Consider the following 56,104-nt stretch of genomic DNA (forward strand, 5'->3'; position numbering starts at 1 on the left):
CCGGGTGCGCGTGCACGGCCATCGGCCGGCGGGCGGCAGCATTCACAGCTTTCTCTCCTAGTCTGGTTCCAGCCTACCGTCGCCCGACGGCGGGCCCCTGAGCGGGAGGCGGAGCTGGACGGCATGGCGGTGCACGCATGACGGCGACCCCGACCCTCGACACCCGCTACGGCCGTACCCCGCAGCGCAAGCGGCGCGACCGCTGGCTGCTCGTGGGCGGTCTCGTGGCACTCGTCGCCGTCGTCACCGCCTGGGTGTTCTGGGCCGGCTGGGACAACGACCAGGCGAACCTCGAGGCCACCGACACCGCGTACACCATTCCCGACGACCACCATGTCGACATCTCGTTCACCATCAACGCCCCCGTCGGGACGCCGGTGACCTGCGCGATCCAGGCGCTCAACGAGGACTTCGCGATCGTCGGCTGGCGCATCGTCCAGTACTCCGGATCGGACCAGCGCGTGACCGCGCACACCGAGTCCATCCGCACGATCATGAAGCCCAACACGGGTTTGATCAACAGCTGCTGGCTGACCTAGTATTGTGCGGATACGCCCCGGCTTTGCCGGGGCGTCGACTTTAGCACCGGTTCCCAACCGGCCCCATCTGCCGAGCGGCTCCCCGCCGCACCGGCGCGAAGGAGTTCATCATGTCTCAGGAGTCTCAGGTCACGTTTCTGACCCAGGACGCGTACGACCGTCTCTCGGCCGAACTCGAGGAGCTCAGCGTCAACGGCCGTAACGAGATCGCGAAGCGCATCGAGGCGGCCCGCGAAGAGGGCGACCTCAAGGAGAACGGCGGCTACCACGCGGCGAAGGACGAGCAGGGCAAGATCGAGGCCCGCATCGTGCAGCTCACCAACCTGCTGCGCAGCGCCACCGTCGGCGCCGCCCCGGAGAGCCACGGCGTGGTCGAGCCGGGCACCGTCATCACCGCGACGATCGCGGGCGACGAGAGCGTCTTCCTCATCGGCAACCGCGAGATCGCCGCGGGCACCGACCTCCCCGTCTACAGCGAGCAGAGCCCGCTCGGCGCGGCCATCCTCGGCCTGAAGGTCGGCGACAAGACGGAGTACACCGCTCCCAACGGCCGTCAGATCGCCGTCGAGGTGACGAAGGTCGAGACCTACACCGGTCAGTGAGCCCGACCCGCCCTACGTAGAGAACGCCCCGGACCGACGTCCGGGGCGTTCTGCGTTCTGTGGCGCGGTCAGCCTCCGTTGTAGGCGGGGTGCATCGCGATCAGGAGGACGGCCGTCCAGTGGCAGAGGAACGCGAGCACGGTCAGCGTGTGGAAGATCTCGTGGAAGCCGAAACGCCCCGGGAACGGGTTGGGCCGCTTCATCCCGTAGATGACGGCGCCGATCGTGTACAGGATGCCGCCCACGATCACGAGGACCATCATGGCGACGTTCGCGTTCAGCAGGTCGACGATGTACATGATCGCCGCCCAGCCGAGCGCGATGTAGATGGGCACGTAGAGCCAGCGCGGGGCGTGGATCCAGAACACCCGGAACCCGATCCCGATCAGTGCACCGGCCCAGACCAGCGAGAGCAGCAGGATGCCCTTGCTCGGCGGCAGCGCCAGCACCGCGAGCGGCGTGTAGGTGCCCGCGATCAGCAGGAAGATGTTCGCGTGGTCGATGCGCTTCAGGATGACCTTGGTGCGCGGACGCCAGTTGAAGCGGTGGTAGAGCGCCGAGTTGCCGAACAGGAGCATCGACGTGAGCATGAACACTGCGGACGCCCACTTGGCGGGGGCGCCCTGCGCCAGGCAGATCAGGACGATCCCGGCCGCGATCGCGACCGGGAAGGTGCCCGCGTGGATCCATCCGCGCCAGGTCGGCTTGATGTCGCCGGGATTCGCGGGCGACGCGTCCAGTAGCGGGATGTTGGGCAGTTCCGGTCCGCCGTCGCGCGCCTCCTGGTCGTCGGCCTTCACGGCGGCGTCGGAGGCGTCGAGCGTGCTCGCGGGCTCGGCGAGGAGCTCGGCGACGTCCTCGCCATCGCGGACACCATCCGGACGGGAGGGGTTCGGGCTGTTGCGGGGCGACATGGAGCAAGCGTAGAGGAGGCGGGTGCCGGGATGCTGAAAGCACGGTCCGCGCGGCAGCCGCATCCCGGTGACCGCGCTAACGTAGCAGCGTGAGCAGACGAGCAGCACCCGGGGCCAGCGGCCTGCTCTACGGTCTCTACCAGAAGCGCCTCCGCCGCGACCTGAACCGCGACGCGCTGCCGAAGCACGTCGCGATGATCATCGACGGCAACCGGCGGTGGGCGCGGCAGGCCGGGCTGACGACGGTCGCGCACGGGCACCGAGCCGGCGCGGCGAAGATGCGCGAGTTCCTGGAGTGGTGCGACGAGCTCGGGATCGAGGTCGTCACCCTCTACCTGCTGTCGTCCGACAACCTGACCAACCGCGAGAGCGGCGAACTCGGCGACCTGATCGAGATCATCGCGCAGCTGGCCGAGGACGTCTCGCACTACCGCGACTGGCGGGTCAAGCACGTCGGGACGACGACCGGCCTGCCGGCCCGCCTGGTGGAGGCGCTCGCCGACGCCGAGAAGCGCACGGCCGACAACCCGGGGATGCACATCAATCTGGCGGTGGGCTACGGCGGACGCAAGGAGATCACCGACGCGATGCGCAGCATCGTCGCGGCGCACCACGCCGAGGGCGGGAGCCTGGAGACCCTGGCGGACCTGCTGACGCCGGACCTCATCGGCGAGCACCTGTACACCGGAGGTCAGCCCGACCCGGACCTCGTCATCCGCACGTCGGGGGAGCAGCGGCTCAGCGACTTCATGCTCTGGCAGAGCGCGCACAGCGAGTTCTACTTCGTCGAGGCGCTCGGGCCGGACCTGCGCGAAGTCGACTTCCTGCGCGCGGTGCGCGACTACTCGCGCCGCAACCGCCGCTTCGGCGGCTGATCCGGCGCGGGCTTCTGCGCGGCTTCGGCGCGGCTTCGGCGGCTGATGCGGCGCCGGGCGATGCGCCCATCCGGCAGAATCGAAGGGTGACGACGATCGAGGAGTTCGCCCGCGGGTTCGGCGAGGAGCCCGGCTACCTGGACTACGGGCGGGTCGGACCGCTCTCGGAGGCCGCGCGCGCCGAGGCCCTCGGCCAGTACGAGATCCTCTCGCGCGCCCGCTTCGGCACGATCGAGCGGATGCGCGCGGAGGACGACCGCGTGCGCGATGCCGTCGCGGCCGTGACCCGGTTCCCCTCCGAGCAGATCGTGTTCCAGCCCAACGCGTCGAGCGGGCTCCTGCACGCCGCGTTCGGGCTGACCGGCGGCGACGTGCTCGTCTCACCGGCCGAGTTCCCGTCCGTGACCTACGCGGCCGAGCGCGCCGCGCAGGCGCTGCGCGTCGTGACGCCGGTGTGGCTCGAGACCGACCACGACCGCGTGACGCCCGCGCGCATCCGGGAGCAGCTCACCGACTCCACCTCGGCGGTCATGGTCAGCCTCGTGGACTCGCGAACCGGTTACCTGGCCGACATCGACGGCATCCGTCAGGTCATCGGCGACCGTCTGCTGATCGTCGACGCGATCCAGGGCTTCGGCGTCGTCGACGCGCCGTGGGAGGTCGCCGACGTCGTCGTGTCGGGCGGCCAGAAGTGGATGCGCGCCGGCTGGGGCACCGGGTTCCTCGCCCTGAGCGAGCGCGCCGTCGACCACCTGACCCCGGTGTTCAGCGGCTGGACGGGCTCCGGCGTCGACCAGCCGTGGGACGAGGTGCTCGAACCGGTGCGCGGCGCCCGGGCCTTCTCGGTCTCGAACCCGGACCTCGTCGCGGAGGCGCGCTTCGCCGCCGCCCTCGAAGAGGTCGCGGAGGTCGGCGTCGCGGCGATCGCGTCCGCCGTGTCCGACGGGGTGGAGCGCATCCTCGAGCTGGCCGACGAGTTCGCCGTCCCGGTGTCGTCGTCGCGCAGCCCCAACGAGCGCGCGGGCATCGTCGTGCTGGAGCCGCAGCCCGAGCAGCTGACCGCGCTCGGCGCATCCCTCTTCAACCACGGTGTCACCGCGTCGGTGCGCGCGTCCAACGTGCGGGTCAGCGTCCACGCGGGCACCACAGAGGAGACGTTCGACATGCTGCGCGCCGCCTTCACCTCGTACGCGTCCGTCGCCTGAGGCCCGCGGGCAACCTCCCAGAATTGGGGGCGATTGTTCACCCGGCCGTAACACGACACGCGGCAGGTCCGCCGATCGATGTCGGCGGCCGGGCGTAGGTTCGACCCATCGGGCACCGCGCCCGATCGAGACGGCCACAAAAGTTCGTCTCGGAACCCAGCGGCCGTCTCGCCAGTGAGATCCGCCAGCTCCCGAGGGAGCGGCGGGGTGGGAGTGGTCGTGGCGGAATCAGCAACCCGACAGGCAGCAACCCGGTCGAACGGTTCGACGGCGGGGGAGGCGAAGACCGCAGAGCGCACGTACGTGCTCGACACGTCCGTCCTCCTCTCCGATCCGAAGGCCATCTTCCGTTTCGCGGAGCACGCTGTCGTCATCCCGGTCGTCGTCGTGAGCGAGCTGGAAGGCAAGCGCAACGATCCCGAGCTCGGGTACTTCGCGCGGCAGGCGCTGCGCAACCTCGACGACCTGCGGGTCGAGCACGAACGGCTCGACTTCCCGATCCCCGTCGGCGACGGCGGCTCCCTGCGGGTGGAGCTCAACCACTCGAACATGTCCGTCCTCCCGAGCGGCATGCAGCTCGGCGACAACGACTCCCGCATCCTCGCCGTGGCGCTCAACCTGTCGAACGACGGGCTCGACGTGACCGTCGTCTCCAAAGACCTGCCGCTGCGCGTCAAGGCGGCCTCCATCGGCCTGGCGGCCGAGGAGTACCGGCACGAGCAGGTCGTCGACTCCGGCTGGACCGGCCTCGCCGACATCTCGCTCGGCAGCGACCAGATGGCGTCCCTCTACGAAGAGGAGTGGATGCGGAGCGACCAGGCGAAGGGCCTCCCGATCAACACCGGGCTCGTCATCCACTCGGACCGCGGGTCGGCGCTCGGCCGGGTCGTCGCCGACGGCGAGGTGAAGCTGGTGCGCGGCGACCGCGACGTGTTCGGGCTGCACGGCCGCTCGGCGGAGCAGCGGCTCGCCATCGACCTGCTCCTCGACCCGGAGGTCGGCATCCTCTCGCTCGGCGGCCGCGCCGGCACGGGCAAGTCGGCGCTCGCGCTCTGCGCCGGCCTCGAGGCGGTGCTGGAGCGGCGGCAGCACAAGAAGATCATGGTGTTCCGCCCGCTGTACGCGGTCGGCGGCCAGGAGCTCGGCTACCTCCCCGGCGACGCGGGGGAGAAGATGAACCCGTGGGGTCAGGCGGTGTTCGACACGCTCGGCGCCCTGGTGTCGCAGAACGTCCTGGACGAGGTGCAGGACCGCGGCATCCTGGAGGTGCTGCCGCTCACGCACATCCGCGGCCGCTCGCTGCACGACGCCTTCGTGATCGTGGACGAGGCGCAATCGCTGGAGCGCAACGTGCTGCTCACGGTGCTCAGCCGGATCGGCCAGAACTCGCGCGTCGTGCTGACGCACGACGTCGCGCAGCGCGACAACCTGCGGGTCGGCCGCCACGACGGCGTCGCCAGCGTGATCGAGACACTGAAGGGCCACCCGCTCTTCGCCCACGTCACCCTCACCCGCTCCGAGCGCTCCGCGATCGCGGCCCTCGTCACCGAAATGCTGGAGGCCAACGAACTCGCCTGACCCGGCGCGCCGCCCCCGGGCAACCCCCGTCGAGTACACGAAAACTGCACGCGGAGAACGGTTTCCGCGTGCAGTTTTCGTGTACTCGGCGGCGGGGGCGCGGGGCTGGCGGGGCGGCTAGCGGGTGGCGGCGGCGAGGGGGCCGGAGAGCCAGCGTTCGACGTCGCGCGGGGAGCGGAGGCGGACGACCACGAGGTGAGGATGCGCGCGCTCAGCGGCCGGAACGCGCTCCGCATACGTGTTGCGGGTCGAGATCGACCAGCGCACGATGTGCTCGCGGTCGGTGAAGAACGTGGCCAGCCCCGGCTCTCGGTTGCCGTTCCACAGCTCGATCCGGCGGATGCGGCGGACGACGGTGCGGCGCACCACCCGAGGCAGCGTCACGCGGAGGAAGGGGAGGTCGAGCCAGACGAGGAGGTCGGCGCGCTGGGCCAGAAGTTCGCGCGCGCTCGAGTACTGCCACTCGGTCGTCCAGGCCTCCTCGGCCGTGAACGCCTCCACATCCGCCACGAAGTCCGGGCGGGGCTGCCAGTCCGGGCCGTGGAAGAGACCGTCGATCTCGGTGTGCGGACCGCCCGTCAGCCGGGCGATCCGCCCCGCGAGCGTGGTCTTGCCGCTGCCCGCCACTCCCGCGACCAGCACCCGCCGCGGCCGCCCCGGCAGCGCATCCGAATACGACAGCATCCCTCGACTCTAAAGCGCCTGCGCCCGACCCCCGCCCCCGTCATCGCTTCCTCACTTAATCCGCCGACACGCAGCCGCTGCCCGGACAAACTGAGGAACTGATGGTGGGGCAGCGCCCCCGAGTACACGAAAACTGCACGCGGAGAACGGGTTCCGCGTGCAGTTTTCGTGTACTCGACCGGGGGGCGACCCCGGTGGGGCGGAGCCCCGAGAGGAGGGGTCAGCCGGGGTGGGTCATGGAGAGGACGTCGAGGGCCGCGTCGAGCTGCTCGAGGGTGACCTCGCCGCGGTCGACGAAGCCGAGGTCGATGACGGCCTCGCGCACCGTGATGCCCTTGGCGACGGCGTGCTTGGCGACCTTCGCGGCTGCCTCGTAGCCGATCACGCGGTTGAGCGGCGTGACGATGGACGGGCTCGACTCGGCGAACGCGCGCGCCCGCTCGAGGTTGGCCTCCAGGCCACGGATCGTCTTGTCGGCGAGCACGCGGCTGGCCTGGGTGAGCAGGCGGATGGACTCCAGCAGTGCGGTGCCCATGACCGGGATGGCCACGTTCAGCTCGAACAGGCCCGACGCGCCGCTCCAGGCGATGGTCGCGTCGTTGCCGATGACCCGCGCGGCGACCATGAGCACGGCCTCCGGGATGACGGGGTTGACCTTGCCGGGCATGATCGACGAGCCGGGCTGGAGGTCCGGGATGTGCAGCTCGCCCAGTCCGGTGTTCGGGCCGGAGCCCATCCAGCGGAGGTCGTTCGAGATCTTGGTCAGCGAGACCGCGATCGTGCGCAGCGCGCCGGACGCCTCTACGAGCGCGTCGCGGTTCGCCTGCGCCTCGAAGTGGTTGCGCGCCTCCGTGATCGGCAGCTCGGTCTCCTGCGTCAGCAGCTCGATGACGAGCTGCGGGAAGCCGAGCGGGGTGTTGATGCCCGTGCCGACCGCGGTCCCGCCGAGCGGCACCTCGGCGACGCGGGGGAGTGCGGCGCGGATGCGCTCGATGCCGTAGCGCACCTGCGCGGCGTAGCCGCCGAACTCCTGGCCGAGGGTGACCGGCGTCGCGTCCATCAGGTGCGTGCGGCCGCTCTTGACGGCCTCCGCCCACAGCTCCGCCTTCTCCTCCAGGGCGACCGCGAGGTGGTCGAGCGCCGGGATGAGCTCATCGGTCAGCGCGCCGGTGACGGCGATGTGCACCGAGGTCGGGAAGACGTCGTTCGACGACTGCGACGCGTTGACGTGGTCGTTCGGGTGCACCGGACGGCCGAGACGCTCCGACGCGAGCGTCGCGAGCACCTCGTTCATGTTCATGTTCGACGACGTGCCCGATCCGGTCTGGTAGACGTCGATCGGGAACTCCGCGTCGTGCGCACCGGCGGCGACCTCGTCGGCGGCGGACGCGATGGCGTCGGCCACGTCCTGGTCGAGCACGCCGAGGCGCGCGTTCGCCAAAGCGGCCGACTTCTTGATGCGGGCCAGTGCGGCGATCTGGGCCGGCTCGAGCACCGAGCCCGAGATGGGGAAGTTCTCGACGGCGCGCTGCGTCTGCGCGCTGTACAGGGCGTGCTTCGGCACACGCACCTCGCCCATCGTGTCGTGTTCGATGCGGTATTCGGCGTCCGCCTGGGTGTCCACCACGGTGTGTATTTCCTTTCTGTTGGCGGGAGCTGGTCAGTCGCGCAGACCGACGACGACGTCGGGCACGACCCGGCCCTCCGCGAGCCGGTAGTTGGCGCCCACGATCGCGAGGGTGTTCTCGGCGACCGCGGAGCTGATGATCTCGGACTGCGCGAGCAGCTCGGACACGGTGTCACGGAGGTGTTCGCGGCCGACCTCGCTCGCGTCGACCGCGGCCGGGTCGACCGCGCCCTCGCCCGCCACGCGGTGCACGGCGGGGACGATCGGCTGGATGAGCTGCGCGATGTGCGGCGGAAGGGGATCGGCGTCCGCGGCCTGCGATCCGATGGCCGCGGCGACCGCGCCGCAGCTGTCGTGGCCGAGCACCAGGATGAGCGGGACGTGCAGCACCGCGACCGCGTACTCCAGCGATCCGATGACCGAGTCGGAGACGACCTGGCCGGCGTTCCGGACCACGAAGGCGTCGCCGAGGCCGAGATCGAAGATGATCTCGGCGGCCAGCCGCGAGTCGGCGCAGCCGAAGATCGCGGCGACCGGCTCCTGGCCGCCGGCGACGACCTCCCGTCGCGCGACGTCCTGGTGGGGATGCCGCGGCTCGCCGGCGACGAAGCGGGCGTTGCCGTCGAGCATCGCAGTCCAGACTTTTCCTGGGCGGGTCGTGGGCACTACTGTCCTCCTCCGAGTGAGCGGATCTGATCGGCGAGCGAGGCCGCCACCGTGCGGAACTCGCCGTCGTCGGCGGTGCCGAAGACGATGATCGAGCTGTCGCCGGACCGGTTGACGAGCGCGTACGCGACGTTGCCGTTATCTGAGCTGGATGTGCGGTTGTCGTAGACGTCCCAGGTCACGCCGTCGATCTGGCGCGTCCCCTTGATCATCGACTTGTTCACCTGGTCGGCGACCCAGCTGTCGTTGGCACTGAATCCCTGGGTGATGCCGATGTACTGCTGCTTGGGCGTGATGAGGCCGATGTACCAGGAGTCGACCTTGTCCGGAGTCTTCGTGCGCAGCTCCGCGCTGTTGGACGACCACGTGGACGGCAGCTTCGGCACGAGCAGCCGGTCGGGCTCGCTGCCCTGTGCCTGCTGGGCAATGCTCGTGTAGTCGACGGCCGGCTTCGTCGCCGTCGGGTTGCCCCGCGGCACGATGAGGACGATCACCGCGACGATCGCCAGGGTGGCGAGGAGCGAGTAGACGAGGTTGTTGATCGTCTGACGGTTGCGGTGGTTCGCCGAGTTCTGCGCCTTACGGGCGGCGGTCTCCTCGGGCGTCTCGGGCCGGCCGAGCTCCGCGACGACCGCGGGCGGCTTGTTGCGGGGGCTCATTCGCCGTCGAACGCCCCCGATGCGCCGGAGGGCGCTGCTGCGCCGGAGGGCGCTGCTGCGCCGGACGCTGCTGCCGAGCCGGCGCGTGCCGCGTCGAGCCGCGCCTTCGCCCCGATCAGCCACTCCTCGCAGTGCCGCGCGAGCGCCTCGCCGCGCTCCCAGAGGGAGATCGACTCCTCGAGGGTGGCGGTGCCCTGCTCGAGCTCGCCGACCACGCGGATCAGCTCGTCGCGCGCCTCCTCGTAGCTGAGGGCGCTGAGCGGATCCCCGGCAGGGGACGTCGTCTCGGGAGTGGGCATGGCATCCATTCTATTTGGCTGGCTGTGCGCCCGCTGGCCGCGCGGTCTCGCCTGTGGAGAACCCGTCATGCCCGGCCGGTGAGGGCAACTCCGTGCCGGCGGTGGCGCCCAGCGACCCGCCGGACACGGTGAGCCGCAGCGCCGTGCCCTCCGGCGCCTCCGCCGGGTCGGTGACGACGTGGCCGGCGGCCGTCTGCACGATCGCGTAGCCGCGGTCGAGGGTCCCCTGGGGCGAGAGGGCGCGGAGCTGGCCGCGCAGCTCGGCGACGCGGGTGGTCTCGCGCTCGACGCAGCGACCCACGAGCTCTGTGCCGCGAGCCACGAAGCGGGTCAGCTCCTCGGCGCGCGAGTCGACGATCCACGACGGGGATGCGAGCACCGGGCGGGTGCGCAGGTGCCCGATCCGGTCGATCTCGTGGGCGATGCGCTGCGTGACGCGCATCCCCAGCCGCGCCCGTGCCTGCTGCACCCGCGCGAGCTCTTCGGCGACGTCCGGCACCACACGCTTGGCCGCATCCGTCGGCGTGGATGCGCGCAGGTCGGCGACCTCGTCGAGCAGCGGGCGGTCGGCCTCATGACCGATCGCACTCACGATCGGTGTCAGGGCCGCCGCGGCGGCCCGCACCAGGCGTTCGTCGCTGAAGCCGAGCAGGTTCTGGAAGTCTCCGCCGCCGCGCGCGACGATGATGACCTCGACCTCGGGGTCGGCGTCGAGCGTGCGGATCGCGGAGACCACCTCGGTGACGGTCCGCTCGCCCTGCACGGCCGCGTGCAGCACCCGGAAGCGCACCTGCGGCCAGCGCAGCTGCGCGTTGCGGAGCACATCCTTCTCGGCGTCGGAGTCTTTGCCCGTCACCAGCCCGATGGTGTGCGGGAGGAAGGGGAGGCGCTTCTTGCGCTCGATCGCGAACAGGCCCTCGGCGGCGAGCTGCTGGCGCAGGCGCTCCAGCCGCTCGAGGAGGTCGCCCAGGCCGACGTGCTTCATGTCGTAGACCTGCATGGTCAGGGTGCCGCCCTTGACCCAGAAGTTCGGCTTGATGGCCGCGACGACGCGGTCGCCCTGCTTCAGGTCGGCCGGGATGCGCGCCTTAACCGACGACCAGATGGTGAAGCTGATCGTCGCGTCCTCGTTGAGGTCTTTGAGCTTGCCGTAGACGTTGCCGCCGGAGATGCCCCACTGCGTGATCTCGCCCTCGACCCAGGCGGTGCCGAGGCGGTCGATCCATCCCTTGATCTTGCTGTTGAGCAGCGCGACGGGCCACGGAGCGTCGACCGTCGGGGGAGCGGCCTGCATGGCGACCGTGGAGGTCGGCGCCGTCGAGGTTTGGCTCACCGGGTGCTCCCATTCCGTGTTCAGCGCGCTCACGTAGGATCGAGGGGTGAGCGACGCAACCATCAGCCTCCCGATGCCGCGCATTCCCGGCGCCAGGCGACGGCTTCAGGATAACCCGGTCGTCGGACATAAGCGGGTGCTGCTGGCAGCGCCCCGCGGTTACTGCGCCGGGGTCGACCGGGCCGTCGTCGCCGTCGAGAAGGCGCTCGACCTGTACGGCGCGCCGGTCTACGTGCGCAAGCAGATCGTCCACAACGTGCACGTCGTCTCCGAGCTGGAGCAGCAGGGCGCGATCTTCGTGGACGAGGTCGACGAGGTGCCCTCGGGCGCGCACGTCGTGTTCTCGGCACACGGCGTCTCGCCGGCGGTCGTCAACGCCGCCGCCGAGCGCGGGCTCCGCGCCATCGACGCGACGTGCCCGCTGGTGACCAAGGTGCACCGCGAGGCCGTGCGGTTCTCGCGCGACGACTTCCAGATCCTGCTCATCGGCCACGCCGGTCACGAAGAGGTCGAGGGGACCGCGGGCGAGGCGCCCGACCACGTCACCCTGGTGAACGGTCCGGACGACGTCGACTCGATCGTCGTCAGGGATCCGGACAAGGTCGTGTGGCTGTCGCAGACCACGCTCTCGGTCGACGAGACGATGGAGACGGTGCGCCGCCTGCGCGAGCGCTTCCCGAACCTGCAGGACCCGCCCAGCGACGACATCTGCTACGCCACCCAGAACCGCCAGGTCGCCATCAAGAAGGTGGCCGAGCAGGCCGACCTCGTGATCGTCGTCGGCTCGGCGAACTCCTCCAACTCGGTCCGGCTCGTCGAGGTCGCGCTCGAGTACGGCGCGAAGGCCGCCTACCGGGTGGACTACGCGAGCGAGATCAAGCAGGAGTGGCTGGACGGGGCGGCATCCATCGGCGTCACCAGCGGCGCCTCGGTGCCGGAGGTGCTCGTGCAGGAGGTGCTCGACGACCTGGCGGGTGCGGGATACCGCGACGTGCAGGAGGTCAAGACGGCGGAGGAGGACCTGATGTTCTCGCTGCCGAAGGAGCTCCGCAAGGACATCACGGGCAAGCAGGACGCGCGGGCGCTCGGCGGTCGCGGGCGCTGATCCCGGTCGCGGGCGCTCGGCGGTCGCGGGCGCTGATCCCGGTCGCGGGCGCTGATCCCGCGCGCGGGCCTCAGGGGTTCTGCGTCGGCGACGGCGTGCCGGGCGCGGTCGTGCCGCTGTAGAACCCGAGCAGCACCGGATCCGTCGCCAGCACGGCGCCCGCGAAGATGAGCAGGACGACCATCGCCACGATCCCGGCGACGAGCGGCACCCAGAACGCGAGCCTCCGCCGGACCAGCAAGAGCGCGGCGATCACGGCGGACACGACCCAGATGACGGCCATGAGGATCGATCCGACGAGCACCAGCGTGCTGACGACGGGGGCAGGCGTGTAATCGCCGAGGCCGTTCGTGCTGTGCAGCAGCTGCATCGAGGCGGGGATCGCCTGCAGCGTGGCGATCGAGTACGACATCCCGAAGAACCCGAAGACGGCGAGCAGGACGGTGAGCGTCAGGTTCCAGGTCGGGGCCGGCTGACCGGGTCCCGCGGTCTGGTCGGGCGCTCCGGGGACTCCCTGCGGGTGGCCGTCCGGACGCTGGCCGTAGGGTGGCTGCAGTCCGGGCACTCGCGCACCGGACGGCGGTGCGCCCGCGCGGTCGTACGCGTCGTCGCCGTCGCCCTCCCGCTCCAGCGGGCGCGACGTGTCCAGCCGGTCGGCGTCGGCCGGGGGATGCCACACCCAGCCGGGAGGCGCCAGCTCGCCGTACTGCGGGCGCGGCCGGTCGTCCGGCTGCGATTCCTGCTCGGCCATCGCGGGGCGCCTCCTCGCTGGGTGGTGGTGCGGCGGCGGGACGTCGTGGACGCCTCCGCCGCCGCGCTGGCTACTTGCCGGAGTGTCCGGCAGAGCCGAGCTGCTGCGTCGCCTCGACGACGCGTGCGGCCATGGCGGTCTCGGCGACCTTGCCCCAGGCCCGCGGGTCGTAGGCCTTCTTGTTGCCCACTTCGCCGTCGATCTTGAGCACGCCGTCGTAGTTCTGGAACATGTAGCCCGCGATCGACCGGGTGAACGCGTACTGCGTGTCGGTGTCGATGTTCATCTTCACGACGCCGTTGCGGACCGCCTCGGCGATCTCCTCGTCGGTCGAGCCCGAGCCGCCGTGGAAGACGAGGTCGAGCGGCTTCGGGCCGTGGCCGTACTTGGCGGCCAGGCCGTCCTGGATCTCCTTGAGCAGCTCCGGGCGCAGCTTCACGTTGCCCGGCTTGTAGACGCCGTGGACGTTGCCGAAGGTGAGGGCGGCCATGTAGCGGCCCTTCTCGCCGAGCCCGAGGGCGTCGACCGCCTTCTCCGCGTCGGCGAGGGTCGTGTAGAGGGCCTCGTTGGACCCCTCGTGACGCACGCCGTCCTCCTCGCCGCCGACGACACCGATCTCGACCTCGAGGATGGCGTTGATGGCCTTGGTGCGCTTGAGCATCTCCTGCGCGATCTGCAGGTTCTCGTCCAGCGGCACGGCCGAGCCGTCCCACATGTGCGACTGGAAGATCGGGTTGCGGCCGGCCTTCACCTCTTCTTCGGAGGCGGCGATGAGGGGGAGCACGAAGTCGTCGAGCGCGTTCTTCGGGCAGTGGTCGGTGTGCAGCGCGACCGTGATGGGGTAGTTCTTGGCGACCTCGGTGGCGAACCGCGCGAACGCCAGCGCACCGGTGGCACGCGCCTTGACGGTCTGGCCCGCGAAGTAGTCCGCACCGCCGGTGGTGACCTGGATGATGCCGTCGCTGCCCGCCTCGGTCAGACCCTGCAGCACCGCGTTGATGGTCTGCGAGGACGACACGTTGAACGCGGGGTAGGCGAACCCGCCGGCCTTCGCTTTGTCGAGCATCTCTGCGTACTGGTCCGGCGTGGCGATGGGCATTGCAGCTCCTTGGGATGGGGATGTCGAACGCCCTCATCATACCGAGGCGGTCGGACGCCCGATCCGGGATGGCGGAGGCGGCCCGAGTCTGTGGAGAAGCCGTCGCCTGTGGACGGATCTGGACATCCGTGCACGACCCCTGACGGGCCGGGACCCGCTCGATACACTGGCAGCGTCCGGCCGCGACGCCCGCGCCGGCGTTGACGACGACGTTCCGCATCCGTCCGGGAGGACCCACCATGACCAGCACCGACAGCGCACCCCACTTCACGCATCCCGACCGGAACCTGGCCATGGAGCTGGTGCGCGCGACCGAAGCGGCGGCCATCCGGGCGACCCCGTGGATCGGGCGCGGCGACAAGAACGCGGCCGACGGTGCGGCGGTGGATGCGATGCGCAAGTTCCTCGGGACGGTCAACTTCGACGGCGTCATCGTGATCGGCGAGGGCGAGAAGGACAACGCGCCCATGCTGTTCAACGGCGAGCACGTCGGCAACGGCCGCGGACCGGCCGTCGACATCGCGGTGGACCCGATCGACGGCACGTCGCTGACCGCCGCCGGGCGGCAGAACGCGCTGTCCGTGATCGCCGTGTCGGACCGCGGTTCGATGCTGGATGCGTCGTCCGTCTTCTACATGTCGAAGATCGTGACGGGGGCCGAGGGACGCGGGGTCGTCGACCTGTCGCAGTCGATCGGCGACAACATCCGTGAGCTGGCGAAGGCGAAGGGCAAGCCGGTGGGCGAGATCCGCGTGGCGGTGCTGGACCGGCCGCGGCACGAGGAGCTGATCGAGGAGATCCGTGCGGCCGGTGCGGGAACGCGGCTGCTGCTGGACGGCGATGTCGCGGGCGGCATCAACGCGGCCCGGTACGAGTCGCGCATCGACATGTGCGTGGGCATCGGCGGCAGCCCGGAGGGCATCACCACCGCGTGCGCGATCAAGGCGCTGGGCGGCTTCATGCAGGGCCGGCTCGCGCCGAAGGACGACGCAGAGCGTGCGGCCGGGATCGCCGCGGGCCTCGACATGGACAAGATCTACGACGCGGACGACCTGGTGAAGGGCGACAACACCTTCTTCGTGGCGACCGGCGTCACCGACGGCGGCCTGGTCGAGGGCGTGCGCCGCAAGGGTCCGATCATCCGGACCGAGTCGATCGTGCTGCGGTCGAAGTCGGGCACGGCACGGCGTGTGATCGCCGACCACCTCGCGGAGAAGTGGCTGGAGCCCGACCAGCTCTGATCCGCCCAGCTCGGGGACCCGGCTCCGGCGCGCCTGGCTCTGACCGGCCAGGCCGCGGGCCTTACGCCACGCCGCTGTCGCGCTCGGCCTCCAGGGCGTGAGCGCGCTCCTGCTCCTCGATCGCCAGCTTGTCGATCCCGTGCATGTCGCGCGGCTCCAGCTCGCTGACCAGTTCGAACGCGGTCAGCTCGCGCGGCGCCTCCTCGATGCCGTCGAGCACTCCGATCACCTTGGTCTCGTCCAGCGCGTTGAGCTTGCGGGCGGCCGGGAACACCTGGCGCTCGAACGACCCGACGAAGCCGTTGTAGTCCTTGACCGTGCGTTCCAGCGAGCGTCCGAGCTTCTCGATGTGGCCGGCCGTCGTGGCCAGCCGGCTGTAGAGGGTGCGGCTCAGGTCGAAGAGCTGCTTCGCCTCCTGGGTGAGCACGTCCTGCTGCCAGCTGAACGCCACCGTCTTGAGCACCGACCACAGCGTCACCGGCGAGGCGAGCGCCACCCGCTTGCCGAAGGCGAACTCCATGATCGACGGGTCCGCCTCCAGCGCCGACGAGACGAGCGACTCGCTCGGGATGAACGCGATGACCAGCTCCGGTGACGACTCCAGGCCCGTCCAGTACGCCTTGCTGCCGAGCGCCGTGATGTGGTCGCGGACCGCCTTGACGTGCTGCTTGAGCAACGCCTCGCGCTGAGCACCTTCCGGTCCCGTCGCGGTCGCGGGGATCTGGCTGGCTTCGAGATACGCGTTGAACGGCACCTTCGCGTCCAGCGCGATGCTCTTGCCGCCGGGCAGCCGCACGATCATGTCGGGACGGCCCGCACCGGACTCCGAGTGGATGCTCGACTGCACGTCGAAGTCCACGCGCTCGAGCAGGCCCGCAGCCTCCACCACGCTCCGCAGCTGGGTCTCGCCCCAGACTCCGCGGGTGCTGTTCGACCGCAGCGCGGACGCCAGGGCCTCCGCCGTGCTGCGCAGGCGCTCCTCCGACTCGGCGGCCGACCGCAGCTGCTGGGTCAGCTGACCGTGCTGCTGGTTGCGCTGCGTCTCGAGTTCCACAACCTTGCGCTGCATGTCGCTCAGGCTTTCGCGCACCGGCGCGAGCGCCTGCAGCACCTTGCTCTCGGCCCGCTCCTGCGCGGCGCGCGCCTCGGCCTCGGCGCGGTGCCGCTCCAGCGTCTCGCGGTACTGCTGCTGGGCGGTGAGCAGCTGCTCCTGGAGGGCGTCCACGCGGCCGTGCGCAGCGGCCAGGTCGGCGCGGATCTCCGACTGCACCGCGGCCTCCGTCGCGCGCAGCTCGGCCAGCTCGGCCTGATGCTGCGCGGCCAGCACGGCCGGGTCGACCAGCGGCGTCGCGGGCTCGGTTGCGGACCGCGTGCGCATGAGCTTCGCGACGGCGAAACCCGCGCCGACGGCGCCGGCGATGAGCCCGATCAGGAGGCCGAAGAGCAGGGCGAGGATGTCCATGCCCTGAGTGTGTCAGAGGCCGCCGACACTGGGGGTCGCGGGGTCCGCGAGTCGTGAGTGGATGCGCTAATCCGCCGCGAGTGGCGACATCTTGTCACGACTCGACGCCCGCCGGAGCGGGGCGCCAGCGAGCGCGCGGGGCGCGAGCGTCAGGCGGCGACGGGGACGCCGATCCGCCCGAGGCGGGCGCCGGTCAGCGCGGAGAGGTCCGCGATCGTCGCGGCCTCGTGGCGCCGCGCCGCGTGGATGACGATGGCCGCGCAGGCCTCCGCGTCGGCGAGGGCGTCGTGGTGCTGGAACCCGTCGAATCCCGCCGCCATCGCCGCGACCGGCAGGCGGTACGACTCGAGCGTGTAGGTGCGGCGGGCGACCTGGAGGCTGCACAGGTAGCTGTACTCGGGGCAGGCGACGAGTGTGGCCTGGCAGGCGGCGCGGATGACACCCATGTCGAAGCCCGCGTTGTGAGCGACGAGGTGGTCGTCCTCGGCGAACTCGACGAGGTCGGCCAGCTGGTCGACCCAGCTCGCCGCGTCCGCCACCTGGTGGGGCTGGATGCCGTGGATGCGGATGTTCCACTCCTGGAACTGGTCGTGCCCGAGCGGCGGCCGGATGAACCATCCCGCGCGGTCGACGACCTTGCCGTCCCGCACTTTCACCAGCCCGACCGAGCACGCGGAGGCGGGGGAGGAGTTGGCGGTCTCGAAGTCGATGGCGGTGAAATCCAGGGTCACGTCGTCATGCTGACACGGCCCACCGACGCCGCCCGGCATCCCGCCCGCGTGCCGCCGCATCCCGCATCGACAACCCGAAGGAGCTCAGGGTTACGCCCGCGGTTCGGTCACCCTGAGGGCCGTCGCGTACCATCGGCTTCATGAAGTCCCGTCAGCAGCGCGACCTCCACGCCTCCTCGTTCGAGCGGGCCGCCGACCTCTACGACGCCGTGCGCCCGTCGTATCCGGCCGACGCCGTGAGCTGGGTCACGCAGGGCGTGGAGGGGCCGGTCCTCGATCTCGCGGCGGGCACCGGCAAGCTGACGGCGCGCCTGGTCGACCGCGGCCTTGCGGTGTCCGCCGTCGACCCCTCCGCGGGCATGCTGCGCGTGCTCCGCGAGCGTCTTCCCGGCGTTGCAGTGGCCGAGGGGACGGCGGAGAACATCCCAGCGCCGGATGGCGCCTTCGAGCTCGTGATTGTCGCCCAGGCCTGGCATTGGGTGGATCCTGCGCGAGCCATCCCGGAGGTGGCGCGAGTGCTGCGTCCCGGGGGACGCCTGGGTCTGATCTGGAACGAGCGCGACGAAAGCATCCCTTGGGTCCGAGAACTGGGCAGCCTGATGGATGCCGGCTCCGCGGCGTTCAACGACGGGACGGACCCGGTGCTGACCGAACCGTTCGGGCCGCTGGAGAAGCACGAGACGGGCTGGGTGCAGGCGCTCAGCCACGACGGGCTGCTCGACCTGGCGCGGTCCCGCAGCTACTTCATCACGAAGGATGCGGGCGGTCAGGCCGCGGTCATCCAGTCGCTGCGTCGTCTGCTGCGCGAGCATCCCGACCTCGCCGGCCGCGACACCATCGAGCTGCCGTACGTCACCCGCTCGTACCGAGCCGCCCGGGAGGGCTGACCCCGGCCCGTAGAATGGACGACCGTGGCTCTCACTATCGGAATCGTCGGACTGCCCAACGTGGGCAAGTCCACCCTGTTCAACGCGCTGACCAAGAACGACGCGCTCGCCGCGAACTATCCGTTCGCGACCATCGAGCCGAACGTCGGCGTGGTGAACCTCCCCGACCCGCGGCTCGACCGCCTGGCGGAGCTGTTCCACAGCGAGCGGATCGTGCCGGCGCCGGTGTCGTTCGTCGACATTGCCGGCATCGTGAAGGGCGCCAGCGAGGGCGAGGGCCTGGGCAACAAGTTCCTGGCGAACATCCGCGAGGCGGACGCCATCGCGCAGGTCGTGCGCGGCTTCAGCGACGCGGATGTGGTGCACGTCGCGGGCAAGACCGACCCGGCCGGCGACATGGAGACCATCAATACCGAGCTCATCCTCGCCGACCTGCAGACCCTGGAGAAGGCGGAGCAGCGCTACGAGAAGGAGGTCAAGGGCCGCAAGCTGGAGCCGATCGTGCTCGAGACCGCGCGCGCCGCGATCGAGTACCTCAACTCGGGCAAGCCGCTCTCGACGTCCTCGATCGACCTGGAGCCGGTGCGCGAGCTGGGGCTCCTCACCGCGAAGCCCTTCATCTACGTGTTCAACGTCGACGAGGACGTGCTGACCGACGAGTCCCGTCGCGCCGAGCTCGCCGCGCTGGTCGCCCCGGCGCAGGCCGTGTTCCTGGACGCGAAGCTGGAGTCTGAGCTGATCGACCTCGACGCGGCCGACGCTGCAGAACTGCTGGCCTCAACCGGCCAGGAGGAGTCCGGCCTCGACCAGCTCGCCCGCATCGGCTTCGACACGCTCGGCCTGCAGACCTACCTGACCGCCGGCCCGAAGGAGTCGCGCGCCTGGACCATCCACAAGGGCTCGAAGGCCCCGCAGGCGGCCGGCGTCATCCACACCGACTTCGAGAAGGGCTTCATCAAGGCGGAGGTCATCTCCTTCGACGACCTGATGGAGGCCGGAAGCGTCGCCGAGGCCCGCTCCCGCGGCAAGGCGCGCATGGAGGGCAAGGACTACGTGATGCAGGACGGGGACGTGGTGGAGTTCCGGTTCAATGTGTAGGCATCGCGGGCGTTCACCAGCCGTATGACCCAGGCACCCCCTTGAACGGCCCGACCACAGCACTCGTGACCCAGCCGCCGTAGAAGCCTCCGGGCTGCGGCGTGACGACCTCGCCGTCGACCGTGCACTCGTCCATCTGCTGGGCGTAGACGGCGACGCGGTCCCGGAGCAGCTCGTACCCGGGCGACGGATACGGGTAGTTCCATCCGCTCGCGGACCGCACCTCGCCTCCGCCGCGCACGTCGAGATATCGTGCGGTTCCCTTGAACTCGCAGAACGACGAGCCGTCGGCGTCGACCAGCGCCCCGGGCGCGAAGTCCGCGATCGGGAGGTAGTAGACCGGCGGATGGCTCGTCTCGAGCACCCGGACGACGTCCCGGGTGTCGACGATGAGCTGTCCGCCCAGGCGGATCGTGACGGGCGCGGCGACGCGCTCGATGCGCGGTGGCCTCGGGTAGTCCCACACGGACTCCTGACCCGGTCCTGGGATCTCGGGGCGGGGTCGGGTCACCTGTTCACTGTACGTCCGCGGTGCTTCACTGGGGTATGGCCGCCTCACCGATGTTCCCGCTCGGATCCGTGCTGTACCCGTTCGTGGCGATCCCGCTGCGTGTCTTCGAGCCGCGGTATCTCACGTTGGTCGGCCGATTGCTCGATGAGGTCGAACCGGGGTTCGAGTTCGGCGTCGTCCTCATCGAGCGCGGGTCCGAAGCCGGGGGTGGCGACCAGCGCGCCTCGGTCGGGACGATCGCGCATCTTGTGAGCGCCACCGCGGACGCCGACGACCTGTTCATCGTCGGCGTGGGGACCCGGCGGTTCACGGTCGAGCGCTGGCTCGAGGACGACCCGTATCCCCGGGCCGAGCTCTCGATGCTGCCGGATCTGGAGTGGTCCGACGCGCTCGCACCCCTGCGGGCCGAGGCCGAAGCCGTCGTGCGCCGCGTGATCGCCCGCGTCGACGAGCCGGAGTCGGATGCAGCGATCGAGCTGTCGGAGGATCCCGTCGCAGCGGTGTGGCAACTCGCGGCGATCGCCCCGCTGGGCGAGTACGACAGGTACACCCTGCTGCGGTCGACATCGATGGGGGCTCTGCTGCGTCAGGTGATCGATCTGACCCTGGAGGCCGAGGAGCTCTGGGCCGCCGGGTGAGGCATCCGACCGCCGTTCTGCACCTCGCGTCAGGGCAGGTCGAGCTCGCGTCGGGACCCGGCGAACCGGTCGGCCAGGAACCGGCCGTTGGCCAGCAGGGCCGACGCGTCCCGCTCGACCGCCGCATCCCTCATCGTCCGCGCCGCGGACTCGAGGGCGTCGAGCTGCGCGATCAGCGCCTGAGCCGGGGTGAGGCCGCCGGCGAGCGTGTGCTCGGCCGCCCACCCGGCGGGCAGCGCGAGGTAGGCCCGCAGCGTGTCGGGGAGGTACACGGTCGCCGCCACGCGCACGATCACCTCGGGCTCGCCCGTCCCGGCCACTCGCGGGAGTGTGTCGGCGAGCAGGGCGCCGATCCGTTCCACGGCCTCCGCTGCCTCCGCGGGGACCCGCCGCCGGACGCGCGCGGCGAGGGTCAGCAGGTCGCGCGAGAGGTTGGCGTCATCGACGCGGACCTCCGATCCGGGCGGCAGGATCCCGAGCGCCTGCAGCGCGCGCTCCGAATCCGCCGCGTCTTCCGCGGCGCTCACCGCGAGGGCGGTGACGAGCTGGGCGAACGCCGTCAGCCACTGACTGACGGGGACGGTGCGGCTCGACAGCGAGACCGTCCCGTGGAGCTGCTCCACCGTTGCGGTCCAGCGGGGCCCCGGCTCCCACTCCAGCGACAGCGCCTCGGTGGGCCCGGACAGGCGCAGGCGTGTGATCGGACCGGGCCGCTGTGCCATCCAGTCGCTCAGCGACCGGGTGCGCTCGACGAGCAGGGCGCGGGATGCGACGTCGGCCGGGAGCGAACGGACCACGCTGTCGATGAGTTCGAGCAGGAGCGTCTGGGGGTCGGAGTCTGTCGCCGCCCCGCTCAGTCTGTCGAACTCCATACTCGCGCTCCTGCGACGTGCCGGTCCGGGTGAGACGTTCGTCGGACGCCCCACCCGCTCATCCAAGCACGTCCGGCCGCGTCGCAGAACAGGGCGGATGACCTTCCCGGCGTGCGCCCAGACGGCGTGCGGGGCCGCGGCAGCCCGCGGTCACCACGACCGTCGCACCGTCGCCTTCCCGCCCGCTACGAGACTCCGCGGCGGCACGTCCTCCGCGACGACCGCGCCCGCCGCGATCACGGAGTCTCGGCCGATCGTGACACCGGGCAGGATCGTGGCGCCCGCGCCGATCCACACGTTCTCCTCCACGTCGATCGGGCCTCCGGTCAGCCAGACGCGGCGGTCGTCGGTGTCGACGGGGTGTCCGACCGTGATGAAGGTCGCCTTCGGCGCGACCATGACGCGCTCGGCCAGGCGGATGCCCGCATAGTCGAGGAACGTGCAGTTCTGGTTGATGAAGACGCGGTCCGCGAGGTCGAGGTTGAGCCCGTGGTCGGTGAAGAACGGCGGGTAGATCGTGACGCGCGGCGGCAGCGGACGGCCGAGGATGCGCTCGAACAGCTCCGCCTTGCCCGCCTCGTCGTCGAACGGCAGCACGTTGAGGCGGGACGTGAGGGCGGTCACCTCGAGCACGCGCTCGGACATCGCCTGGAACTCGGGACTCTGGATGCGCATCAGCAGGTCGGACACCCCTCGATCCTCGCGCTCCTCCCGGGCCGTGCGCAGCGGACACGCCCGTGCACCGCATCCACTCGTCGCGCTAGGTTGGTGCGGGCGGCGAGCCGCCGCCGAGATCCGGGAGGGCAACATGCCGTACGTCGTCGACTTCGAGAACGTGTCCACCGTCGGGCTGGAGTCGTCCCCGGTCGCCGAGGCGCTCGCGGGGCTGCGGGCGAACGAGGCGCGCTACTTCCGCAACAAGTACGACCACGCCTTCACCGTCGGCACGGCCGAGGAGGAGGCGGACGCCGTCGCGCGCGTCGCCCGGGTGCTCGAGGAGGAGCGCGGCATCGTGATCGCGTCGCCGGCGCTCGAGGCGACACGGTTCCAAGTCGAGGGGATCGACTGGACCTACGTCTTCTACGAGTCCGGCCTGTCGGTGAACCTGCTCTGGACGCTGGAGGATGCGGGCAAGCGCGCCGTCGGATTCAAGCTCTCCGATGGAATGGACGTGCCCGACGAGCTCTCCGCGTTCAAGTTCGCGCGCCAGCGGTCGAAGCTGGCCGGCACCATCCGCGGGTCCTACTTCGTCGTCAAGGGCGACTACTGACCTCGCGCACGAACCCCTCCACCGACGCGGTGACCAGGTCGCGCACGTCCGCCGGCCCGAACGCGGAGGCCTTCGCCACCTTCATGCCGTGATCGGCGCCGGGCACCTCGACCACCCGGACGCCCGTCTGCGTGCCGAGTTCGGCTACGAGCTGCTCGGCGCCGCCGAAGGGGTCCCGGCCGCCCTGCAGCACGAGGACGGGCACGTCCGGTTCGCGGAGCTCGTCCAGCCGTGACGCGTCCTGTCGACCAGGCGGGTGCAGCGGGAACGCGAGGCAGACCACGCCCGCGGCACCGGTGGATGCGGCGGTGCGGCAGGCGACGCGCGCACCCGCGCTGCGTCCCCCGACGACGAGCGGGAGCCCGTCCGCCAGCTCCCGGACGGTCGGCGCTGTCTCGAGCCACGCCACGTCGAGAGTGGCCGGCCGCGCGGCGACGCGCTTACCCGCGACCCGCCACGGCTGCTCGTAGCGGATCACGGTGATGCCGCGATCGGGCAGCCGCGACGCCAGCAAGGCGAGGTCGGGCGCGTCGATGCCGCCGCCCGCGCCGTGCCCCAGCCAGAGCACGGCGGTGGGCTCCGGGGCGGCGGACACCGTCAGGCGCCCTGGGCCGACCGAGGTGGGGACATCGAGCTGCATGTCGACGACGTTACCGAGAACCGGGCGGCCCATGGGCGGATCAGGCCGACGGCGCAGGGCTCGGAGTGCCCGTCGAGGTGGCGTGGAGATGGACGATCTTCTTCGCAGTCACCGTCGTGCCCGACCGCGTGCCGAGCACCCCGATGCGGTCGCCGACGGTGAAGGAGTCGCGAGTGGCAGGGTTCTTCTTCGTGCCGAAGGTGGTCGCCGAGTCGAGCTTGACCGTCGCCGTCTTGCCGGATGCGCTGCGAACAGTCCAGTTGTCCCCGGAGATCGCGGTGATCGTTCCCCGCACGGCGTGCGCCTTCGCGTGCTTGGCCGCGGCAGCCTTGCGAGCGGAAGCCTTCGCGCCGGCGGCGTGGACGGTCGGCTTCATGGGCGCGCTCGCCGTCTGCGTGCTCGCGACGGCCGCGGAGACGCCCCACGCCGTGCCCCCGGCGACGACGATGACCGCGAGCACCGCGGCGACGATCGCGACGGCCACAGCGTGCCGCCGCACGAACGGTTCGGGTGCGGCGGGTTGGGCAGGCGGCGCCGCGGGGACGGCAGGGCCGGGGGCGCTCACGGTGTCGTACGGGCGCGTCTCGTCGGACGCGGGAGGGGTGGGGATGTCGTTGTCGCTCATGACGCCAGCGTCCCAGGGACGTGTCAGCGCTCCGCTCGGGGAATGTTCGAGGAAGGTAAGGAGACGTCGAAGGAGGCGCCGCCCTCGGGCGCCGCGCCCACCCCGATGGTCCCGCCGAGGCGCCCGACCAGGCGGCGGGCGATCGACAGTCCGAGCCCGGTGCCGACCGAGCGCACCTCCCGGTACCGATCGCGCAGTTCGCCGCGCTCGAACGCGACCTCCGCATCCTGCTCGCTCAGCCCCGGTCCGCCGTCGCGCACCGAGAGCCGGACGCCGCCGCCCGGCGCCGGCGATGCCGACACCACGATCGGGGACCCGGAGGGGGTGGCGCGCAGTGCGTTCTCGATCAGTCCGTCGAGCACTTGCCGCAGGCGCATCCCGTCGGTCACCACGGTCGGGATGCCCGGAGCGAGCTCTGCGCGGAGAGGCACGTCGACGCGCCCGGCCGCTCCCTGCCAGGCGTCCACGGCGGCGATCACCGTCGAACCCGGGTCGACGGGCTGCGGGTCGAGGCGGAAGTCGTCGGCTTCAAGGCGTGCCAGCTCCAGCAGGTCGTCGAGGAACCGGCGGAGCCGCTCCGACTCCTCGGCGAGCGTGCGGCCGACGCGCATCCGGTCGTCCGGCGCCACCATGCCGTCGGCCAGGGCCTCGGCGTACCCGCGGATCGCGGTGAGCGGCGTGCGGATCTCGTGGGACACCGACAGCAGGAACTCGCGCTGCCGCTCCTCGCTCACCGTGAGCGCTCCATCCAGCCCGCGTAGAGCGTGCGCGATGTCGTCGATCTCGGCGATCGACTCGTCCCGGATCGGCACGCCCCGGCCGCCTGCGGCGAGTGCTCGCGCGCTCCCCGCGATACGGGTGAGGGGGCGCCCGAGGCGGCGCGCGAGCAGCACCCCGCTGACGACGGCCACGACGAGGCCGCCGGCGAGAGCGAGGAGCAGCCAGCGGGTCAGCTCCGCATCGGCCGCGGCGATGTCGGCCACTTTCCGCACGCCGACGACGCCTCCGCCGTCCGCCGCCGGGATGCCGACGTAGACGGCGTCGTGCCCGGCGAGCGTCGTCGAACCGGAGACCGACCGTCCGCGGGTCAGGTCGCGCACAGCACTCGCCGGCACCGCGGCCCGCGCCGGACCCGAGAGGGTGCCGTCCGCATCCACCACGGCGAACCGGTCGCCGAGCACCGCCAGCCGCGCTGCACCGAGCCGCACGCCGGACGCCCGGACGGCGACGAGGGCCGTCGCCTGCGCCTTGAGCTGCTGCCGCGCCTGGCTCTCGGCCACCGACTGCACGACCTGGACGGCGAGCAACGCGGTCACCACCACAGCGATCACCCCGACCGCGACGGTCCCGAGCATGATCCGGCCGGCGAGGGAGGCGCTCCAGCGCCGGGCGCGGGGGAGCGGCGGCGTGCGGGCGGCGTCAGTCATCGGCCCCGGCGGCGCTGTACCCGACGCCGCGTGCCGTGCGGATGATCCACGAGGCATCCCCGAGCTTGGTGCGCAGCTGCGCGACATGCACGTCCACGGTGCGGCTGCTGCTGTAGTCGGCGACGCCCCAGACCGAGGAGAGCAGCTGCTCGCGGGTGAACACCCTCCCGGGCTGCGACATCAGGTGCTCCAGCAGATCGAACTCGGTGGCGGTCAGCTCCACCCGCACGCCCCCGGCCTCCACCCGCCGGCGTGCCGGGTCGAGGCTCACCGGACCGATCCGGCGCGCCTCGGCGCCAGGGGAGCCGGCCGCACGACGGATCAGGCCGCGGATCCGCGCCACCAGCTCGCGCGGAGAGAACGGTTTGGTCACGTAATCGTCGGCGCCCAGCTCCAGGCCCAGGATGCGGTCCACCTCGTCATCGCGCGCCGTCACGAACACCACCGGCGTCCAGTCGCCCCGGGCCCGGAGCCGGCGGCAGACCTCGACGCCGTCCATTCCCGGGACGCCGATGTCGAGCACGATGGCCGCGGGGCGCAGGCGGGACACCGACTCGAGTGCGCGGGACCCATCGCGCTCGACATGAACGCCGAATCCGGCGTCGGCCAGATACATCCGCTCCAGCTCGGCGATCGCCGGCTCGTCCTCGACCACCAGCACGAGGCCCCTGTCATCGCCCACCTTCCCATCTTGGCGGGCGCGTGCCTCCGGCGCGGCCGTCCGGCAGCGTCCTTACCGTTTCTTTATATGGCCTTCTCACGATTCGAACCGCGGGCGGCGGTCCACCGGACGAACCCCCCTCTTGCTTCCGGCGGTCGCCGGGCGGACCATGGAAGTGGCGAAGCGGGCGCCACGGGTCACGGATGGGGTTGATCGGTATGGTCGCGGACGCACAGGTGTGCGCGGAGTGCGGGTGGCCGCTCTCCGCCGAGCGAAGACTGGCGCGGACGTCGAGCGGGTCGTGGACGGTGGTGGCGCTCCCGGTGGGCTGCACGAATCCACTGTGCCGCGAGGCATCGACGTCGAGCGCGACGCGACGGCGCGGCACCGTGCCGCCGGGCGGGACGGCGCTCGTCGCCTGAGCTCACGCCGCCGCGGGCTGCTCCGCGCGCGGACTGCGCGGCCGGACGAACACCAGCAGCGCGAGATGCACCACGGCCAGCGCCGTCGCCACGGTGACCGCCGTGAGCCAGCTGGACGCCGTCGTCCCGCCGCTGAACAGCAGCCCGAGGACCGTCGTCGCCACGATGGCGCCCACGTACCTCGACGTCTGGAAGATGCCCGCCGCGACGCCGCTGTCCTCCGGTCGCGCCGACGAGTAGAGCGCCTGGTTCATCGCGATGCTGACCACGCAGTAGGGGATGCCGAGCGCTGCGGTCAGCAGCAGCACCGCCCACGGCGCCGGGGTGAGCGCGGCGACCGCGAGCAGGGCCGCGCCGGCCACGAGCGCGACCGCGCCGGAGAGCAGGGTCGGCCGCAGCCCGATCGACTCGATCGCCCGCGCCGCCAGCGGCGTCACGACGATGGTGACCGCCGCCAGCGGGAACATCAGCAGACCGGCCACCCCGGCCGAGTAGCCGTCGTGCGTCTGCAGGTACTGGGGGAGGCCGAAGAACGCCGAGTAGTAGACCACGTTGAAGATGGCGAAGCACAGGTAGACCATGAGCAGCCGCCGGTTCGCCGCCAGCAGTCGCAGGTCGAGGAACGGATGCGCGCTGCGCAGTTCCCGCCAGACGAACAGCCCGGCCGCGACGACGCACACCGGGAGCAGCCACCACAGCGGCTGCGGGTGCAGGTCGAGCAGGAACACCAGCAGCGACGTCAGCGTGGCGACGAACAGCAGGATGCCCGGGATGTCCGACTCGGCAAGCGTCCGGCTGAGCGGCGTCCGCGCGCGCTCGGCGTCACGCGGGGCGAACAGCTGGACGCCGACGAAGGTGAGCGCGGCCAGCGGCACGTTCACCCAGAAGATCGCCTGCCAGCCGAGGAAGGTGACCAGCGCTCCGCCGAGCACCGGCCCGATCGCGGCGCCCGACGTGTTGGCGATCTGGATGCGCCCGAGCAGCCGCGGCGTCCCGACACCGGACTGCGCCGCGAGGGGACGCAGCATCGCGATCGCCGACGGGAACGCCGTCGCCGTGCCGATCGCGAGCGCGACACGGCCCGCGCACACCGCGGCGAACGACCCCGAGAACGGTGTGACGGCGCACGCGAGCGCGACCACGACCATCCCGAACAGGAACAGGCGGCGCGGACCGAACCGGTCCGCGAGGCGACCCATCAGCGGCTGCCCTGCCGCGGAGGCGAGATAGAACGAGGTGATCACCCAGGTGACCGCTGTCACATCCACACCGAAGTCGTGCTGCAGCGGCACCAGCGCCACGGCGATCATGGAGGAGTTGAGCGGGTTCAGGAGCGTGCCGAGGCTGAGCGCAGTCACCGCCCAGCCGGTGCGCGTGCGGGCGCGGTCGTCGGAGGGTGTCACTCCGTCAACGCTACTCGCGGGCGGGTGGCGCCCCGGTCAGTCCTCGAGGTCCTTCGTCGTGACGGGAACGGTGGAGCGGTAGGGGTAGGCCGGCATGGAGGAGAACTGCTCCTCGTCCGCCAGCTCGTACACGTCGTAGGCGAGGGCGCCGGCGAACGTGGTGGCGACGCGGATCTCCCCGGGCGGGCATCCGCCGATCAGGGGAACGACCACGACGCTGTCGAGGGTCCGGCCGTCCTCGTAGAGGAGGGCCGCTTTGATGGTTCGCGTGAGAGCGTCCATGACCGGACTGTACGGCGGCGCGCGCAGTAATGCCTTGACGGCGCGCGGCTGTTTCGAGAAAGTGATCTCGACAGGAAGGACCCCCGTGGGAACCTTGATCTACGACGGTGCGGACGGTTTCACGTTCGACGATCGCGTGCTCGCGCACCTGCAGGCGGTGATCCAGTCGAAGCTGCGCCGCCGCGAGGGCTTCCTGCTGATCTGGACCGACCGCACTGCCAGCCCGCAGGGCGTGCTCCGGTCGATCTGGCTCGACCCGTCGATCTCGGTCCAGTTCGTGTTCGCCGGGACGGAGCTGCCCGAGCTCAACCGAGACTGGCTCACCATCCTGAGCGAGCGTGCCAACAGCAACGTCGGGCTGGTGCTGGAGGACGCCCTGCGGGCCGAGATCCGCGAGGAGGTGCCGGCGGGCAGCTACCGCGAGAGCAAGGCGAAGCAGGGCAGGCGGCACGAGGTCGGGTGACGTGGGCAGACTGATCTACGGCACGCAGGCGCAGGAGTACGAGTTCGACGACCGCACGCTGGCGCACGTGAAGATCGCCCTCGTCACCAAGCTCCGGCGCCACGAGAGTTTCCTGCTGAACTGGCAGATCGCCGCCGAACTGGGCGGCGGACGCATGAGCCTCTGGATCAGCCGCGAGATCCCGCTGGCCTTCGTGTTCACGGAGACGCACCCGCCGAAGCTCAACGAGCGGTGGATGGAGGCGCTGCTGCACACGAGCCAGCGCACCGGAGGCATGGAGCTGATCTCGGAGCGCGAGGCCGAGGGGCTGGCCGCCCGCGACTGACAGGATGAGGGAGTGACGACCGTTGTCCAGCTCCTCCGCGCCCCAGAACTCAGTGCCGCGCCGTACGCGTACGCGTCCACCGCGCCTCGCGATTCCCGGCTGATCTTCCTCGCCGGCGCCTGCCCGCTGGATGCGGATGGCGCCACCGTGGCCGTCGGCGATGTCGCCGGCCAGGCGGCGCAGTGCGTCGAGACGATGACGGCGGCGCTGCGCGCCGCGGGGGCGACCCGAGAGGATGTGCTGAGCACGCGCATCCTCGTCGCCTCGAGCAGACGCGAAGACCTCGGCGCCGCATGGCAGGTCGTCCAGGATGCGTTCGGAGAGCACGACGTGCCGAGCACGCTCATGGGCGTCACGGTGCTCGGGTACGACGGCCAGTTGGTCGAGATCGAGGCGGTCGCCGCAGTGCGTGACTGAGCGCAGGGCCGCTCACCTTTCCCAGGTGCATGATTTGGCACAAATCGCGGTTTTGAAATCGCCACAACCGCGATTTGGCGCAATTCTCGCGCGCTCGCGTCGGGTGATGGCGGCGCAGCCCTGAGTGGCTTCGAAGATTTGGCACAAATAGTGGTTTTGGCGCGGCCATAACCGCGATTTGGCACAAATCTTCGACCGCGCGGCGGCGCGGGCCCGGGATGACGAAGGAGTCAGGCGGACATTCGTCACGAATGTCGCCTCTGGCGGTCCGAGAGGCACCATTCGGCACGAATGTGCGCACGAGGGACGGCGGCGACGGCGGCGGCGCGCCGGGCGCCCGCGCTAGGGGAGCAGCGCGAGCTTGCCGCCGGGGTGGCCCTGCTTCAGGAACGCCAGCGCGTCGGGGGCCTCGGCGAGGGGGTAGGTGCGCGCGACCGGGACCTGCAGGCGGCCGCTGCCCGCGAGCTCCAGCAGGTGGGCGCGGACGGAGTCGCGGTAGGCCTGGCTCTCGGGCTGCGCGCCGAACACGGCGTGGAAGCCCTCCTTCTCGGCCCGCTGCGCGGCGACGATCGTCACGATGCGGATGCGGTCGGGGACGAGCTCGAGGGACACGTCGATCGCCTCGTCGGTTCCGACGGTGTCGAGCGCCGCGGCGATCGGGCCCTGCGCGGCCTCGGTCACCCGCTCGGCCAGGCCCGGGCCGTAGGCGACCGGGAGCCCGCCGAAGCGGCGCACCCGCGCGAAGCTGGCCTCGCTCGCGGTGCCGATCACCCGTGCGCCGATCTCGGCGGCCTGCTGCAGGATGCTCACCCCGACCGCGCCGGACGCGCCGTGCACGAGGATGGTCTCGCCCGCACGCACATCCGTCACGTGCAGCATCTGGGAGGCGGTCGTCCCCACGAGGAGGAGGTTCGCGGCCTCCTCGTCGGCCAGGCGCGGCGGCTTGGCGAAGACGTCCTTCGCGGGGACGGTCACCTCGGTGGCGTACCCGCCCTGGATGCGGAACGCCACCACCGGGTCGCCGACCGCGCCGCCGCCGGAGGCGAGCTCGGTGTCCGGACCGAGGGCCGACACCACGCCGGCGACCTCGTAGCCGATCGGCACCGGCAGGTCGAGTCCCGGCCGCGGCTGGGACACATGCTTGTAGTCAGCGGGATTGACGCCCGCGGCGGTCACCCGGATGGTCACCTCGCCGGGCCCCGGATCGGGCACCGGCACCTCCGCGAAGTCCCAGGTCTCCGGTCCGCCCCACTGCGTTGCTGTCCACTGTCGCGCTGTCCGCTCGCTTGCCATGGACCGCAGTCAACTCCCGGTGGCTGTGTACCGGCTCAGGACGCGGACACCCGGTCGGCCGCGCGCCCGCTGTGCCGGGCGCGGCGCGGGCGGGTCGGCGCGAGCCGCAGCATCTGGGCGGTGGAGCTGTCGTCCAGCTCGACGAGGTCGCTGCGCGACTTGATGAAGTCACTGAACGAGCGGTAGCCGAGCGCCTTCTCGCTGAAGGACGGGTCCATCCGCTTCATCTGGCCCTTCACCGTCGAGCTGTGCAGCCACGGCGAGTCGTCCTTCTCGTGGCCGAGCTGCATCGCGCGGGCGAGCAGGCGCGTCGCCACATGCTGCGGGTCCTCCTGCTGCTCCTCGGTCGCATCCGCGCCGCCCTCGGCGGCCGGAGCGCGCTTGCGACCGCCGCGACGGGTCGGGCGCTTCGCGGGCGCAGCGTCCGCCTCGGGAGCGGCGCCATCGGCGGCGGCCGCCTCCGTGTCGCCGTCGGTCTCCGCCGGCGAGTCCTCCGCCACGACGGCAGACCCGCTCGAAGCGCCGGCCGCAGCCGCGCCCGACTCGGCCTCAGCCTCGGCGACAGCAGCCTCCGCCTCCTCCGCCTCCAGCTCGGCCTCCTCGGCGTCCGCCGCCTCGTCCCGGGCGATGCCGGGCAGGTCGTCGTAGCTGACGAACTCGTCGCACGCGGCGGCGAGAGACTTGGCGGTCGACCCGGCCACGCCGATCCCGATCACGTAGCGGCCGAGCCGCTTCACCCGCTGGGCCAGCGGGATGTAGTCCGAATCGCCGGCCACGATCACGACGTGCGTGAGCTCCGGCAGGCGGAACAGGTCTTCGACGGCGTCGACCGCGAGCCGGATGTCGGCGCCGTTCTTGGCGTACGCCGCCGCGGGGAAGAGCTGCACCAGGTCGACCGCCCGGCCGACCAGCTGCCCGCGGTACTCCGCGTTGACGGCCGACGACCAGTCCGCGTAGGCGCGGGTGAGCACGAGCGTGCCGAACGACGACGAGAAGTCGATCACCGCGCCCAGGTCGACACGGGCCTCGGCCAGCTTGTCGGCGAAGGATGCTTTGGGCTGGGTCGAGCTCGACTTCGGGCGGTCGCGCATGTAGCTGCCGCGCCCGTGCACCTGGTCGTAGCGCGAGATGACGATGTTGTCGAAGTCGATGTAGACCGCGACACGGCCGTCTCCGGGTTCACTCATGGTGCCAGGTTAGCCTGCGCCCGCCCGGGCGGACCGGGGCAGGCGCAGGCTGTGGAGAACTGTCAGCGTGTGGAGTACCGGTCCGCCACATCCAGGGCGGCGTCGATGGCGGCGAGTCCGCGCCGCAGCTCGTCCTCCTCGATGACCAGCGGCGGTGCGATGTGCACGCGGTTGAAGTGCGTGAACGGCCACACGCCGGCCGCCTTGCAGGCCGCCGCGACCTCCGCCATCGGCGCCGCATCCGGACCCGCCGCGTTGAACGGCACCAGCGGCTCGCGGGTCTCGCGGTCGCGCACCAGCTCCAGCGCCCAGAACAGCCCGCGCCCGCGCACCTCGCCGAGCGAGGGATGCCGGTCGAGCCACGAACGGATCTCCGGCTCGACCACGCGGCTCCCCAGGTCGCGGACCCGCTCCAGGATGCCGTCGCGCTCGAACACGTCGAAGGTCGCCACCCCGGCGGCGCAGGCGAGCGGGTGGCCCGAGTACGTCAAGCCGCCCTGGAACGCGACGTCGTCGAAGTAGGAGGCGATCGCGTCCGAGATCACGACGCCGCCCAGCGGCACGTACCCGGAGTTGACGCCCTTCGCGAAGGTGATGAGGTCGGGGACGACGTTGAACGCATCGACGGCGAACCACTCGCCGACCCGGCCGAAACCGACCATCACTTCGTCGGCGATGTAGACGATCCCGTACCGGTCGCACAGCTCACGCACGCCCGCCAGGTAGCCGGGCGGCGGCACGAGCACGCCGTTCGTCCCCACGATCGTCTCGAGGATGACCGCCGCCACGGTGGCCGCGCCCTCGAGGACGATGACGTTCTCGAGGTGCTCGAGTGCGCGCTGCGTCTCCTCCTCCGGGGTGGTCGCGTGGAACGCCGACCGGTACGGGTACGGCCCGAAGAAGTGCGCCACCGACGGGTCGGACGGCTCGTTCGCCCAGCGGCGCGGGTCGCCGGTCAGCGAGATCGCCGTCGCCGTGCCGCCGTGATACGAGCGGTACATCGAGAGCACCTTGCGGCGGCCGGTCACCCGGCGGGCGAGGCGCACCGCGTACTCGTTCGCGTCCGCTCCGCCGTTCGTGAAGAAGACCTTGTTCAGCGTCCCCGGCGCGACCTCCGCGATGCGGCGGGCGAGCTCCCCGCGCACGTCGTTCGCCATCGACGGCTGCACCGTCGTCAGGCGGCCGGCCTGCTGCTGGATGGCTGCGACGAGATCGGGATGCTGGTGGCCGAGGTTCAGGTTGACCAGCTGGGAGCTGAAGTCGAGGTACGCGTTGCCCTCGTAGTCCCAGAAGGTCGAGCCCTCACCTGCGGCGATCGGCAGCGGGTCGATCTTCGCCTGCGCGCTCCAGGAGTGGAAGACGTGCGTGCGGTCGTCGCTGCGCACCTGGCGCTCAGCCGCCTCGTCGCCGAACGGGTGCTCGACGCCGTGCCGGTCGAGGTAGCCGGTGCGCGTGGTCGCGGCGGTGTGGATGGTGTCGGTCATGTCGTCCTCGTCGCTCAGGAGTTGCCGGGGAAGGAGAGCTCGATGCGCGAGTGCACCGGGTCCGGCCACCGCGTGGTGACCACTTTGCTCCGCGTGTAGAAGTGGAACGACTCGGGGCCGTAGATGTGCGAGTCGCCGAACAGCGAGTTCTTCCAGCCGCCGAACGAGTACGCGCCGACGGGCACCGGGATGGGCACGTTGATGCCGACCATCCCGACCTCGACCTCGAACTCGAAGCGCCGTGCCGCGCCTCCATCGCGGGTGAACAGCGCCACGCCGTTTCCGTACGGATTGGCGTTGATCAGCTCCACCGCCTCCTCGTAGGAGTCGACGCGGACCACGCTCAGCACCGGCCCGAAGATCTCGTCGTCGTACGCCTTCATGCCCGGCCGGATGTTGTCGAGCAGGCTGACGCCGACGAAGAAGCCGTCTCCGTCGAACTCGCGTTGCGTACCGTCGGCGACGACCGTCGCGCCCTCGGCGGCCGCGCCGCTGACGTAGGAGGCCACCTTGTCGCGGTGCTCGCGGGTGATGAGCGGACCCATCTCGCTGGCCGCGTCGGTGCCCGGTCCGATCCGAAGCGCATCCAGGCGCGAGTGGATGGCCGGCACCAGCCGGTCGCCCACGTCGCCGACCGCGACCACCACGCTCACAGCCATGCAGCGCTCGCCGGCCGAACCGTACGCGGCGGAGACCGCGGCGTCCGCGGCCGCGTCGATGTCCGCATCCTCGAGCACCACCATGTGGTTCTTCGCGCCGCCGAGGGCCTGCACCCGCTTGCCGGCGGCCGAGGCCCGCGTGTAGATCGAGCGGGCGATCGGGGTGGAGCCGACGAAGCTGACGGCCGACACGTCGGGGGAGTCGAGGATGGTGTCCACCGCCTCCTTGTCTCCGTGGACGACGTTCAGCACGCCGTCGGGCAGGCCCGCCTCGCGGAACAGCTTCGCCAGGAAGACGGAGGCGCTCGGGTCCTTCTCGCTCGGCTTGAGCACGACGGTGTTGCCGCACGCGATCGCGCTGGCGACCATCCACAGGGGCACCATGACCGGGAAGTTGAACGGCGTGATGCAGCCGACAACGCCGACCGGCTGCTTGACGCTGTGCACGTCGATGCCGGTCGACACCTGCTCGCTGTACTCGCCCTTGAGCTTGTCGATGAGGCCGGAGGCGAACTCGACGTTCTCGAGCCCGCGGCCGATCTCGCCGGCCGCATCCGACAGCACCTTGCCGTGCTCGGAGGTGACGATCGCGGCGAGCTCGTCGCGCCGCTCCGTGAGCAGGTGACGAAGGCGGAACATCACGTCGGCGCGCTTGGTCAGGCTCGTGGCGCGCCAGGCCGGGAACGCGGCCTTGGCGGCGGCGATCGCGCGGGCCGTCTCGGCGGCGTCGGCGAGGGCGACCTCGTGCTGCTGCTCGCCCGTCGCTGGGTCGAACACGGGACCGGTGCGGTCCGGCCGCGCGGTCGGGTCGGCGGGGTGCTCCGCGCCGGCGATGAAGTGGCGGATCAGGGCCACGAGGTCCTCCAGGTGGATCGGTCCGGACGTTCTGCCCGGTGGTGGAAGTAGGCTGGTCTCCCCATCGTCACAGAGCGGAGGCGCCAGAAGCGATGCCAGATCGTCGGGACCCGGCACCCAGCCGAACAGTTCGTCCGGAGCCGGTGGTGACGGTGAGCTCCGTGCTGCCGACCGTGCGCGAGGTGCTGCGGATGGAGCCGGTCGCGCGGGCGCTCCCGGAGGTGCTGACCGGACGGGACCGGCTGGATGCTCCGGTGCGCTGGGTGCACGTCGCCGAGACCGCGGAGGCGGCACGGCTCGGGTCGGGCGGCGAGCTGCTGCTCGCCACCGGAGTGGGCTGGCCGTCCGACGACGCGGCGCTGCGCAGGCTCGGGCGCGTGCTGATCGAGGCGGACGTCGCCGGGCTGGTCCTGGAGCTCGGGCCGCCGATGCCGGTCGCTCCCACCGCCCTCGTCGACGAGTTCGAGGCCGCCGGCCTGCCCTTCGCCGTGCTGCACCGGGAGGCGCGGTTCGTCGCCATCACGGAGGCGGTCCACGCCCGGATCATCGCGGAGCAGATGGCGGCTCTGCGGGCGCGGGACGACATCCACGCGCTCTTCACCGACCTCAGCCTGCGCGGCAGCCCGGCCGACTTCATCGTCGAGCAGGCCGCGCGGGTGCTCGCGTCGCCGGTCGTGCTGGAGGACACCAGCCACCGCGTCGTCGCGGCGGCCGGACTCGACGCCGGGCACCGCGGCGGCGAGGCGGAGCTCGCGCAGTGGGAGCAGCGCTCCCGGTCGGCGCACCGCGGCGAGGGCGGAGGCTGGACGATCGTGCCGGTCGAGGCGCGCGGGATGCGCTGGGGGCACCTCGTCGCGCTGCCTGGCGAGCAGCATCCCGCCGGCCGCTCCAACGTGCTGGAGCAGGCGGCCGTCGCGCTCGCGCTCAGCCGGCTGTCGGACCGCGACGACGACGAGTGGACGCGGCGCAGCCACGACGCGCTGCTGTCCGCCCTGCTCGGACGGCGGTTCGCGGGGGAGGGCGGCGTGACGGCGCGCTTCGAGGCGGCCGGGTTCCCGGTGGCCGGGCGGACCCTGGCGGGCGCGGCGCTGCGTCTGCGATCGGGCACGCTGCCGGTGGCCGCGGCGCCGCGGGCGGTGGAGGCGGCGCGGGCGGCGGGGGCGGATGCGGTCGCGGGGCGGCACCCGGAGCAGGCGGGGACGCTGGTGGTCGCGGTGTCGGTGGGGGCGGGGCGTGGTGCCTCGGGTGGTGCGGTGGGTGGCGGGCCTGTTGGCGCGGCGGGCGGCTCCGTGCGTGGCGCGGCGAGTGGTGCCGTGGGCGACGGGCCGAGTGGTCGGCCGGGTGGCGGGCTCAGGGACGCGTCGATCGGCGGGCTGAGCGACGCGCTGTTCGAGGCGATCGCCGAGGCGGTCGCCGGTGCGCGGCTGGACGACCCGGCGACGGTCGTCGCCGTCGGGTCGGACGCCCGCGGGATCACCGGCCTGCTGTCGTCGCTCGAAGAGGCCGTCGAACTGGCGGCGGGATCCTCGGGCCGGCCGGACGCGCGCCTCGGCCGGCGGCCGGTCGTGCAGCGGGTGCAGCACCGTCCGCTCCTCCGGCTGGTGAACGCCTTCGGCAGCGATCCGCGGATGCTCGAGCACACGGAGCAGATGCTGCGGCCCCTGATCGAGCACGATCTCGCGACCGGCGGCGACCTGGTGGATGTGCTCCGCGCCTACCTGACGCACCCCGGCAACCGCACGCGCGCGGCGGCGGCGAGCCACCTGTCCCGGTCGGTCTTCTACCAGCGGATCGCCCTCATCGAGGAGCTCCTCGGCATGGACCTCGACGACGGCGAGACGGTCGCCGCGCTGCACGCCGCCGTGCTCGCGCGCGGCCGCACCGCGCGCTGACGCGCGGCGTGGGCCGCGTGCTGCGTGGGCCGTCGCCGCCGATGCCGTCTAGATTTGTGCCAATTCGCGGTTATGCCCCGCTCATTCCCACGATTTGGCACAAATCTTCGCCACTCTCGCGAGGCGCCGCGCGCATCCCGTGTCGCTCCAGACATTCGTCGCGAATGGCGGGATTGCGCCCTCCGTAACCGCGATTCGTCACGAATGTCGCCTTCGCTCGCGGGGCAGCGCGCGCATCCCGGGGCCGTCGCTCGAGACATTCGTGACGAATGGCGGGATTGAGCCGCCCGACACCGCGATTCGTGACGAATGTTGCCTTCGCTAGCGGGCAGCGCGCGCATCCCGGCGCCGTCGCTTGAGACATTCGTCACGAATGGCGGGATTGCGCCGCCCGTTACCGCGATTCGTGACGAATGTTGCCTTCGATCGCGGGCGCCCCGCCATCGGCGACGGCGCCGCGCGCGAGATTTGTGCCAAATCGCGGTAATGCGCCGCTCATTCCCACGATTTGGCACAGATCGTGCGGCCCGACGAGAACCTCGGCGGCACGCGCCGCGTCAGGAGTCGAACCCCATCCCCACCGCGTCGAGCGCCCGGAGGAAGGCGTTGCGGTGCCCCGCGCGGTGGTCCGCCTGGTCGAGCGACCAGCGAGTGAGCGCGATCCCGATGGAGGCCGCCGGCTCGGGCGGGACGGGGACGGGGCGCGTGCGCACCATCTCGAGTGACGTGCGCTCGGTGGCGCGTCCGGCCAGGAGGTCGAGCATGACCTTCGCGCCGAAGTGCGTCGCCGCCACGCCGAGGCCGGTGTAGCCGGCGGCGTAGGCGACGCGCCCCTGGCGCGCCGAACCGAAGAAGGCGCAGAAGCGGCTGCAGGTGTCGATGGCGCCGGCCCAGCGGTGCGTGAACGTGAGTCCTTCGAGCTGGGGGAAGGTGGTGAAGAAGTGCCCGGCCAGCCGCCGGTACGTCTCCGGCCGCTCCTCATACTCCTGCCGAACGCGTCCGCCGTAGTGGTACACCGCGTCGTAGCCTCCGAAGAGGATGCGGTCGTCCGCGGTCAGCCGGCAGTAGTGGAACTGGTTCGCCGAGTCGCCGATGCCCTGCCGTCCTTCCCAGCCGATCGAGGCGCGCTGCGCCGGGGTGAGCGGCTCGGTCATCAGCACGTAGTCGTACACCGGCACGGTCGCGAGACGATTCCGGCGAAGCAGACTGGGGAACACGTTGGTGGCGAGCGCCGTCCGCCGCGAGCGCAGCGTCCCCGCAGGCGTCTCCAGCACCGTCCCGTCGCCGATGCTCTCCACCGGCGAGTGCTCGAAGATCTCGACGCCCACCTCGATGCACGCTCGGGCCAGCGCCCGGGCGAGCTTCGCCGGGTGGATGAGCGCGGAGTCCCGCCGCCGCAGCAGTCCCGCCTGGTAGGTGGGCGAGTGGACGAGCGTCTGCACGGCGTCCCGGTCGAGCAGCGTGGCGTCCGGCCCCTCCGACTCGCGGAGCCCCTCGATCTGGTACTCCTCCGTGGCGACGTCGAGGGCGCCGTTGCGCTCGAACTCCGCATCCAGCCCCAGCTCGGCGACGATCGCCTCGATCTCGTCGAGGTTCCGCATCCCGAGCCGCTGCAGCTCGTCGAACTCGCCGGGCCAGCGGGAACGGCCGTTGTCGTCGCCGTGGGTCAGACTGGCCTCGCAGAAGCCGCCGTTGCGTCCGGAGGCCGCCCATCCCACCCGCCGGCCCTCGAGCAGCACGACGCGCGCAGAGGGGTCCTCGCGCTTGGCGAGGAGCGCCGTCCACAGTCCCGTGTAGCCGCCGCCGACGACGGCGAGGTCGCAGCTCACGTCCCCGTGCAGTCGCGGGTAGCGGTCCCCGGGGGCGTCCTCGGTCCAGAACACCGCCTGACGACTGGGCGCGAGCGCGTGGCGCACCACCGCGTCGTCGGGTCGCGTCCGCTCGAACACCGTGCTGTTCCGGGATGGGCTCACGCGGTCATTCTGCCGGATGCGGCCGGAGCCGTTCGTCGGGAAACGACGGCGGCGCCATCCAATCCGTCCGGATCGCCCACGCGAACCCGCGGGGTGCGCCGGAAGCGCGAACAAGTATTGTTGGCCGCGCACCATGAAGGGAGGCGGCCGTGAGCAACGGAGCGGGGCGCGTGACCATCGCGGGGCTGGCCGACCGGCTGGGTCTCTCGAAGGCGTCGGTGTCGTACGCGCTCAACGGGCTGCCCGGTGTGAGCGACGAGACCCGGGAGCGGGTGCTGGCGCTCGCCGAGCAGCTGGGATGGCACCCCAGCTCGTCCGCGCGTGCCCTGTCGCGGGCGCGGTCGGACACGATCGGCATCGTGCTGCGCCGCGACCCGGGACTGCTCGGCGCGGAGCCGTACTACATGAGCCTGCTCGCCGGCGTCGAGAGCGAGCTCTCGGAGACCGGGCAGTCGCTGCTGCTGCGGATGGTCGGCGCCGACACCGGCCAGGAGGTCGCCGCGTACCGGCGCTGGAGCGCCGAGGCGCGGGTGGACGGCGTGATGCTGTTCGACCTGACGTTCGACGACCCGCGCCCGGCGCTGCTCGACGAGCTCGGGCTGGCGTACGTGCTGCACGGCAACCGCGAGACGCTGGCGCCGGGCAAGGTGCTGCTGTACGACGCGCGGTCCGACGCCGGGCTGCTGGTCGAGCACCTGGCGTCGCTCGGCCACCGGCGGGCGCTGCACATCGCGGGTCCGGCCGAGTTCGAGCACGAGCAGGACCGGCGGGATGCGGTGGATGCGTGGGGCCGCGAGAACGGGATGGAGTTCTCGTTCGCCACCTCGGACTACTCGATGGAGGCGGGGGAGCGGATCGCCGCGGAGGTCGTGCGCGACGACCCGTCGATCACCGCGGTGCTCACCTCGAACGACCTGCTGGCGCTGGGCGCCCAGACGGCGCTGACGCACGGCGGACGCGACGACGTCGCGATCGTCAGCTGGGACGACTCGCTGCTGTGCCGCCTGGGGACGCGCCCGATCACGGCCCTCGACCGCTACCCGGAGGAGCAGGGCCGACGCTCGACCCGGCTCCTGCTCGACCAGCTCGCCGGCCGGACCGCGTTCGACCGCCGCGCCCGGGCGAGCCGCCTGGTGCCCCGCGCGACGAGCATCCCCGCCCGCTCCGAGGCGCGCACCGCGTCCCGCTGACGGGAGTCGCCTGCCTACGCGCGCCCACTCCGTCGAGTACACGAAAAGTGCCCGCTTCAGCGGCGCGCCGCGTGCACTTTTCGTGTACTCGACGGAGGGGGCGGGCGGGACGCGGGCGGCGCGCCAGCAGGCGAATCCCGCACCGGCGTACCGCCCGGTATACCCTCGGACGAGGTGAAGTCAAGCATTGACAGATGAACCGGTTAAGTTAGGCTTCCCCTGGCGCCCCGCCGCACGGCCCTCGCACCAGACCGGCAGCGCCCCCCATCAAGAGACGAAGGAGTCACAATGAGGAAACGCGCCATCGCCGCGGCGGCGGTCGCCGCAGCGGTCTCGCTCGTGGTCGCGGGCTGCAGCAGCTCGGGATCGGGATCGTCCGCCAGCGGCTCGACGATCACCTACTGGGCGAGCAACCAGGGGACCAGCCTCGACAACGACAAGCAGGTCCTCACCCCGGTGCTCGACGAGTTCACCAAGGAGAGCGGCGTCAAGGTCAAGCTCGAGGTCATCGGCTGGAACGACCTGCAGACCCGCATCCAGACGGCCGTCACCTCCGGCCAGGGTCCGGATGTGCTCAACATCGGCAACACCTGGGCCGCGTCCCTGCAGGCGACCGGCGCGTTCCTGCCCTACGACGACGCCAACATGAAGGCGATCGGCGGCAGCGACAAGTTCGTCCCGACGGCGCTGAAGACCGGTGGCCAGGAGGGCAAGCCCGTCACCAGCGTCCCGCTGTACGGCCTCGCCTACGGCCTGTACTACAACAAGAAGATGTTCAGCGACGCCGGCGTGCAGCCGCCGACGAACTGGGAGGAACTGGTCGCCGCAGCCAAGAAGCTGACCAACGGCACCACCTACGGCTTCTCGCTCGCCGCGGGCAGCTACACCGAGAACGTCCACTTCGCCTTCATCAACGCGTCGCAGAACGGCGGCGAGTGGTTCGACAGCAAGGGCAACCCGACGTTCACCAGCCAGGCCAACGTCGACGGCATCAAGCGCTACCTCGACCTGATGCAGTCCGACAAGGTCGTCAACCCGTCGAACGCCCAGTACGACAACGGCGTGCAGGCGGTCAACGACTTCGCCACCGGCAAGGTCGGCATGATCCTCAGCCAGAACAACGCGGACGCCTCGATCGTGTCGAACGGCATGAAGAGCGACCAGTACGGCGTCGTGCCGTTCCCGGCTCCCGCGGGCGCCAAGCAGATCGCGACGTTCCCCGCCGGCATCAACCTGTCGATCTTCAAGAACACCAAGAACAAGGATGCGGCGCTCAAGTTCGTCAAGTACATGACGAGCGAGTCCACCCAGTCCAAGCTGGCGAAGCCGTACGCGACGCTTCCGGTTCTGGACGGCGTCAAGCCGACCTTCACGGACAACGCCGAGGAGGCCGCGACCTTCCAGAAGATCTACAACGACATGTCCAAGCCGCTCCCGCTGGTCCCCGCTGAGGACCAGTTCGAGAACACGGTCGGCAAGGCGATGAACGACATGTTCGCGAAGATCGCCACCGGCAGCACGGTGTCCGCCTCGGACATCAAGTCCGCGATGCAGAACGCGCAGGACCAGGTCAAGCAGTCCATGGGCGGCTGATCAGCCCACGACCCGTTCGTCGGGCGGGGCGCGGCCGGCCGCTCAGCGGCCACCGCGTCCCGCCCGGTGACCAGCCACACCTGTAAGGAGACCCATGTCGACGACGACAGACGTCCGAGGCCCCGCACAGACCGTGCCGGCGGCCGCCGCCCCGCCCGCGCCCAAGCGCCGACGCCCGAAGGGATGGTGGCTGCCGTTCATCCTGCTGGTGCCGGCCGTCGTCTTCGAGCTGTTCATCCACGTCATCCCGATGCTTACCGGCATCTGGATCAGCTTCCTCCAGCTCACCAAGTTCTACATCGCCAACTGGGGCGAGGCGCCGTTCGTCGGGCTCAAGAACTACGCGGTCGCCCTGGACTTCAGCGGCTCCGTCGGTGCCGGCCTGCTGCACTCGTTCATGGTCACCGTCGGCTTCACCATCCTGGTGGTCGGCCTCTCCTGGGTGCTCGGGATGGCCGCGGCCGTCGCGCTGCAGGGCCGGTTCCGGGGGCGTGCATTCTTCCGCACCCTGTTCCTGGTGCCCTACGCACTGCCGCTCTACGCCGGCATCATCACCTGGAAGTTCATGTTCCAGAAGGACACCGGCGCGATCAACAACTTCTTCTTCGACACCCTCGGGTTCTCGGGCGACAAGCCCTTCTGGCTGATCGGGAACAACGCCTTCTGGGCGATCGTCATCGTCGCGATCTGGCGGCTCTGGCCCTTCGCCTTCCTGATGCTGATGGCCGGCCTCCAGTCGATCCCGGCCGAGGTCTACGAGGCCTCCGCGGTCGACGGGGCGAAGCCGTTCCGCCAGTGGCGCGCGATCACCCTCCCGATGCTGCGCCCGGTCAACTCGGTGCTGCTCCTGGTGATGTTCCTCTGGACCTTCAACGACTTCAACACGCCGTACGTGCTGTTCGGCAGCACCGCGCAGCCGGCGTCCGGAGACCTGATCTCCTTCCACATCTACAACGCCTCGTTCCTGACGTGGAACTTCGGCTCGGGAGCCGCGATGAGCGTGCTGCTGCTGATCTTCCTGCTGATCGTCACCGGAATCTACCTGCTCGCCGTGAATCGGAGGAACCGCGATGCGTGAGACCGTCTCTTCCCACATCTTCCGCTGGGTCGTCATCGCCTTCCTGACGATCTTCACGGTCGTCCCGCTCTGGGTCATGGTGACGTCGTCGATGAAGCCGCTGTCGGAGGTGCAGGCCGCCTTCACCTGGATCCCGCGGAACATCACCTTCCAGCCGTTCATCGACATGTGGTCGACCGTGCCGCTCGCGTCGTACTTCGTGAACTCGCTCATCGTGTCCAGCGCCGCGACGCTGATCTCGCTGGTGATCGCGGTGTTCGCCGCCTACGCGGTCTCTCGCTACCGGTTCAAGGGCCGCAACGTCTTCACGACCACAGTGCTGTCGACGCAGATGTTCCCGGGTGTGCTGTTCCTGCTCCCGCTGTTCCTGATCTTCGTGAACATCAACCAGGCGACCGGAATCCAGCTGGTCGGCACCCGCTGGGGCCTCATCATCACGTACTTCACGTTCGTGCTGCCCTTCTCCATCTGGATGCTCGCCGGCTACTTCGACGGCATCCCGCGCGACCTGGACGAGGCGGCGAAGGTGGACGGCTCGGGCCCGATGGGCGCGCTGTGGCACGTCGTGCTCCCTGCCGCAAGGCCGGGTCTGATCGCGGTCGCGATCTACTCGTTCATGACCAGCTGGGGCGAGGTGCTGTTCGCCTCCGTGATGACGACGGATGAGAACCGGACGCTCGCCGTCGGACTGCAGCTGTACTCCACGCAGACGAACGTCTACTGGAACCAGATCATGGCCGCCTCCCTCGTGGTGTCCATCCCGATCGTCGTGGCGTTCCTGCTGCTGCAGCGCAACTTCGTGGCGGGACTCACCGCCGGCGCGGTCAAGTGACGCGCGTCGACCGTCCCTCGCCGGTGCTCCACGTCGGCGAGGCGCCTGTGGTGTGGCTGGGCGCGAACTTCTGGTCGCGCACCGGCGGTCCGCTGATGTGGACGCGCTACGACCCGGCGGTCGTGCGCGAGGAGCTCCGCGTGCTCGCCGAGCACGGCCTCAACATGACGCGCTCCTTCTTCTACTGGCCCGACTTCCATCCCACCCCGGACTCGCTCGACGAGCAGTGCGTGGCGAACTTCGCGGACTTCCTGGACGCGCATTCCGAGACCGGCATGACTACGGTGCCGACCTTCCTGGTCGGTCACATGTCGGGGGAGAACTGGGATCCGGCGTGGCGGGACGGGCGCGACCTGTACCGCGACGTCTGGTTCGTCGGGCGCCAGGCCTGGTACGTCAGGGAGCTCACCGCGCGCTTCGCCACGCATCCCGCGGTCGCCGGCTGGCTGCTCACCAACGAGGTGCCGATCTACGGCGGGGAGGCGCCGCGTCCCATCGTCGACGCGTGGGCGTCGCTGCTGGTGGATGCGGTGCGCGCGGGCGGCGGGACGCAGCCGGTCGCGGTCGGCGACGGCGCCTGGGGCATCGAGACCACCGGGCACGACAACGGCTTCTCGGTGCGCGACCTCGCGGAGTACACCGACTTCATCGGGCCGCACGTCTACCGGATGGAGACGGACCAGATCCGCCAGCACCTGAAGGCCGCGTACATCGCCGAGCTGGCCGCGACGAACGGCCTGCCGGTGATCATGGAGGAGTTCGGGCTCACCAGCGACTTCGTGTCGGATACGGGCGCCGCCTCCTACTACCGGCAGCTGCTGTACACGACGCTCCTGGCAGGAGCGACGGGCTGGATCGCGTGGAACAACACCGATTACGACGACCTGGCCGACCAGCGGCCGTACTCGCACCATCCGTTCGAGATGCACTTCGGCATCACCGACCGGCACGGCAACCCCAAGCCGCCGCTGCGGGAGCTCGCCCGCTTCGCCGCGGATCTCGCGGCGATCGACCTGCCGTCGGTGCGTCGCGCGCCGGTCGACGCGGCGCTGGTGGTGCCGTCGCACCTCGCCGAGGACTATCCGTTCACCCAGGAGGAGGAGCGGGCGCACATCGTCGCCACGGGGGAGCAGGCGTATGTCGCCGCGCACGAGGCGCACATCCCGGTCGCCGTCGTGCGTGAGAAGGAGGACGGCGGCCTGCCGTCCGGGTACGGGCTGTACCTGCTGCCGTCGGTCAAGCAGCTGTGCGCCACCTCGTGGCAGCAGCTCGTCGCGCTCGCGCGCGACGGGGCGACCGTCTACGCGTCCTACTCGCACGGGCCGAGCGGTGTGCAGCGCGGACCGTGGTGGGCGCACACCGAAGAGCTCTTCGGTGTACGGATGGACAGCGCCTACGGCCTCGCCGAGCCGGTGACGGACGACACCGTCGTGCTGCGCTTCACCGAGGCGTTCGGACCGTTCGCCGCGGGCACGGAGCTGCGGTTCGCCGCGGCGGGCAACGAGAACGGGCGCACGTACCTCCCGGTGCGCGCGACCTCCGGCCGGGTCGTCGCGGTGGATGCGCACGGGCGCCCCGCGATCGTGGTCGCCGACCACGGGGCCGGGCGCGCGGTGCTGTGCACGTATCCGCTCGAGTTCTTCGCGTCCGCCCGGGCGCGGGTCAACCCGGAGCAGACCTGGCGGCTGTACGACGCGCTCGCCGAGGTGGCGGACGTGGAGCGGGATGTGCGGCTGGACGACCCGCGCGTCTTCACCGACACGCTGGTGCACGAGGACGGGCGCCGCTTCGTCTTCTTCGTGTCGCAGCACGAGACCCCGGTGACGATCACGCCGTCCGTCGCCGGAGGCGAGCTCCGCGCCCTCGGCGGCGACCCGTCCGCCGCGATCGACCTGCCGCCCTACGGCGTCGCGCTCCGCCTCCTCGCCCTCGACTGACCCGCGCCCCCGTCCCCTCCGCCCCTCCGTCGAGTACACGAAAAGTGCACGCTCCACCGGTGTGTCGCGTGCACCATTCGTGTACTCGACGGAGGGGGAGGGGGGGGGATGCGCGGGGCGCGTCATAAGGCGGGCGCGGGTGCGTCTGGGTGGGTGTGCAGGAAATACTCTCGATGGACGTGTCCCCGGTCGTCGCGCGGTTGCGCGCGGCCACGGCCGAGAAGCTCGCGCTGGGGGCGGCGGCCGCGGCGGCGCTCGTCGCCGCCGGCGTCGCGCTCCTGGTGTTCCTGATCGGGGACCATCGCCTCGACATCGTGGGGGACCGGTCCGTCGGGCAGGTCACCGCGATCGCGGGGGCGGCCGCAGCTGCGCTGGCGTACGCCGCCGGACGGGTCGCGGTGCTCCGCTCCCCGCACGTCGGTCCCCGGCTGGAGCACCGCAGTCGCAGCGCGTTCGCGGTCGCCGTGTTCGAGACCGCTGCGGTGGCCCTCGCGCACGCCCTCGTGATCGGGCTGGTCTGGACGATGGCGGCCGACATCCTGTCCCGCAGCTTCGCCGAAGCGCCCGTCTACGCGCTCGAGGCCGTCGCGATCGTCGGTCCGGCCGTCGGGCTCAGCGCCTACATCGCCTTCTCCTCGGCAGTGCACATGACGCCGATGCTGCTCTCGTCGGTGCTCACCGTGTTCCTCACGGTCGGCGCGATGACGTCGATGCTGACCGCTTCGGACCGTTTCTGGTGGAAGGAGAACCTGAGCTCCCTCGGAACCCACCTCGACCTCTCCGGCCTGACCTTCAACGCGACGCTGGTCGTGGCCGGTGTGCTGGTGACGGCGATGGCACGCATGTCCACCCTCCACCCGGGCCGCTTCCTGACCCGCGGCGAGATCCTGGTCCGGGTCGCGCTGATCGCCCTCGGCGTGCTGCTGGCCTGCGTCGGCCTCGTTCCGGTCAACGTGTCCGTGCTCATCCACAACACGGTGGCGACCGGGATGGCCGTGGTGTTCTGCGCGCTCGCCGTCGGGATCCGGTGGGCCCTCCCGCGGATGCCGTTCCTCTTCGTGGCGATGGGCTGGGCGATCGTGGCGGCCATCGGCGTCTCCGCGGTGCTGTTCGCGGTCGGCTACTACAACCTGACCGCGGTGGAGTTGGTCGCATCCCTCGCCATCTTCGCCTGGATCATCGTGTTCCTGCGGGTGTTCGGCGCGCTGCAATCCGACGACGCATAGTCCGACGCGCGGGAACCGCCACCTCAGGAGGCAGGCGCGTGGCGGTCCAGGAACGCGTACACCTCGGTCGCGTCGACGCCGGGGAACGTCCCGGTCGGCAGGGCCGCGAGCAGTGACGTGGGCGTCCGCGCGGCCGGCCACGCCATCCCCTCCCACCGCTCCGCGAGCGCTCCCGGCGGGCGGCGGCAGCACGACTCGTCCGGGCACCGCGACACCGCGCGGTTCGGCGTCTCCCGGCCGCGGAACCACTTCACGTGGGCGAACGGCACGCCGACGCTGACCGAGTAGTCGCCCTCCTTGGCCTTCTCGACCCGTGACGTGCACCAGAACGTTCCGGTCGGCGTGTCCGTGTACTGGTAGTACGGGCTGAAGCGGTCGGCCACGTCGAACACCGTCCGCGCCGTCCAGCTGCGGCACACCGGCGTCCCCTCGACCGCGCCGAGCGCATCCGACGGGAACACGACCGCGTCGTTCTCGTACGCCTTGATGATGGTCCCCGACTCGTGCACCTTCATGAAGTGCACCGGGATGCCGAGCCGTGCGGTCGCCAGGTTGGTGAACCGGTGCGCAGCGGTCTCGTAGGTCACGGCGAAGGCGTCGCGGAGGTCCTCCATGGAGATGCGCCGGAAGTTCTTGGCCTCGCTGAGGAAGGCGACCGCATCCTTCTCCGGCAGCAGCAGCGCCGCGGTCAGATAGTTGGTCTCGATGCGCTGCCGCAGAAAATCGGCGTAGTTTCGCGGCTCGTCGTGGCCGAGCACGTGCGAGGCGAACGCCTGCAGGATGGGGGAGCGGGAGTCGCGCGACGGCGACTGCTCGGTCGGCAGGTAGATGCGCCCGTTGCGCCGGTCCGTCACCGAACGGGTGGAGTGCGGCAGGTCGCCGACGTAGTGGAGCGCGTAGCCGAGGTGGTCGGCCATGTCCGTCACCGTCTGGTGCGAGACCGGTCCGCCGGTGTGGCCGACGGCGCCCAACAGGTTCGCCGCGATCGCCTCCAGCTCGGGGAAGTGGTTGTCCCGCGCGCGCATGGTCGCGCGCAGCTCCGCGTTGGCCCGGCGCGCCTCCTCGGGAGTCGCCGCGCGCTCGCGGTGCAGCCGCTCGACCTCCTGATGGAGGGCCAGGATCGCCTGCAAGGTCGCGTCGGGCACGGTGCGGCCGACGCGCACCGGGTCGATCCCGAGGGAGGCGAACACCGGTCCGCGCTGCGCCCGCTCGACCGCGATCTCGAGCGCCGCGCGCTCGTCGGGCGCCTCGGGGGCGAGCAGGTCGTCGACCGAGACATCGAGGGCGGAGGCGATCGCACGCAGCAGCGCCAGCCGCGGTTCCCGGTTGCCGTTCTCGATCGTGGAGACCTGCGAGGGCGCGCGGTCGACGGCCGCGGCCAGCGCCTCCAGGGTCAGCCCGCGCTGCTGGCGGAAGGCGCGGATGCGGCGGCCGAGCGTGAGCGCGTCGGCCGCGGGGCGGTCGTCCTGCACGTCGTCGATGACGGTCATGCTCGCCATGCTGACACTCCGGGGAAGTTCTGGCAAACAGAAGAACGCTCGTATTTCTGTCGACCGATCCGGTCGGGAGGCTGTCCGGCGGGCGAAGGATCGAGGCAACCGATCGACCGATGGAGGTCCCGATGAGCACCCCGAACCGTCCCGAGAACAGCGCCCGCCCGGGCGACACCACCCAGACGGCCGCCGAGCTGCAGCTCGAGTGGGATGCCGACCCGCGCTGGTCCGGCATCCGCCGCGACTACACCGCCGACGACGTCGTCGCCCTGCGCGGCCCGGTCGGCGAGGAGCAGACCCTCGCCCGCCGCGGCGCCGACCGTCTCTGGGAGCTGATCCAGCGCGACAGCACCCCTGACGACCCGCGGTGGGTCGCGGCGCTCGGCGCGCTGACCGGCAACCAGGCCGTGCAGCAGGTGCGCGCCGGGCTCGAGGCCATCTACCTTTCCGGCTGGCAGGTCGCCGCCGACGCGAACCTCTCCGGCCAGACCTACCCCGACCAGAGCCTGTACCCGGCGAACTCCGTCCCGGCGGTGGTCCGCCGCATCAACAACGCCCTGCTGCGCGCCGGCCAGATCGAGGGAACCGACGGAGCGGTGAGCGACTGGATGGCGCCGATCGTCGCCGACGCCGAGGCCGGCTTCGGCGGCCCGCTGAACGCGTACGAGCTCATGCACTCGATGATCCAGGCGGGCGCCGCAGGCGTCCACTGGGAGGATCAGCTCGCCAGCGAGAAGAAGTGCGGGCACATGGGCGGCAAGGTGCTCATCCCGACCGGGCAGCACATCCGCACCCTCAACGCCGCCCGGCTCGCCGCCGACGTCGCCGGGGTGCCGACCATCGTCATCGCACGCACCGACTCCCTCGCCGCGACCCTGCTGACGAGCGACCACGACGAGCGCGACCGTCCGTTCCTCACCGGGACGCGGACAGCCGAGGGTTTCTACGAGGTGCGGAACGGCATCGAGCCGGTCATCGCCCGCGGGCTGGCCTACGCCCCGTACGCCGACCTGCTGTGGGTGGAGTCGGCCGAGCCCGACCTGGAGCTCGCCCGCCGGTTCGCGGAGGCGGTGCACGCCGAGCATCCCGGCAAGCGGCTGGCGTACAACTGCTCGCCGTCGTTCAACTGGCGCAGCCACCTCGACGACGCGACCATCGCCCGGTTCCAGCGGGAGCTCGCCGCGATGGGATACGCGTTCCAGTTCATCACGCTGGCCGGGTTCCACGCCCTCAACCACTCCATGTTCACGCTCGCCCGGGACTACCGCGCCCGGCAGATGAGCGCGTACGTCGACCTGCAGGAGGCCGAGTTCGCCTCCGAGGCCGACGGCTACACCGCCACCCGCCACCAGCGGGAGGTCGGCACCGGCTACTTCGACCGCGTGGCGACCGCGCTCAACCCCGACAGCGCGACGCTCGCCCTGGTCGGTTCCACCGAGGAGCACCAGTTCTGACCGGGCCGTTCGGCACACGAACCGGCTCTCACACCTGAAGGAGACGCACCATGATCGAGATCACCGGGCCGCGCGACGCCGCGACCGACACCATCCTGACGCCGGAGGCCCTCGCCTTCGTCGACCACCTGCACCAGACCTTCGCGGCGCGCCGGCAGGAGCTCCTGGCGGAGCGCGCCCTCCACCGGGCGCAGGCCGGCAACGGCCGCGACCCGGGCTTCCTCAGCAGCACGGCCGCCGTCCGCGAGGACGAGCACTGGCGCGTCGCCGGGGCGGGGCCGGGCCTCGAGGACCGGCGGGTGGAGATCACCGGCCCCACGGATCCGAAGATGGCCATCAACGCCCTCAACTCCGGCGCGCGTGTCTGGCTGGCCGACTTGGAGGACGCGACGAGCCCGACCTGGGAGAACATCGTCGGCGGCCAGCGGACGCTGCACGACGCCGTGCGCGGACGCCTCGCCTTCACGAGCTCCGAAGGCAAGCAGTACCGGGTCACGACGCCGCAGGAGCACACGCCGACGATCGTGATGCGGCCCCGCGGCTGGCACCTGGTCGAGAAGCACCTGGCGTTCACCGACCGGGCCGGGCGCACCGCTCCGGCCAGCGCGTCGCTCACCGACTTCGGTCTGTACTTCTGGCACAACGCCCAGGCCCTGGTGGATGCGGGGCGCGGCCCGTACTTCTACCTCCCGAAGCTCGAGTCGCACCGCGAGGCGCGGCTGTGGAACGACATCTTCGTCTTCGCCCAGCAGCGCATCGGGATGCCGGTGGGCACCGTGCGCGCGACCGTGCTGATCGAGACGATCCCGGCGGCCTTCGAGATGGAGGAGATCCTGTTCGAGCTGCGCGACCACTGCGCGGGCCTCAACGCCGGACGCTGGGACTACATCTTCTCGATGATCAAGACGTTCCAGGGCCGCGGGCGCCGGTTCGCGTTCGGCGACCGCGACGGGATCACCATGACGGTCCCGTTCATGCGGGCGTACACGGAGCTGCTGGTGGCGACCTGCCACCGGCGCGGAGCCCACGCGATCGGCGGCATGAGCGCGTTCATCCCGAACCGGCGCGACCCGGAGGCGACCGAGCGGGCGCTGCAGCGGGTCGCCGAGGACAAGCGGCGCGAGGCCGGGGACGGCTTCGACGGGACCTGGGTGGCGCATCCCGACCTCATCCCGACCGCGCTCGCCGAGTTCGACACCGTGCTCGGCGACCGGCCGAACCAGGTCGCGCGGCGCAGGGACGACGTGCACGCGACCGCCGACGATCTGCTGCGCGTCGACGGCGCAGCGGCCACCGTGACGGATGCGGGGGTGCGGTCGACCGTCTCCGTCGCCCTCCGCTACATCGAGGCGTGGCTGCGCGGGACCGGCGCCGTCGCGATCGACGGGCTGATGGAGGATGCGGCGACCGCGGAGATCTCACGCTCGCTGCTGCGGCAGTGGATCGACAACCGCGTCGTGACCGTCGAGGGGACGGCCGTGGATCGCGTGTCCGTGTCGCGCATCCTCGACGAGGAGCTCGACCGGCTGGATGCCGACGGCACCCGGTTCGCGGACGCCGCCGAGTTGCTGCGGGAGGTGTCGCTGGGCGAGGAGTTCCCGACGTTCCTCACCATCCCGGCGTACGCGCGGTTCCTGGTCGACGGTCCGCAGAACGCGGACGCCTCGGATGGCGTTGCGTCGGGTGAGGCGGAGCTGCCGCTCGCCGGCTGATCCGGGCCTGAAGTCACGGGTGGTGCTCGAGGAAGTCCTCGAGCACCTTCCCGTGGTTCAGCTCCAGATCGCGGACCCCCACCAGGAACGTCACCCGCGGATGCGCCGCCAGCAGCTCCCGGAGCTCGTCGACCGCCGGGTTCGTCGCCAGCTCCTGCTCGTAGCGGGCGCGGAACTCGTCGAACACCTCCGCCTCGCCGGACGGGGACGGGTCGCGGTGGAACCAGCGCCGCAGCTCCGTCGAGGGGGCTACGTCCTTGAGCCACACGTCCACCGCGGCCCGCTCCTTGGTGAGCCCGCGCGGCCAGAGCCGGTCGATCAGGATGCGGAACCCGTCGTCGGGGCTCGGCGGGTCGTACACGCGCTTCACGGTGATCATGTGAACTCCTCGGATACGGCTCGGATGTCGGTGCCTCAGTGCGCCGCGAGCAGGGCGTCCGTCTCGGCGGCCGTCGGCGCCGTGGCGGGGCCCGGACGGGTCACGGCGATGGCCGCGGCGGCGTTCGCCCGGCGGGCGGCGTCGACGGGTGCGTCGCCACGGGCGAGCGCCGCGGCGAGCACGCCGCCGAAGGCGTCGCCCGCACCGGTCGTGTCGACGGCCGTCACCGGGAACGCGGGGAGGTGCGCGGGCGCGGGATCGCCGGTGGCGACCCAGCAGCCGGACGCTCCGTCACGGACGACGGCGACCGCGCCGTCGCGGAGCATCCCGCGCAGGGCGCCCGCGGCGGGGGCGGGATGGGCGTGGGCGCGCAGCAGGCGCGCCTCCCGGGCGTTCGCGCTGAGCACGTCGGTGCGGCGCAGCACGGACTCGAGTAACTCGGGGTCGAGGGACGCCACGAGCGGGGACGGGTCGAAGACCACGCACGTCTCCGGCGGCAGTTCCGTCAGCCAGGCCGCGACGGCCGGACCCGCGGACGCGTGGGCGAGGCTGTAGCCGGAGACGTACACGACGTCACCGGGACGGGGACGCACGGTGTCGAGGTCGGCGCGGGACAGCATCCCCTCGGCGCCGGCGGCCGTGACGAACGTGCGCTCTGCGTCGTCGTCGACGAGGACGACGCAGTAGCCGTTGTCCGCCGTCTCGAGCGGAGGGTTCGTCACCGAGATCCCCTCGCGCCAGAGCGCCTCGGCGACGACCTCGCCGAACGGGCCGCTGCCCGAGCGGCCGGCGAAGACGACCTCGGCCCCGTCGCGGGCGGCGGCCGCCATGACGTTGAAGCCTCCGCCCGCGACCATCCGGGCGTCGGACGCGAGGATGTCCCCGCCGCGTTCGGGCAGAGCGCCCACCCGCAGCAGGAGGTCGACCACGACCGTGCCGGTGTAGAGCACGCGCCCGTCAGGCATGACGCCTCCGCACCCGCAGCAGGCCGTCGACCAGCGGTTCGAGGTCGAGCGCATTGACGCGACGTACCGTGTCGAGAGCCGTGCGCGGCCAGTCGGCGGCGCCGGTCGCGCCGAGGACCGCCCCCGCCATCGCGGCGATGGTGTCCGTGTCGCCGCCGAGGCTCGCGGCGCGGCACAGCGTGTCCCACGCGGCGTCGGGGTCGGGATGCGCCGGGTCGCCGTTCGCCGCCGTCACCGCGACGAGCGCGAGGGCGGCCACCACCGACTCCTGGGCGGCGACGGAGGTGCCGATCACGTCGGCGAGGGCGTCGTCCTGGCTGCGCGGGTCGAGCCCGAGCAGGTGCGGGACCGCCCACTCGAGCCGCGCGGCGATGTCGCCGCCGGCGACCCAGTGGCCGCGGCGCGCGCCTTCGCGGGCGGCCGCGACGGCCACGTCGAGCGCCTCCGGCGTCTCCGCCCCGTCCACTCCGGCGCTGACCGCGGCGCCCACGGCCGCCGCGCCCGCGATGCCGATGCCGGTGTTGTGGGTCGGTGCGCTGACCGAGACGACCGCGTCGACGAACGCGCGGAGCGGTTCGACGGGCACGGCGATGCCGACCGGCGTGATCCGCATGGCGGCGCCGTTCGTCGCGCCGAAGCGTCCCGCCTCCTCGGGCGGCATGCCGTCCTGCAGCCGCTGCAGCGCCGCGCGGGTGCTGGGGCCGAGCAGGTCGAGGGAGCCGCGCGCCTCCATGGTGCGCTCCCAGCCGAGCAGCTCCGCCGCGAGGACGCCGGGACGCACGCTGCCGTCGCCGTCGATCAGCAGCCGGGCGAGCAGCACGGCCTGCTCGGTGTCGTCGGTGATCGAGCCGGCGGGCATCCCGGCCGCGATCTGCTGGTGCGGCCCGGCGGCGACGAGTCCGCGGATCCGCCCGTGGTCGGCGGCGATGCGCTCGCGGGACATCGACTGCGTGGGCATGCCGAGCGCATCCCCGAGGGCCAGCCCCTGGAGCGCGGCGAGCGCGCGGGCGCGCGCCGTGTCCCTCACAGCGGCGCCAGCAGTGCGCCGCGGAGCCGATCGCTGACGTCCGCCGGCACGTCGACGGCGGCGCCGAGCGCCTGGATGGCCCGGCTGAAGTAGTTGCGCGCTGCCGCGGCGAGGGTGATGTCGACGATCTCGCGGTCGGTGAAGCCCAGGTCGCGCAGGCGAGCCGTGTCGGATTCCGTGATCGTGTGCGCCTCGGTGCTGATCTTCTCGGCGTACTCCATCATGGCGACCTCGGCCTCGCTCAGGCCGGCGTCGTGGTAGTCGCGGGCGATGCGCTCCAGCTCGTCCGCATCCATGAACGTGAGGCACTTGTGCCCGTGCGCGAGCCGGCAGTGGGTGCTGTGCAGCGCTTGGGCCGCCGCGAGCGTGACCAGTTCGTAGCGGCGCTTGCCGAGGTTCGGAGCGATGGTGCGCATCAGGTCCTCGAAGGCCCGGAACGCCTCCGGGTTCATGCTCATCACCCGGGTGTAATCGGCGACGTATCCGAGGTCTTCGAGGTCTTCGGCGTAGAGCTCGGCGACCTCGCCGGTCGCTTCGGACGGTTCGACGGTGCGGATGTAGGACACAGTGCCTCCTTGCGTTCGGTCGCCCCCATTGTGCCGCTGCGACCCCGCCGGGAGCCAGCGGCCCGGCCGTCGGCGACGTCCGCGCCAGCGCGCGTGGGTCAGCGCGCGTAGGTCAATGCGCGTGGGTCAGTGCGCGAACGCCGCCTCCGCGGGGACATCCGCGGGCTTGCGGATGAAGAAGGAGCCGACCACGGCGAACAGCGAGATGATCGCCCCCGCGACGAAGGCCGCCCGGATCCCGCCCGCCTGCGCCGCATCCACCGATGCCCCGCCGCTCGCCAGCGCGGTCGCCTGCAGCGTGAGCACCGCGATCAGGAGCGCAGTGCCCGCCGCGCCGCCGACCTGCTGGATCGTGCCGAGGATCGCGCTGCCGTGGGAGTACAGGTGCGGCGGAACCGCCCCGAGCCCCGCCGTGAACAGCGGGGTGAACATCATCGCGAGCCCGAGGCTCATGGTGACGTGCGCCGCGACCACCATGCCGGCGGGCGTGTGCTCGGTGACCATCGTCAGCGACCACAGCACCAGGCTGACGAGGATGGAGCCCGGAACGACCAGCACGCGCGGGTCGAAGCGGTCGTAGAGCCGCCCGACGAACGGGGCCGCGAGCCCCATGATCAGACCGCCCGGAAGCAGGATGAGGCCCGTCGCGAGGGTGTCGAGGTGCAGCACGTGCTGCAGATAGAGCGGCAGCACGATGATCACGCCGAACATGGACGCCGTCGTGATCGCCATGAGCACGATCGAGACGGTGAAGATCGGGAACGTGAAGGTGCGGAGGTCGAGCAGTGCCCGGTCGGAGCGCTGCAGGATGAGCTGCCGCGTGATGAACGCCGCGAGACTGAGCACGCCCACCGTGAGCGATCCCCACAGCATCAGCGGGCTGGCGGCGGAGCCGCCGGACTCGCCGGAGAGCGTCAGCCCGTACACCAGTCCGCCGAAGCCGAATGCGGACAGGATCACGGACAGCACGTCGATGCGCACCTTCTGCGTCTCGGTCACGTTCTCGACGAAGCGCATGCCGATCAGCAGCATGACGAGTGCGATCGGGAGCACGATCAGGAAGATCCAGCGCCAGGCGAGGAAGTTGAGGATCAGGCCCGAGATCGTCGGGCCGACCGCGGGTGCGACCGAGATGACGATCGAGACGTTGCCCATGGTGCGTCCGCGGAGCGCCGGCGGCACCAGCGTCATGAGCGTCGTCATGAGCAGCGGGATCATGATGGCCGTGCCCGAGGCCTGCACCACGCGGGCGGCGACGAGCACGCCGAAGCCCGGCGCGAGGGCGGCGGACAGCGTGCCGAGCGAGAACAGCGACATGGCCGCGATGAACATCTGCCGCGTGGTGTAGCGCTGCAGCAGGATGCCCGTGATCGGGATGACCACGGCCATCGTCAGCATAAACGCGGTCGACAGCCACTGCGCCGCGAGGGCGTCCACGTGGAGGTCGTCCATCAGCTTCGGGATGGCGACGGTCATGATCGTCTCGTTGAGGATCACGACGAACGTGGCCGCCAGCAGCAGCCAGATCACCCGCTGGTCGCGGGGAGCGATGCGCGCGGCACCCGCGGGCGCTGCAGGCGCGGCGCTGCGGTCGATCGCCACGGCGTCGACGGAAGGCACTGGTGAGGTCTTCTCAGTCACCGGTCCACAGTATCGGCGGCCGCCGACATCGTGGGTGTCGTCCGTGTGAACTGTGGAGAAGTTCGCTGAGCGCAGAAAAGCGGAGGGCGCCCGACGGACGCCCTCCTCTCTTCGCGACGCTCACACGCCGGAGCCGCGCCCCTCGCCCTCCACGTCGATGCGCTCCTTGCGCACATCCTCGTTCACCGTCTCCGTGCCGGTGACCGTCTCGGAGTCGAGGCGCACGCGCTCGACCGGCACGGTCTCCTTGTCGACCACGGGACGCTCCTCGTGCAGGACGACCTCGTGCTCCTCCTCGCTGAGCTCCGGACCGTCCATGGCCTCACCGACGTTGGCGTCCGTGATGGGCTCGCGCTC

General features: G+C 71.3%; 55 protein-coding genes (1 of these 55 only partly in view). 23 read left to right on the forward strand and 32 right to left on the reverse strand.

All coding sequences use genetic code 11. The features are described 5' to 3' along the window. Positions 1-137 precede the first annotated feature (137 nt). Positions 138-539 carry a DUF4307 domain-containing protein gene (locus ACTJI1_RS04610; RefSeq protein WP_310130211.1) on the forward strand — a complete coding sequence of 134 codons (402 nt, stop codon included), beginning with the start codon at positions 138-140 and terminating at the stop codon, positions 537-539. Between the two features lie 110 nt (positions 540-649). Further along, positions 650-1,141 carry a transcription elongation factor GreA gene (gene greA / locus ACTJI1_RS04615; protein WP_018191562.1) on the forward strand — a complete coding sequence of 164 codons (492 nt, stop codon included), beginning with the start codon at positions 650-652 and terminating at the stop codon, positions 1,139-1,141. Between the two features lie 68 nt (positions 1,142-1,209). On the opposite strand, the gene trhA is transcribed toward greA, so the two are convergent. Then, positions 1,210-2,055, reverse strand: a complete 846-nt coding sequence (gene trhA, locus ACTJI1_RS04620) for a PAQR family membrane homeostasis protein TrhA (RefSeq protein WP_440741720.1) — start codon at positions 2,053-2,055, stop codon at positions 1,210-1,212. A gap of 89 nt (positions 2,056-2,144) precedes the next feature. Between trhA and ACTJI1_RS04625 the strand changes: the two genes are divergently transcribed. From ACTJI1_RS04625 to ACTJI1_RS04635, 3 genes are all read left to right on the forward strand, one after another. Beyond that, positions 2,145-2,930: an isoprenyl transferase gene (locus tag ACTJI1_RS04625; protein ID WP_310130207.1), complete on the forward strand. Its 786-nt coding sequence runs from the start codon at positions 2,145-2,147 to the stop codon at positions 2,928-2,930. 86 nt (positions 2,931-3,016) lie between these two features. Continuing rightward, the gene (locus ACTJI1_RS04630; RefSeq protein ID WP_440741721.1) at positions 3,017-4,135 is read left to right on the forward strand and encodes an aminotransferase class V-fold PLP-dependent enzyme; all 1,119 of its coding nucleotides are present in this window, start codon (positions 3,017-3,019) and stop codon (positions 4,133-4,135) included. 213 nt (positions 4,136-4,348) lie between these two features. Continuing rightward, positions 4,349-5,713, forward strand: a complete 1,365-nt coding sequence (locus tag ACTJI1_RS04635; RefSeq protein ID WP_396427110.1) for a PhoH family protein — start codon at positions 4,349-4,351, stop codon at positions 5,711-5,713. Positions 5,714-5,830: 117 nt separating this feature from the next. Here the strand turns inward: ACTJI1_RS04635 and ACTJI1_RS04640 are convergent, their stop codons facing one another. The 6 genes from ACTJI1_RS04640 to xseA all read right to left on the reverse strand — a co-directional run bounded on the left by ACTJI1_RS04640 (position 5,831) and on the right by xseA (position 10,942). Then, entirely contained in the window at positions 5,831-6,397 is a 567-nt protein-coding gene (locus ACTJI1_RS04640; protein WP_440741722.1) for an AAA family ATPase, read from the reverse strand. 220 nt (positions 6,398-6,617) lie between these two features. Beyond that, positions 6,618-8,024 (reverse strand): class II fumarate hydratase, encoded by a 1,407-nt coding sequence (locus ACTJI1_RS04645; RefSeq protein ID WP_440741723.1) that lies wholly within the window; start codon positions 8,022-8,024, stop codon positions 6,618-6,620. Positions 8,025-8,057: 33 nt separating this feature from the next. After that, positions 8,058-8,654 carry a carbonic anhydrase gene (locus tag ACTJI1_RS04650; protein ID WP_440742175.1) on the reverse strand — a complete coding sequence of 199 codons (597 nt, stop codon included), beginning with the start codon at positions 8,652-8,654 and terminating at the stop codon, positions 8,058-8,060. 35 nt (positions 8,655-8,689) lie between these two features. Beyond that, on the reverse strand, positions 8,690-9,349 hold the full coding sequence (locus ACTJI1_RS04655) for a DUF4245 domain-containing protein (RefSeq protein ID WP_440741724.1): 660 nt from the start codon (positions 9,347-9,349) through the stop codon (positions 8,690-8,692). After that, positions 9,346-9,648, reverse strand: a complete 303-nt coding sequence (locus tag ACTJI1_RS04660; protein WP_440741725.1) for an exodeoxyribonuclease VII small subunit — start codon at positions 9,646-9,648, stop codon at positions 9,346-9,348. The genes ACTJI1_RS04655 and ACTJI1_RS04660 overlap by 4 nt, the downstream gene beginning before the upstream one ends. Positions 9,649-9,658: 10 nt before the next feature. After that, positions 9,659-10,942 carry an exodeoxyribonuclease VII large subunit gene (gene xseA / locus ACTJI1_RS04665; RefSeq protein ID WP_440742176.1) on the reverse strand — a complete coding sequence of 428 codons (1,284 nt, stop codon included), beginning with the start codon at positions 10,940-10,942 and terminating at the stop codon, positions 9,659-9,661. Between the two features lie 112 nt (positions 10,943-11,054). Here xseA and ACTJI1_RS04670 point away from each other — a divergent pair, with 112 nt between their 5' ends. Beyond that, positions 11,055-12,086, forward strand: coding sequence for a 4-hydroxy-3-methylbut-2-enyl diphosphate reductase (locus ACTJI1_RS04670; RefSeq protein ID WP_310134957.1), 1,032 nt, complete (start codon positions 11,055-11,057; stop codon positions 12,084-12,086). 70 nt (positions 12,087-12,156) lie between these two features. Here ACTJI1_RS04670 and ACTJI1_RS04675 read toward each other — a convergent pair whose 3' ends face one another. Next, entirely contained in the window at positions 12,157-12,837 is a 681-nt protein-coding gene (locus ACTJI1_RS04675) for a DUF6264 family protein (RefSeq protein WP_440741726.1), read from the reverse strand. A 70-nt stretch (positions 12,838-12,907) separates the two neighbouring features. Continuing rightward, positions 12,908-13,936 carry a class II fructose-bisphosphate aldolase gene (gene fbaA / locus ACTJI1_RS04680; protein ID WP_310130194.1) on the reverse strand — a complete coding sequence of 343 codons (1,029 nt, stop codon included), beginning with the start codon at positions 13,934-13,936 and terminating at the stop codon, positions 12,908-12,910. A gap of 239 nt (positions 13,937-14,175) precedes the next feature. Here fbaA and glpX point away from each other — a divergent pair, with 239 nt between their 5' ends. Beyond that, positions 14,176-15,177, forward strand: a complete 1,002-nt coding sequence (glpX, locus tag ACTJI1_RS04685; RefSeq protein ID WP_440741727.1) for a class II fructose-bisphosphatase — start codon at positions 14,176-14,178, stop codon at positions 15,175-15,177. Between the two features lie 61 nt (positions 15,178-15,238). Here the strand turns inward: glpX and rmuC are convergent, their stop codons facing one another. After that, a complete protein-coding gene (gene rmuC / locus ACTJI1_RS04690) occupies positions 15,239-16,639 on the reverse strand; it encodes a DNA recombination protein RmuC (RefSeq protein ID WP_440741728.1) in 1,401 nt (466 codons plus the stop codon). A 149-nt stretch (positions 16,640-16,788) separates the two neighbouring features. After that, positions 16,789-17,370, reverse strand: coding sequence for an exonuclease domain-containing protein (locus tag ACTJI1_RS04695; RefSeq protein WP_310130188.1), 582 nt, complete (start codon positions 17,368-17,370; stop codon positions 16,789-16,791). Between the two features lie 140 nt (positions 17,371-17,510). On the opposite strand from ACTJI1_RS04695, the gene ACTJI1_RS04700 reads away from it, so the two are divergent. Both ACTJI1_RS04700 and ychF read left to right on the forward strand, forming a co-directional pair. Further along, positions 17,511-18,257, forward strand: a complete 747-nt coding sequence (locus ACTJI1_RS04700; protein WP_440741729.1) for a class I SAM-dependent methyltransferase — start codon at positions 17,511-17,513, stop codon at positions 18,255-18,257. 24 nt (positions 18,258-18,281) lie between these two features. Further along, positions 18,282-19,355, forward strand: a complete 1,074-nt coding sequence (gene ychF / locus ACTJI1_RS04705) for a redox-regulated ATPase YchF (protein WP_440741730.1) — start codon at positions 18,282-18,284, stop codon at positions 19,353-19,355. 13 nt (positions 19,356-19,368) lie between these two features. Here ychF and ACTJI1_RS04710 read toward each other — a convergent pair whose 3' ends face one another. Further along, positions 19,369-19,866, reverse strand: coding sequence for a DUF427 domain-containing protein (locus ACTJI1_RS04710; protein WP_440741731.1), 498 nt, complete (start codon positions 19,864-19,866; stop codon positions 19,369-19,371). Positions 19,867-19,901: 35 nt separating this feature from the next. Between ACTJI1_RS04710 and ACTJI1_RS04715 the strand changes: the two genes are divergently transcribed. Further along, the gene (locus tag ACTJI1_RS04715; protein ID WP_440741732.1) at positions 19,902-20,504 is read left to right on the forward strand and encodes an LON peptidase substrate-binding domain-containing protein; all 603 of its coding nucleotides are present in this window, start codon (positions 19,902-19,904) and stop codon (positions 20,502-20,504) included. A 29-nt stretch (positions 20,505-20,533) separates the two neighbouring features. On the opposite strand, the gene ACTJI1_RS04720 is transcribed toward ACTJI1_RS04715, so the two are convergent. Then, positions 20,534-21,376, reverse strand: coding sequence for a hypothetical protein (locus ACTJI1_RS04720; RefSeq protein ID WP_440741733.1), 843 nt, complete (start codon positions 21,374-21,376; stop codon positions 20,534-20,536). Between the two features lie 150 nt (positions 21,377-21,526). Next, positions 21,527-22,066: a sugar O-acetyltransferase gene (locus ACTJI1_RS04725; RefSeq protein ID WP_440741734.1), complete on the reverse strand. Its 540-nt coding sequence runs from the start codon at positions 22,064-22,066 to the stop codon at positions 21,527-21,529. Between the two features lie 118 nt (positions 22,067-22,184). On the opposite strand from ACTJI1_RS04725, the gene ACTJI1_RS04730 reads away from it, so the two are divergent. Continuing rightward, positions 22,185-22,646, forward strand: coding sequence for a phage tail protein (locus ACTJI1_RS04730; protein ID WP_440741735.1), 462 nt, complete (start codon positions 22,185-22,187; stop codon positions 22,644-22,646). Here ACTJI1_RS04730 and ACTJI1_RS04735 read toward each other — a convergent pair. The 6 genes from ACTJI1_RS04735 to ACTJI1_RS04760 form a co-directional block, all read right to left on the reverse strand. Further along, a complete protein-coding gene (locus tag ACTJI1_RS04735; RefSeq protein WP_440741736.1) occupies positions 22,630-23,286 on the reverse strand; it encodes an alpha/beta hydrolase family protein in 657 nt (218 codons plus the stop codon). The genes ACTJI1_RS04730 and ACTJI1_RS04735 overlap by 17 nt on opposite strands. Before the next feature lie 40 nt (positions 23,287-23,326). Beyond that, a complete protein-coding gene (locus ACTJI1_RS04740) occupies positions 23,327-23,911 on the reverse strand; it encodes a DUF5666 domain-containing protein (RefSeq protein ID WP_440741737.1) in 585 nt (194 codons plus the stop codon). 23 nt (positions 23,912-23,934) lie between these two features. Further along, on the reverse strand, positions 23,935-25,338 hold the full coding sequence (locus ACTJI1_RS04745) for a HAMP domain-containing sensor histidine kinase (RefSeq protein WP_440741738.1): 1,404 nt from the start codon (positions 25,336-25,338) through the stop codon (positions 23,935-23,937). After that, a complete protein-coding gene (locus ACTJI1_RS04750; protein ID WP_440741739.1) occupies positions 25,331-26,020 on the reverse strand; it encodes a response regulator transcription factor in 690 nt (229 codons plus the stop codon). Before ACTJI1_RS04750 ends, ACTJI1_RS04745 begins: the two co-directional genes overlap by 8 nt. Before the next feature lie 403 nt (positions 26,021-26,423). Further along, on the reverse strand, positions 26,424-27,824 hold the full coding sequence (locus ACTJI1_RS04755; RefSeq protein ID WP_440741740.1) for an MFS transporter: 1,401 nt from the start codon (positions 27,822-27,824) through the stop codon (positions 26,424-26,426). Between the two features lie 36 nt (positions 27,825-27,860). Continuing rightward, positions 27,861-28,106: a hypothetical protein gene (locus ACTJI1_RS04760; protein WP_310130144.1), complete on the reverse strand. Its 246-nt coding sequence runs from the start codon at positions 28,104-28,106 to the stop codon at positions 27,861-27,863. A gap of 85 nt (positions 28,107-28,191) precedes the next feature. Between ACTJI1_RS04760 and ACTJI1_RS04765 the strand changes: the two genes are divergently transcribed. Genes ACTJI1_RS04765 through ACTJI1_RS04775 form a run of 3 tightly spaced genes read left to right on the forward strand, consistent with a single transcriptional unit; the run spans position 28,192 to position 29,311 of the window. Next, a complete protein-coding gene (locus ACTJI1_RS04765; protein WP_310130142.1) occupies positions 28,192-28,569 on the forward strand; it encodes a DUF7882 family protein in 378 nt (125 codons plus the stop codon). A 1-nt stretch (position 28,570) separates the two neighbouring features. Beyond that, entirely contained in the window at positions 28,571-28,894 is a 324-nt protein-coding gene (locus ACTJI1_RS04770; protein ID WP_440741741.1) for a DUF7882 family protein, read from the forward strand. A 12-nt stretch (positions 28,895-28,906) separates the two neighbouring features. Next, complete coding sequence (locus ACTJI1_RS04775) at positions 28,907-29,311, forward strand: RidA family protein (protein ID WP_440741742.1); 405 nt, start codon at positions 28,907-28,909, stop codon at positions 29,309-29,311. A gap of 342 nt (positions 29,312-29,653) precedes the next feature. On the opposite strand, the gene ACTJI1_RS04780 is transcribed toward ACTJI1_RS04775, so the two are convergent. The 4 genes from ACTJI1_RS04780 to ACTJI1_RS04795 all read right to left on the reverse strand — a co-directional run bounded on the left by ACTJI1_RS04780 (position 29,654) and on the right by ACTJI1_RS04795 (position 34,789). Next, positions 29,654-30,604: an NADP-dependent oxidoreductase gene (locus tag ACTJI1_RS04780; RefSeq protein WP_440741743.1), complete on the reverse strand. Its 951-nt coding sequence runs from the start codon at positions 30,602-30,604 to the stop codon at positions 29,654-29,656. Positions 30,605-30,639: 35 nt separating this feature from the next. Continuing rightward, positions 30,640-31,791 carry an NYN domain-containing protein gene (locus tag ACTJI1_RS04785; protein ID WP_440741744.1) on the reverse strand — a complete coding sequence of 384 codons (1,152 nt, stop codon included), beginning with the start codon at positions 31,789-31,791 and terminating at the stop codon, positions 30,640-30,642. Positions 31,792-31,853: 62 nt separating this feature from the next. Then, positions 31,854-33,275 (reverse strand): aspartate aminotransferase family protein, encoded by a 1,422-nt coding sequence (locus ACTJI1_RS04790; RefSeq protein WP_440741745.1) that lies wholly within the window; start codon positions 33,273-33,275, stop codon positions 31,854-31,856. Positions 33,276-33,289: 14 nt separating this feature from the next. Further along, positions 33,290-34,789 carry a CoA-acylating methylmalonate-semialdehyde dehydrogenase gene (locus tag ACTJI1_RS04795; protein ID WP_440741746.1) on the reverse strand — a complete coding sequence of 500 codons (1,500 nt, stop codon included), beginning with the start codon at positions 34,787-34,789 and terminating at the stop codon, positions 33,290-33,292. 92 nt (positions 34,790-34,881) lie between these two features. Between ACTJI1_RS04795 and ACTJI1_RS04800 the strand changes: the two genes are divergently transcribed. After that, positions 34,882-36,681 (forward strand): PucR family transcriptional regulator, encoded by a 1,800-nt coding sequence (locus tag ACTJI1_RS04800; RefSeq protein WP_440741747.1) that lies wholly within the window; start codon positions 34,882-34,884, stop codon positions 36,679-36,681. Between the two features lie 557 nt (positions 36,682-37,238). Here ACTJI1_RS04800 and ACTJI1_RS04805 read toward each other — a convergent pair. Further along, positions 37,239-38,654 (reverse strand): NAD(P)/FAD-dependent oxidoreductase, encoded by a 1,416-nt coding sequence (locus tag ACTJI1_RS04805; protein WP_440741748.1) that lies wholly within the window; start codon positions 38,652-38,654, stop codon positions 37,239-37,241. Between the two features lie 149 nt (positions 38,655-38,803). On the opposite strand from ACTJI1_RS04805, the gene ACTJI1_RS04810 reads away from it, so the two are divergent. The 6 genes from ACTJI1_RS04810 (at position 38,804) to ACTJI1_RS04835 (ending at position 46,510) form a co-directional block, all read left to right on the forward strand. Then, complete coding sequence (locus ACTJI1_RS04810; RefSeq protein ID WP_440741749.1) at positions 38,804-39,844, forward strand: LacI family DNA-binding transcriptional regulator; 1,041 nt, start codon at positions 38,804-38,806, stop codon at positions 39,842-39,844. Positions 39,845-40,132: 288 nt separating this feature from the next. Continuing rightward, on the forward strand, positions 40,133-41,437 hold the full coding sequence (locus tag ACTJI1_RS04815) for an ABC transporter substrate-binding protein (protein ID WP_310130127.1): 1,305 nt from the start codon (positions 40,133-40,135) through the stop codon (positions 41,435-41,437). Positions 41,438-41,531: 94 nt separating this feature from the next. Next, on the forward strand, positions 41,532-42,515 hold the full coding sequence (locus tag ACTJI1_RS04820; RefSeq protein WP_310130124.1) for a carbohydrate ABC transporter permease: 984 nt from the start codon (positions 41,532-41,534) through the stop codon (positions 42,513-42,515). Further along, positions 42,508-43,347, forward strand: a complete 840-nt coding sequence (locus tag ACTJI1_RS04825) for a carbohydrate ABC transporter permease (RefSeq protein WP_310130121.1) — start codon at positions 42,508-42,510, stop codon at positions 43,345-43,347. Before ACTJI1_RS04820 ends, ACTJI1_RS04825 begins: the two co-directional genes overlap by 8 nt. After that, positions 43,344-45,284, forward strand: coding sequence for a cellulase family glycosylhydrolase (locus tag ACTJI1_RS04830; RefSeq protein WP_440741750.1), 1,941 nt, complete (start codon positions 43,344-43,346; stop codon positions 45,282-45,284). The genes ACTJI1_RS04825 and ACTJI1_RS04830 overlap by 4 nt, the downstream gene beginning before the upstream one ends. Positions 45,285-45,457: 173 nt before the next feature. Next, entirely contained in the window at positions 45,458-46,510 is a 1,053-nt protein-coding gene (locus tag ACTJI1_RS04835; protein WP_440741751.1) for a hypothetical protein, read from the forward strand. 23 nt (positions 46,511-46,533) lie between these two features. Here the strand turns inward: ACTJI1_RS04835 and ACTJI1_RS04840 are convergent, their stop codons facing one another. Further along, on the reverse strand, positions 46,534-48,009 hold the full coding sequence (locus ACTJI1_RS04840) for a helix-turn-helix domain-containing protein (RefSeq protein WP_440741752.1): 1,476 nt from the start codon (positions 48,007-48,009) through the stop codon (positions 46,534-46,536). A gap of 122 nt (positions 48,010-48,131) precedes the next feature. Here ACTJI1_RS04840 and aceA point away from each other — a divergent pair, with 122 nt between their 5' ends. Next, positions 48,132-49,457, forward strand: coding sequence for an isocitrate lyase (gene aceA, locus ACTJI1_RS04845; protein ID WP_440741753.1), 1,326 nt, complete (start codon positions 48,132-48,134; stop codon positions 49,455-49,457). Positions 49,458-49,507: 50 nt separating this feature from the next. Continuing rightward, on the forward strand, positions 49,508-51,169 hold the full coding sequence (gene aceB / locus ACTJI1_RS04850; protein ID WP_440741754.1) for a malate synthase A: 1,662 nt from the start codon (positions 49,508-49,510) through the stop codon (positions 51,167-51,169). 13 nt (positions 51,170-51,182) lie between these two features. Here the strand turns inward: aceB and ACTJI1_RS04855 are convergent, their stop codons facing one another. From ACTJI1_RS04855 to ACTJI1_RS04880, 6 genes are all read right to left on the reverse strand, one after another. After that, entirely contained in the window at positions 51,183-51,548 is a 366-nt protein-coding gene (locus tag ACTJI1_RS04855; RefSeq protein WP_440741755.1) for a DUF488 domain-containing protein, read from the reverse strand. Positions 51,549-51,583: 35 nt separating this feature from the next. Beyond that, entirely contained in the window at positions 51,584-52,513 is a 930-nt protein-coding gene (locus tag ACTJI1_RS04860) for a PfkB family carbohydrate kinase (protein ID WP_440741756.1), read from the reverse strand. Continuing rightward, positions 52,506-53,540 (reverse strand): ADP-ribosylglycohydrolase family protein, encoded by a 1,035-nt coding sequence (locus ACTJI1_RS04865; protein ID WP_440741757.1) that lies wholly within the window; start codon positions 53,538-53,540, stop codon positions 52,506-52,508. Before ACTJI1_RS04865 ends, ACTJI1_RS04860 begins: the two co-directional genes overlap by 8 nt. After that, positions 53,537-54,106 (reverse strand): peroxidase-related enzyme, encoded by a 570-nt coding sequence (locus tag ACTJI1_RS04870; RefSeq protein ID WP_440741758.1) that lies wholly within the window; start codon positions 54,104-54,106, stop codon positions 53,537-53,539. The genes ACTJI1_RS04865 and ACTJI1_RS04870 overlap by 4 nt, the downstream gene beginning before the upstream one ends. 126 nt (positions 54,107-54,232) lie before the next feature. Then, positions 54,233-55,726 (reverse strand): MDR family MFS transporter, encoded by a 1,494-nt coding sequence (locus ACTJI1_RS04875; RefSeq protein WP_440742177.1) that lies wholly within the window; start codon positions 55,724-55,726, stop codon positions 54,233-54,235. 141 nt (positions 55,727-55,867) lie between these two features. Continuing rightward, a protein-coding gene (locus tag ACTJI1_RS04880) for a DUF2382 domain-containing protein (protein WP_440741759.1) crosses the window boundary here: on the reverse strand, positions 55,868-56,104 show its end. Its footprint extends 540 nt past the window's final position; 237 of the gene's 777 nt are visible here — the last part of the coding sequence; the start codon falls outside the window, past its right edge; the stop codon is at positions 55,868-55,870.

This window comes from Leifsonia sp. 22587 (assembly GCF_052044215.1).
Lineage (GTDB): Bacteria > Actinomycetota > Actinomycetes > Actinomycetales > Microbacteriaceae > Leifsonia > Leifsonia shinshuensis_C.

Excerpts from the sequence above, each read along its gene's own strand:
- ACTJI1_RS04610 (WP_310130211.1), top strand. The coding sequence starts at position 138 with ATGACGGCGACCCCGACCCTCGACACCCGCTACGGCCGTACCCCGCAG.
- greA (WP_018191562.1), top strand. The coding sequence starts at position 650 with ATGTCTCAGGAGTCTCAGGTCACGTTTCTGACCCAGGACGCGTACGAC.
- trhA (WP_440741720.1), bottom strand. The coding sequence starts at position 2,055 with ATGTCGCCCCGCAACAGCCCGAACCCCTCCCGTCCGGATGGTGTCCGC.
- ACTJI1_RS04640 (WP_440741722.1), bottom strand. The coding sequence starts at position 6,397 with ATGCTGTCGTATTCGGATGCGCTGCCGGGGCGGCCGCGGCGGGTGCTG.
- ACTJI1_RS04650 (WP_440742175.1), bottom strand. The coding sequence starts at position 8,654 with ATGCTCGACGGCAACGCCCGCTTCGTCGCCGGCGAGCCGCGGCATCCC.
- ACTJI1_RS04655 (WP_440741724.1), bottom strand. The coding sequence starts at position 9,349 with ATGAGCCCCCGCAACAAGCCGCCCGCGGTCGTCGCGGAGCTCGGCCGG.
- ACTJI1_RS04660 (WP_440741725.1), bottom strand. The coding sequence starts at position 9,648 with ATGCCCACTCCCGAGACGACGTCCCCTGCCGGGGATCCGCTCAGCGCC.
- xseA (WP_440742176.1), bottom strand. The coding sequence starts at position 10,942 with ATGCAGGCCGCTCCCCCGACGGTCGACGCTCCGTGGCCCGTCGCGCTG.
- ACTJI1_RS04670 (WP_310134957.1), top strand. The coding sequence starts at position 11,055 with ATGCCGCGCATTCCCGGCGCCAGGCGACGGCTTCAGGATAACCCGGTC.
- ACTJI1_RS04675 (WP_440741726.1), bottom strand. The coding sequence starts at position 12,837 with ATGGCCGAGCAGGAATCGCAGCCGGACGACCGGCCGCGCCCGCAGTAC.
- fbaA (WP_310130194.1), bottom strand. The coding sequence starts at position 13,936 with ATGCCCATCGCCACGCCGGACCAGTACGCAGAGATGCTCGACAAAGCG.
- glpX (WP_440741727.1), top strand. The coding sequence starts at position 14,176 with ATGACCAGCACCGACAGCGCACCCCACTTCACGCATCCCGACCGGAAC.
- rmuC (WP_440741728.1), bottom strand. The coding sequence starts at position 16,639 with ATGGACATCCTCGCCCTGCTCTTCGGCCTCCTGATCGGGCTCATCGCC.
- ACTJI1_RS04700 (WP_440741729.1), top strand. The coding sequence starts at position 17,511 with ATGAAGTCCCGTCAGCAGCGCGACCTCCACGCCTCCTCGTTCGAGCGG.
- ACTJI1_RS04715 (WP_440741732.1), top strand. The coding sequence starts at position 19,902 with ATGGCCGCCTCACCGATGTTCCCGCTCGGATCCGTGCTGTACCCGTTC.
- ACTJI1_RS04720 (WP_440741733.1), bottom strand. The coding sequence starts at position 21,376 with ATGGAGTTCGACAGACTGAGCGGGGCGGCGACAGACTCCGACCCCCAG.
- ACTJI1_RS04730 (WP_440741735.1), top strand. The coding sequence starts at position 22,185 with ATGCCGTACGTCGTCGACTTCGAGAACGTGTCCACCGTCGGGCTGGAG.
- ACTJI1_RS04735 (WP_440741736.1), bottom strand. The coding sequence starts at position 23,286 with ATGCAGCTCGATGTCCCCACCTCGGTCGGCCCAGGGCGCCTGACGGTG.
- ACTJI1_RS04740 (WP_440741737.1), bottom strand. The coding sequence starts at position 23,911 with ATGAGCGACAACGACATCCCCACCCCTCCCGCGTCCGACGAGACGCGC.
- ACTJI1_RS04745 (WP_440741738.1), bottom strand. The coding sequence starts at position 25,338 with ATGACTGACGCCGCCCGCACGCCGCCGCTCCCCCGCGCCCGGCGCTGG.
- ACTJI1_RS04760 (WP_310130144.1), bottom strand. The coding sequence starts at position 28,106 with ATGGACGCTCTCACGCGAACCATCAAAGCGGCCCTCCTCTACGAGGAC.
- ACTJI1_RS04780 (WP_440741743.1), bottom strand. The coding sequence starts at position 30,604 with ATGGCAAGCGAGCGGACAGCGCGACAGTGGACAGCAACGCAGTGGGGC.
- ACTJI1_RS04785 (WP_440741744.1), bottom strand. The coding sequence starts at position 31,791 with ATGAGTGAACCCGGAGACGGCCGTGTCGCGGTCTACATCGACTTCGAC.
- ACTJI1_RS04790 (WP_440741745.1), bottom strand. The coding sequence starts at position 33,275 with ATGACCGACACCATCCACACCGCCGCGACCACGCGCACCGGCTACCTC.
- ACTJI1_RS04800 (WP_440741747.1), top strand. The coding sequence starts at position 34,882 with ATGCCAGATCGTCGGGACCCGGCACCCAGCCGAACAGTTCGTCCGGAG.
- ACTJI1_RS04815 (WP_310130127.1), top strand. The coding sequence starts at position 40,133 with ATGAGGAAACGCGCCATCGCCGCGGCGGCGGTCGCCGCAGCGGTCTCG.
- ACTJI1_RS04820 (WP_310130124.1), top strand. The coding sequence starts at position 41,532 with ATGTCGACGACGACAGACGTCCGAGGCCCCGCACAGACCGTGCCGGCG.
- ACTJI1_RS04825 (WP_310130121.1), top strand. The coding sequence starts at position 42,508 with ATGCGTGAGACCGTCTCTTCCCACATCTTCCGCTGGGTCGTCATCGCC.
- ACTJI1_RS04835 (WP_440741751.1), top strand. The coding sequence starts at position 45,458 with ATGGACGTGTCCCCGGTCGTCGCGCGGTTGCGCGCGGCCACGGCCGAG.
- ACTJI1_RS04840 (WP_440741752.1), bottom strand. The coding sequence starts at position 48,009 with ATGGCGAGCATGACCGTCATCGACGACGTGCAGGACGACCGCCCCGCG.
- aceA (WP_440741753.1), top strand. The coding sequence starts at position 48,132 with ATGAGCACCCCGAACCGTCCCGAGAACAGCGCCCGCCCGGGCGACACC.
- aceB (WP_440741754.1), top strand. The coding sequence starts at position 49,508 with ATGATCGAGATCACCGGGCCGCGCGACGCCGCGACCGACACCATCCTG.
- ACTJI1_RS04855 (WP_440741755.1), bottom strand. The coding sequence starts at position 51,548 with ATGATCACCGTGAAGCGCGTGTACGACCCGCCGAGCCCCGACGACGGG.
- ACTJI1_RS04860 (WP_440741756.1), bottom strand. The coding sequence starts at position 52,513 with ATGCCTGACGGGCGCGTGCTCTACACCGGCACGGTCGTGGTCGACCTC.